Origin of the sequence: Bradyrhizobium sp. AUGA SZCCT0160, assembly GCF_018130105.1 — a bacterium.
Lineage (GTDB): Bacteria > Pseudomonadota > Alphaproteobacteria > Rhizobiales > Xanthobacteraceae > Bradyrhizobium.
Genome location: NZ_JAFCMD010000002.1, coordinates 112,451 through 169,180, shown reverse-complemented (window position 1 = coordinate 169,180; position 56,730 = coordinate 112,451). Strand labels below are relative to the sequence as shown.

Genomic DNA, 56,730 nt, shown 5'->3' with positions numbered 1-56,730 from the left:
CAAGGAGGCTCCGAAGCCGAAGGCGCCCGCTGTCGCCAAGAAGCCTGCGGCCACGCCCAAACCGGCCGCGACGCCCGCCCCGACAGCTTCACCCACACCCAGCTTTGACGATCCCAATGTCGATCTCGTCTACGGCGCCTATCAGCGCGGCCTCTACAAGACCGCGCTCGATCTGGCGCTGACGCGGGCGCAATATGCCGGCGACGCCAAGGCGATGACGATGATCGGCGAGCTCTACTCCGGCGCCCTCGGCGTCAAGCGCGACTACGCGAAAGCCATCGAATGGTACCAGCGCGCCGCCGACGCCGGCGACCGCGAGGGCATGTTTGCGCTGGCGATGATGAAGCTTTCCGGCCGCGGCGGCCCGGTCAACCGCGAGCAAGCGGTCAAGCTGCTGGCTTCCGCCGCCAAGCTCGGCAGTCCCAAGGCGGCGTATAATTTGGCGCTGCTGTATCTCGACGGGCAGACGCTGCCGCAGGATGTGAAACGTTCCGCCGAATTGCTGCGGGTCGCGGCCGACGCAGGAAACCCGGAAGCGCAATACGCGCTCGCGACCTTCTACAAGGAAGGCACCGGCGTGCCTAAGGACATCGACAAGGCGGTGCGCCTGCTGCAAGCCGCGTCGCTGGCCGACAATGTCGATGCCGAGGTCGAATACGCGATCGCGCTCTATAACGGCACCGGCACGCCGAAGAACGAGGCCGCCGGGGTCGCGATGCTCCGCAAGGCGGCCCGGCAAAACAGCCCGATTGCGCAGAACCGCCTCGCCCGCGTGCTGGTCAGTGGACAGGGCGCGCCGGTGGACAAGGTCGAGGCCCTGAAATGGCACATTGTCGCCAAGACCGCCGGCAAGGGCGATCCGATGCTCGACGATGCGCTGGCGGACCTCAGCCCCGAGGACCGCGCCAGGGCCCAGGAGGCCGCCCGCAAATGGATCGGCAACGACAAGAAATGACGCCTTGACGGCGACACATCGTCAGGGCACCCAGTCCCTCAACCCTTGCACTACCCTTGGCGGCATTGGCCGTTTCCCTCCTAACCCATAAGCCCCGCATCATGCTGCATTCAGCCCTTATCAACGTCATGGTGAAAGCCGCGCGCCACGCCGGCCGCAGCCTCAAGCGCGACCTCGGCGAGGTCGAGCATCTGCAGGTGTCGCTGAAGGGGCCTGCGAATTTCGTCACCATGGCCGACAAGCGCGCCGAGGAACTGCTCTATGCGGATCTGACCAAGTCGCGGCCGGGTTACGGTTTCATCGGCGAGGAAGGCGGCACGCGCGAAGGCGCGGACAAGAGCCATACCTGGATCGTCGATCCGCTGGACGGCACGACGAACTTCCTGCACGGCATTCCGCAATTCGCGATCTCGATCGGCCTGCAGCGCGAAGGCACCATCATCGCCGGCGTGATCTACAATCCGGCCAATGACGAGCTTTACATCGCCGAGCGCGGCAAGGGCGCGTTCCTCAACGACCAGCGGCTGCGCGTCGCCGGCCGGCGCCAGCTCGACGAATGCGTGGTCGGCTGCGGCCTGCCGCATATCGGACGCGGCGATCATGCCCAGTCGCGGCTGGAAATGACCGCGATCCAGCAGCGGGTTGCTGGCCTTCGAAGGTTCGGCGCCGCCTCGCTCGACATGGCCTTCGTCGCCGCCGGCCGCCTCGACGGCTATTGGGAGCGCAATCTGCAGCCATGGGACATGGCGGCCGGACAGATCATGATCCGCGAAGCCGGCGGCGTCGTGTCAGGCATGGCGGGCGACGACGATCCGCTCACGACCGGTCACCTGATCTGCGGCAACGAGTTCGTGCACAAAGAGCTGGTGAAGATTCTGAAGCCGCTGTAACGGCGCCGCCGCCGCCGCGGCCACCACGCTCCTCTCCGCTCTTGTACTGGCGATCTACCTCTGGCATCGGACCCTCCCTGCCCGAACGCGGCGGCACGACGTGCTTTGCCGCGAACTATGATCCGCCACGTCCCATCGATCTGTCCTCGCCCAGAAATGACAAGCGCAGATCAGACGAAGTGAGTTCGATGCGGATCGAGATTCATCTCGATCCCGACGAAAGCCCTACCGCAGCGATCCATCGGGTGGCGGCTACGACTGGCGCTACAGCCTGCGTCTTGCTGCCGACCTCGCCAACGGCGAACGCCTGGCGAGCGGCGCCATCTGCGAATGGCACGCCACGTTCATCGACCGGATCATGCCCACCCTGTCCTGCTACATCGATTGTGAAGGCGGCAGCGTCACCGTCTGGCGCACGTTCGGGCGCAGCGCGCTCTCCGCCGCTTCGAGGCGGGCGAGCGGCTCAGGACGGGCGGAAGTTGCGGTGCCGGCGGCAGCCTGTTTATGGGCGCGGAACGGGATGCCAGGAGCCTGCCGGTCGATGCGACGGGCCGGTGCGGTGAATGATCGCTACTCCGCCGGCCTCGGCGCCGCCTGCGCTTCCGCCACCACTTCCCGGTCTCCCGCAAAGAACCTTTGCACCACGACGAAGAACACCGGCACCATCAGCAGCGCCAGGATCACGACCGCGATCATGCCGCCCATCACGCTGGTGCCGAGCGCCTGCTGGCTGGCGCCGCCGGCGCCGGTCGCGATCACCATCGGCAGCACGCCGCAAACGAAGGCGAGACCGGTCATCAGGATCGGGCGGAAACGCAAGGTACAGGCTTCGATCGTCGCTTCGACCAGCGGCTTGCCTTGCGCGCGCAGCTCCTTGGCAAACTCGATGATCAGAATGGCATCTTTCGCAGCCAGTCCGATGATGGTGATCAGGGCGACGGTGAAGTAAACGTCGTTCGGCAAGCCGCGCAACGACGCGGCCAGCACCGAACCGCAGATGCCGAGCGGCACCGTCAGCAGCACGGCGAGCGGAATGGTCCAGCTTTCATAGAGCGCCGCCAGACACAGGAACACCACCAGCGCCGACAGGCCAAGCAGGAACGGCGCCTGCGAGCCCGAGAGCTTCTCCTGCAGCGATTGCCCGGTCCACTCAAAGCCGAAGCCGCGCGGCAGCTTGCCGGCGAGCCGCTCCATCTCGGCGATGGCATCGCCCGAGGTAAAGCCGGGCTTGGCTTCGCCGCTGATGCGTACCGCGGGATAGTAATTGAAGCCGGCGATCTGCGTCGGCCCCTTCGACCATTCGACGGAGGCGAACGAGGACAGCGGCACCAGCTGGCCACGGCTGTTCTTGACGTTGTAGTTCAGGATGTCGTCGGCATTCATGCGGCTGCCGCGGTCGGCCTGCACGATCACGCGCTGCATCCGGCCCCGGTTCGGGAAGTCGTTGATGTAGTTCGATCCGAGATTGGTCGAGATGGTGTTGTTGATGTCCTCGAAGGTGACGCCGAACGCGCCGGCCTTCTCGCGGTCGATCATCAGATTGACCTGCGGCCCCGGCGGCAAGCCTTCGACATAGACCTTTTGCAGCACGCGGCTGGCATTGGCTTCCGCGATCAGCTGCTCGGCGGCGCTCACCAGCGCCGGATACCCCTTCTGGCCGCGGTCCTGCAGGCGGAACGAGAAGCCCGAGGAGTTGCCGAGATTGTCGATCGGCGGCGGCTGCAGCGCAGAAATCCGGGCGTCACGGATCGACGACAAATCGCGGTTGATGTCGTTGACGATCGCCGCGGCCGAATCCTTCGGTCCGCGATCCGACCAGTCCTTCAGCGTGATGAAGGCCTGCGCGGTGTTGATGCCCTGGCCGAGGAAGCTGAAGCCGGTGAGGAAGGTGACGTTCTCGACGCCGGAACGCTTGGCCAGATATTGCTCGACCTTCTCGACCGCCGCCTCGGTGCGGGCGTAGGAGGAATCGGCCGGCGTCTGCACGTCGGTGGTGATGAAGCCCTGGTCGTCGACGGGGAGGAAGCCGCCGGGCAAGCGAATAAAGGCCCAGCTCAGCCCGACGATCAGCGCCGCATAGATCAGCATCAGTCGGCCGGTTCGCTTTAAGGAGTGCCCGACGACGCGCGTATAACCATCCTTGGTGCCGTCGAGCGCGCGGTTGAACCAACCGAACACGCCCTTCCTGGCATGGCCGTGGCCGGCCGTGACCGGCTTGAGCAAGGTCGCGCACAGCGCCGGCGTCAGCGACATCGCCAGCAGCGCGGAGAACGCGATCGCAGCGACCATCGTTACCGAGAACTGCCGGTAGATGACGCCGACCGATCCCGGAAAGAACGCCATCGGCACGAACACCGCGATCAGCACCAGCGTAATGCCGATGATGGCGCCTGTGATCTGCGACATCGCCTTGCGGGTGGCCTCCTTCGGCGGCAGGCCCTCTTCGGACATGATACGCTCGACGTTCTCGACCACCACGATGGCGTCGTCGACCAGAATGCCGACCGCCAGCACCATGCCGAACATCGTCAGCATGTTGATGGAGTAACCGGCCGCCAGCAGGATCGCGCAGGTGCCGAGCAGCGCCACCGGCACCACGATGGTCGGGATGATCGTGTAGCGGATGTTCTGCAGGAACAGGAACATCACGATGAAGACCAGCACGATGGCCTCGACCAGCGTCATCAGCACCTTTTCGATCGAGGCCTTCACAACGGGCGTGATGTTGTAGGGAATTTCATAGGCGATGTTGGCCGGGAAGAAGCGCGACAGCTCCTTCATCTTGGCTTCGACCGCGCTTGCGGTCGCCAGCGCATTGCCGGTCGGCGACATCAGCACCGACAGACCCGCCGTTGGTTTGCCGTTAAGCCGCGTGTTGAACTGATAGCTCAATCCGCCGATCTCGATCCGGGCCACGTCGCGCAGCCGCACCGTCGAGCCGTCCGCATTGGCACGCAGGATAATCGAGCCAAATTCGTCCGGCGACGAGAGCTGTCCCTTGACCAGCACCAGCGCCGAAATCTTCTGGTCATCCGTGCTCGGCTCGGCGCCGATGCTGCCGGAGGCTACCTGCGCGTTCTGCGCCGTGATCGCCTTGTTGACGTCATCGGCGGTCAGCCCGTAGCCGACCAGCCTGGCCGGATCGACCCAGATACGCAGACTGCGTTCAGTGGAGTAGAGCGTGGCGCGGCCGACGCCGGGAATGCGCCTGATTTCGCCGAGAACGCTGCGAATCATGAAGTCGCCGAGGCCGACCTCGTCGAGGCTTCCGTCGGTCGAGCGCAGCGTGATGATCTGCAGCACGGCGCTGGAAGCTTCCTCGATCAGGATGCCCTGCTGGATCACCGCGCGCGGCAGACGTGCCTCGACGCGCTTGATGCGATTCTGCACCTCCACCGACGCCGTCCCCGTGTCGGTGCCGGGAACGAAATTGGCGATGATCTCGACCTGGCCCAGCGAGTCGCTGGTGGATTCGAAGTTCAGGATGCCGTTGGCGCCGTTGAGCTCTTCCTCGATCAGCCGCGTGACGCTGTTGTAGAGGTTTTCCGGCGACGCGCCGGGATAGCTGGTCGAGATCGAGATCGAGGGCGGTGCGATGATCGGATATTGCGCGATCGCCAGCAACGGGATCGAGATCGCGCCGATCAGACAGATGAAAAGCGCGACGACCCAGGCGAAGATTGGCCTGTCGATGAAGAAACTCGGCATCTAATCTACCGTGTCGCTTGCGCGGACGGCCTGGCGCCAGCGAAATCGGCGGACGCGTCGGCCTCGGTCAGCAGCTGCGGCCGGACCTTATCGCCGGCGGCAAACTTCTGGAATCCCTCGACGATGACCCTGTCTCCGGCCTTCAAGCCCTCGGTGACGAACCACTGGCCGCTCTGCAGCGAGCCGGTGCGTACCGGCTGGACGGCGACGAGGTTGTCGCTCTTGACCACGAACACTTCGCTGCCGCCGCCGCCATTACGCTGGATCGCCTGCTGCGGCACCGCGATGGCGTCGGTATCGATGCCCTGCTCGATCAGCACGCGGACATACATGCCCGGCAGCAATTCGCGCCTCGGATTGGGAAACTCGCCGCGCAACGTCACCTGCCCGGTATGGGCATCGACCTTGGCGTCCGAGAACAGCAATCTGCCGGCAATCGGATAAACCGAGCCGTCGTCCAGCACCAGGCGAACCTTCATGGCGTCGGGCGCGATACGATCGAGATCGCCGCTCTCCACCGCCCGGCGCAGCTGATTGAGTTCGTTCACCGATTGGGTGAAATCGGCATAGATCGGATCGAGCTGCTGGATGGTCGCAAGGCTCGTGGTTTCGTTCTGCACGACAAGCGCGCCTTCGCTCACCAGCGCGGCGCCGACGACGCCGTCGATCGGGGCGCGAATGGTCGCATAATCTAGATTGAGCTTGGCGCGGGCAACGTCGGCCTTGCGGCCTTCGACATCGGCGGCCGCCTGACGCTCGGCCGAGATGGCCTTTTCGTTCTCGGCTTCGGGGGCTGCGCGCTGGCTGGTCAGCGTGGCGATGCGGCGTGCATGCGATGCGGCCTGATCGAGCGTGGCTTTGGCGCGCGCCAGCGCGGCTTCGGTCGATTGCACCTCGACCTCGAACGGCCGCGGATCGATTCTGTAGAGGGCGTCGCCGGCCTTGACCTCGCTGCCCTGATGGAACAGGCGCTCGACGACAATCCCGGACACCCGCGGCCGCACTTCGGAAACACGGGTCGGCGCGATACGGCCCGGCAATTCGCGGATAATCGCACGCGCCTGAGGCCTCACGGTAACGACACTGACGTCTGGCTCGGAAGAATGTGGCACGGCAGCCGTTGCAGCGGTTGGCTCTTTGCATCCAGCCAACAGCGGCGCCATCGCAAGGAGCATGAGCGCGAGGCCAGCCGATTGCGCACGAATTCCAGACATCAGAAATATCGCCCCTTAGTCGAGTTGAAGCGCAAACAAATGTTTGCGCGATATGTCGCGAAGACACCGCGTTCTTGTTGAGATCAAGGATAGGATGAGTTTGCTGCGATGCAATGCGGATTCGCGGCGGCCCAATGTCACACGACGCTATCACACTGAACAAACAGCGGTTTTGTTGACTCACCGGATTGTGACAACGTCACGCTTCAGCGCGTCGGAATGGAACGCAACAAGTGTAAGCGGGAACCGGCGCTCCAAACGCGGCATCCCGCGAATTTGCGCAAAACTGGCGCGAATCACTGCTCCCCGTTAACCAGCCGTCTTCATCCGGTAGTGGCTGATACCCCATTCGCTGCCGTCGGCGTAGCCGAACAGGCCTGACGTTGCGAGGAAGAACCAGCGCCAGCGCCGCATCCACAACGCGGTCTCGCGGCCATAGACAGGACGCAACACCGCTTCGATCTCCTCGCGGTGCAGATCGAAATTGGCCAGCCAATCCTGCGCGGTGCGGTGATAATGCAGCCCGCTCCAGCGCCATTCCTTTTCGATTTCGAGCAGATCGGAATATTGCCGGATCAGATGGTGGCTCGGCATCATGCCGCCGGTGAAGAAATGCTGCGCGATCCAGTCCTCGCCATCGGCGCGGTCGAACAGGTAGGCGCCCGAGCGATGGGTGAAGATGTGCATGAAGAAGCGGCCGTCGGGCTTCAGCCACGAACGGATCCGCGACATCAATTCGCGCCAGTTCAGCAGGTGCTCGAACATCTCGACGGAGACGATGCGATCGAACTGCGTCTGCGGATCGAACAAATTCATCTCCGCGGTAACCACACGCAGATTCTTCAATCCGCGCTTGCCGGCTTCGCCCTCGATGAATTCGCGTTGTGAAGCGGAGTTCGATACTGCCGTCACTTCCGAATGCGGGAATTGCCGCGCCATCCACAGCGACAGCGAACCCCAGCCGCAGCCGAATTCGAGAATCGATTGGCCGTCGGCGATATCGGCATGCCCGACAGTCTGACGCAGCGCCTCCTCTTCGGCCTCCTGCAATGTCGTGGCCGGCTCCCGGTAGAAGCACGAGGAATATTTGCGGTGTGGCCCGAGGACAAGCGCGAAGAACGCCGACGGCACCTCGTGATGCTGCGCGGTGGCCTCGTCGCTGTATTCGGCGATGGCACGCGCGGCCATCTCGTCGGCAAACCAGGCGTCGCTTTCGGCGTTGCCGACGGCGAGTCTTGTTGCGGTGCGCGAACACAGCCGGTGGATCGCGGCACGGATGATGACGTCAGGCAGCGGCACCCGCTCAGCAGTGCCGATGATCGTGGAAACAAAGCTCATGTGACCACTCCCTTTTCTGAGCACGATCCATTTTGGAAAACCGGCCTCCACTTTCGGGGATCATCTTGCGGCGACAGCGAGAAGAACTGACGGGCACGCAACGGATAGTCGCGATAGCGGTGATCGCGCGAGCGCAGCAGCTGCGGCTCCCGCGACGGAATGCCGGTTACACGGGCCAAACCGAGCGAAAGGGTCCAGATTGCATTCACCCAGCCGGCATTGCCGGTGAGTGGCTGCACCATCCGGGCGCCCGCCATCCGGACCGAGAGCAAAACGGCCATCGCCGCCGGCGCTTCGAGATGCAGGACCGTCATGAAAATCCCGGTTGGACAAAGAACGTTTCCAAAATACGCTCAAGTCAAAGCCCGGTTTCGGCGTGAAGTTCCCCCTCGTTTGCCTGAAACAGCGCTTTCCGATCTTTTTTCTCAGCCGTGCTGTGCCATATTGGCCTCCCAAACGCGGCTTTTCGCAACGGAAGACCCCCGCAATGCCCCAAGGCCCCTCCGCCCGCTCCGAAATGGAGATCGAGCTCACCAAATTGTCGTCGCCACAGATCTTTCTAGTGCGGATGCTGGTGTTCCTGGTGCTGTGCGGCCTGGTCATGACCGTGCTCTACAAGCAGATCGTCACCGCGTTCTTCGCCAATCCCGGCCTCAACGCCCTGATCGGCGCGGTGCTTCTGATCGGCATCATCCTGTCGTTCCGGCAGGTGATCCGGCTCTACCCGGAAGTCTCCTGGGTCAACAATTTCCGCATCGCCGATCCCGGTCTCGCCATCGACCGGCGTCCCACGCTGCTGGCGCCGATGGCGGCGATACTCGGCGGCGAGCGCACCGGGCGGATGTCGATCTCGCAGCAGACCATGCGGCATTTGCTGGATTCGATCGCAACAAGGCTCGACGAAGCCCGCGACATCTCCCGCTACATGACCGGCTTGCTGGTCTTTCTCGGCCTGCTCGGCACCTTCTGGGGCCTGATCGAAACCGTAGGCTCCGTCGGCCAGGTGATCGAGGGGCTGAAGGTCGGTGGTGATTCGGGCTCGCTGTTCGATACCCTGAAGGAGGGTCTGGCGGCGCCGCTCAAGGGCATGGGCATCTCGTTCTCCTCCTCGCTGTTCGGCCTCGCCGGATCGCTGATCCTGGGTTTCCTCGACCTGCAATCGAGCCAGGCGCAGAACCGCTTCTATACCGACCTGGAAGACTGGCTCGCCTCGACCGTGCGCGAATATTCAGGCGACGGCACCACCGGTGTTTCCGGCGAGCTGCAGCACGCGATGGAGCGGCTGCGTGCGGTGGTCGAGGAAGGCGGCAGCAGCCGCAGCACCACGGCGGCGATGGCCAATCTCGCCGAAGCCATTCAGGGCCTGGTCGCGCATATGCGCACCGAGCAGCAGATGATCCGCGAATGGGCCGACGGCCAGGGCGAACAGAACCGCGAGATCAAGAAACTGCTGGAGCGGATCGCGCGCCAACCCGAGAAAAGTTAACAGCATGATCCCGAAAAGTGGCGTTCCGGTTTTCGGATAAGATCATGCTCAGACATAAAGAGATTTAGCCGATGGCCCTCGCGCGCGCACGCCGCAACGAATCGGGAATGAACTACTGGCCGGGCTTCGTCGACGCGCTGTCGACGCTGGTGCTCTCGATCGTGTTCCTGCTCTCGGTGTTTCTCGTTGTGCAGTTCTTCCTGTCGCAGGAAGTTACCGGCAAGGATAAGGCGCTGGAGGCGCTCAACGCCAAGATCGCGCAGTTGAACGATCTGCTGTCGCTGGAAAAACTCACCGGATTGAACCTCAGCGACCAGCTCTCGCAGGCGCGCGCCGGATTGACATCGGTGGAAGCGGAGCGCGATCGCATCAAGGGGCTTTATGAGGGGCTCGCCGGCGCCGGCAACGACGCCCAGGGCCGCGCCAACGAACTCAACAAGGCGCTGGATTCCGAGAAGGCGGTGACGTCGCGCGCGCTGGCGCAGATCGAGGTGCTGAACCAACAGATCAGCGCGCTGCGCCGGCAGCTCGCCGCGCTTGAAGAAGCGCTCGACGCCTCCGAAAAGCGCGACAAGGAATCGCAGGGCCGCATTGCCGATCTCGGGCAACGGCTCAACGTGGCGCTGGCGCAGCGGGTGCAGGAACTGACGCGCTACCGTTCCGAGTTCTTCGGGCGGCTGCGTGCGATTCTCGGCAATCGGCCGGATGTGCGGATCGTCGGCGATCGCTTCGTGTTCCAATCCGAGGTGTTCTTCGACACCGGACAAGCCTTGCTGCTGCCCGAAGGCCGCGCCGAGCTCGACAAGCTTGCTTCCGCGCTGGTCGAACTCGATAGCAAGATCCCGACTGAAATCGCCTGGGTGCTGCGGGTCGACGGCCACACCGACGTGCGGCCGATCATGAACAGCCCGGTGTTCAAGTCGAACTGGGAACTGTCATCGGCGCGCGCGATCTCGGTGGTGCAGTATCTGATCTCGCTCGGCGTCCCCGCGCAGCGGCTGGTCGCCGCAGGCTTTGCCGAATTCCAGCCGCTCGACACGGCGCCGACCGAGGAAGCCTACAAGCGCAACCGCCGCATCGAGCTGAAGCTGACGGAACGGTAACATTGTCATTGCCGGGCTTGACCCGGCAATCCATCAAGAGAGATTCTTTCGAAGTGGGTGGATGCCCGGATCAAGTCCGGGCAGGACGAGCGGGGTTTAGATCCCCTCGAACTGCAGCCGCGCCAGCCTTGCATACAGCCCGTTCGCCGCAACCAGCTCGGCATGCGTGCCGTGCTCGACGATGCGGCCCTGATCCATCACCATGATGCGGTCGCAGGACAGGACGGTCGCGAGCCGGTGCGCGATCACCAGCGTGGTGCGGTGGCGCATCAATTCTTCCAGCGCGGTCTGCACCAGGGTCTCGCTTTCGGCATCGAGCGCGGAGGTTGCTTCGTCGAGCAGCAACAGCGGGGCATCGCGCAGTATGGCGCGGGCGATCGCGATGCGCTGGCGCTGGCCGCCCGACAGCGTCACGCCACGCTCGCCAAGCTGCGCCTCGAAACCGTCAGGCAGGCGGCGGATGAATTCGGTGGCATGCGCCTGATCAGCCGCGCGTTCGACCTCGGCATCGCTGGCACCAGGCCGGCCGAAGCGAATGTTTTCACGGGCGCTTGCCGCGAACACCACCGAGTCCTGCGGCACCAGCGCGATGCGCGCGCGTAACTCGCGCGGATCGGCCGACCTGATCGGCACGGCGTCGACCGAAATCGTTCCGCTGGCGGGATCGTAAAACCGCAGCAAGAGATGAAACAGCGTGCTCTTGCCGGCGCCTGACGGGCCGACGATCGCGACCTTCTCTCCGGCCCGCACCGACAGCGAGACGCTGTCGATCGCCCGCACATCCGGGCGCGTCGGGTAATTGAAGCTGACATTCTCAAACCCGACATCGCCGCGCGCCGGCGACGGCAGCGCGACCGGCGAGGCCGGCGCCGTAATCTGCGGCTTGACGCGCAGGATCTCGAACAGCCGTTCGGCAGCGCCTGAGGCGGCCGAGACTTCACCCCACACCTCGCTGAGCTGGCCGAGGCCCGTCGCGGCGAACGCCGCATACAGCACGAACTGGCCGAGCCGGCCGGGGCTGATCGAACCGGTCAGCACGTCGTGCGAGCCGACCCACAGGATGACGACGACGCTGGAAAACACGATGAAGATGATGATCAAGGTCAGCACCGCGCGCGCCCGCGTCGAACTGCGCGCGGCGTCATAGGCCTGTTCGACCTCGCGGCCGAAGCGCGTCGCGGCCAGCCGCTCGCTGGTATAGGCCTGCACCGTCCTGATAGCGCCGACCAGCTCGGAGGCATAGGCGCTGGCGTCGGCCAGCGTGTCCTGTGCGTTGCGCGACAGCCGCCGCACCCAGCGTCCGAACGCGACCAGCGGAATCACGATCACCGGGATCGCCAGCAGCACGAACAGCGAAAGCTTTGGGCTCGTGATCACCATCATGGTGGTGGCGCCGATGAACAGCATCAGGTTGCGCAGCGCGATCGACACCGACGCGCCCACCGCCGACTTGATCTGGGTGGTGTCAGCGGTGAGCCGCGACACCAGTTCGCCGCTGCGGGCGGAATCGAAGAACGAAGGCGACAGCGAGATCAGGTGCGCGAACACGTCGCGCCGCAGGTCCGCAACGATGCGCTCGCCGATGGTCATGACCAGGTAGAACCGCGACGCGCTGGCGCAGGCCAGCACCGCAACGACCGCGATCATCACGCTGAAATAGCTGTTGATCATCGCAATGCCTTCGGGGCTGAAGCCGAAGTCGATCATGCGCCGCACCGCGATCGGCACCACCAGGGTCGTCACCGCCGCGACGGTCAGCGAGATAAACGCCAATATCGCCCGGCCGCGGTAGCGCGCGACGTAGGGCGCCAGCGCCAGCAGGGGACGCAGTTTTGCGCCGGTTTTGGCCGGCGACTGCGTCAGCTGGGTTTCGATGAAGGCCTCTTCCTCGAGCAGCGCGTCGCGGCGCGGCGGCACGCCGCCGGGTGGGTCTTCAAGCTGTTCGGCTGCGCTCATGAAAAGGGACCAGTTTCGATGCCCCCAGATAGGCCCCGGAAGCGGCGCTGGCAAATCCGGCAGATCGACCCATCAGACGGCTCTGGCAGCTTGTTTTGGCGGCCTTGTTGCGTTATAGACCCGCCCAAATCCCGTACCCCTGACATTTCGAGACGGGCGCAGGCGCGCCGAAGGATATGCCATGAAAGCCGAAATTCATCCGAATTATCATACGATTACGGTCGTTATGACCGACGGTACGGAGTATCAGACCCGTTCCACCTGGGGCAAGGAAGGCGACAAGCTGAACCTCGACATCGACTCCAAGTCGCATCCGGCCTGGACCGGCGGCACCCAGCAGATGCTCGACCGCGGCGGCCGCGTGTCGCGCTTCCAGAAGAAGTTTTCGGGCTTCCTCAAGAAGGACTGAGGGTTTTTCGACCCCTCGCCATTCGGCCCAGGAATGCAAAACGCCCCGGTTTCCCGGGGCGTTTTTTTATTGGCCGTGATGATAGCCGGAATTACCGCTCGAAGGCCGCCTTCAGGCGATTGAGCTGCGGCACCAGCGGATTGCCGATCGGGGCGCGTTCGGCCGCCGGCGCATGGATCGACGTGTCGAGCCGGCGCACTCGCGACTGCAAGTTCATCGAACGCTCGATCAGGTGCTGCAATTGCAGCGGCAGTTTGGCGATCATGTCTTCGGGACCGGGATCGGCGGCGGAGAGCTTGACCTTGGTCTTTTCGCGGTTGGCCTGGGTCAGCGTCATCTCACCTTCCTTGACCGCGCGATGCAGCAGCAGCCAGGAGGCGAGCTGCATCAGGCGGGTGGTCAGCCGCATGCTTTCGGTCGCATAGGTGAGACTGACGGAGCGTTCGAGCGCCTTGGCCTCAGCGCGGCCGTCACCGTCCAGATAGGCCGCGGTCTCCTCGACCAGATCCATGCCCTCGCGGAACAGGGTTCCGAATGCCGCCGAATTAGTCAGCCGCTCGCTGAATTGAACGAGCGCGGAATCGCTGTGCAGCCGGTCCGCCATAGTTAACGCCCTCACGCCACTGATACGCTGCCGGCTTTTCAAACCGCCGACTTATGATGAACAAATCATTGCGCTTGCGAGGGCGAGAGTCCAGCCGCAACCGGAAATATGGTTTCCAGCCTTGCGGAGACAAAAAAGAGCCGCCGTTTCCGGCGGCTTTTGAAGTTGATAACAGGGAGGCGTCAAACAGAGTGGACAGGAGCCACTCGGTGTCCAAACGAGGACGATGCCAGTCATAAACGAGAAAGCTTAATTGATCGTAAACGAACGATTTTCTTCAGGCTTTGTTTGCCATGTCGGCCATTGGCCTAGTGTCGATGTTGACTCGGCTCTCTCCACACGTCGTCCCCGCGCAGGCGGGGATCCATACGCCGCGGCCGAAGTAACTAAGGGAAGGCGTCCAACGCTTTGTCCGAACGAGAGGCCACGGCGTATGGGTCCCCCCGATGCGCAATTGCGCATCTGAGATCGCGTTCGCTTGTGCTCGCTTGTCCGGTACGACGTGGGGTCAGAGCGAGTCGAATTCGCTACGACTTGAAAAAACTGTTCGCCGCATCCTTGGACGCGCGCTTCTTGGCCATCGCCGCCTGCAGCCGTTCGATCTCGGAATTCATCAGCGCGATGCGCTCGGTCAATTCCTCGACCGACAGCAGCGACAGGTCCTGCCCGATCTCGTGGGTGACTTTCTTCCTCGGCTTGTCGTCATCCTCGATGGCCATGCGTTTCCTCCGTGCTCGGCGCTCCCTTGAAACTGTTGCCAGCCGCATGACGGCTGGCTAATCAGGGGCGCCTTCAAAATTCCCGTATTTCGCAAGGACAAATCATGGAAAAGCTGCCCGCGCAAATGACCGTCGTCGGCATCAGCAAGCCCGGCGGCCCCGAGGTGCTGTTGCCGGAAACCCGCAGCGTTCCCGTTCCCGGCCCCGGCGAAATCCTGGTCAAGGTCGCCGCCGCCGGCGTCAACCGTCCCGACGTCGCGCAGCGCTCCGGCGCCTACCCGCCGCCGCCCGGCGCCAGCGACCTGCCCGGCCTCGAAATCGCCGGCGAAGTGGTTGCGCTCGGCGCCGGTGTTGCCAAGCACAAGCTCGGCGACAAGGTGATGTCGCTGGTGGCCGGTGGCGGCTACGCGCAATATTGCATCGCGCAAGACGCGCAGGCGATCGCGGTCCCCTCCACGCTCTCGATGCAGGAAGCCGGTGCTATTCCGGAAACGCTGATGACGGTCTGGCACAATGTGTTCGAGCGCGGCGCGCTGAAGCCCGGCGAAACGCTGCTGATCCACGGCGGCTCGTCCGGCATCGGCACCATGGCGATCCAGCTCGCCAAGGCCTTTGGTTCCAAGGTGATCGTCACCGTCGGCGGCCAGGACAAGGTTGATGCGTGCCTGAAGCTCGGCGCCGACCGCGCCATCAACTACAAGACCGAGGACTTCGTCGCCGAGGTCAAGGCCGCGACCGATGGCGCGGGCGCCAACGTCATCCTCGACATGGTGGCCGGCGACTACGTCGATCGCAACTATGATGCCGCCGCGGTCGACGGCCGTATCGTGCAGATCGCAACGCTCAACGGGCCCAAGGTTACCGTCAACATCGCCAAGGTCATGGTGAAGCGGCTGACGCACACCGGCTCCACCCTGCGCCCCCGTACTAATGCGGATAAGGCGGCGATGGTCGCGGCGATCGAGGCCAAAGTGATGCCCTTGATGCGCGAAGGACGGGTAAAGCCGCTGATGGACAGCGCATTCCCGCTGGAAAAGGCTGCGGACGCGCACCGGCGGATGGAGACCAGCGCACATATTGGCAAAATTGTGTTGGAGGTTTAACGCTCCGGACCGAAGCGAAGGCGGAAACCCTTTGATTTCCTTCGCTTTCATGTCATTTATCGCGGCAACGTTTGGGCTGTTCGCTGGCCCGGGAACATCGTTGATCGCGGAGTACTGAAATTGCGTCTGATCAGGTGCCTTGCGCGGCTCGCGCTGGGCCTCATGATTGTTGCGTATGCGCTGCCGGCGCACGCCATCGACGCTGTCAGCGTCCGCAGCGACGCGCCTGCGATCGACCTCACCGCGGTGCTCGATCATCAGCGCAGCGATGCCGACCGCATCCAGGTTTCGACCGCGCCCGGCACCGACGGCATCGTCCGCCGCATCGAGGTGCGCGCCCGTGAAGGCGGCCAGAACTGGGTGGTGTTCGCGCTCGCCAACAACACCGACGACCAGCTCGACCGCCTGATCGTTGCCCCGCATTACCGCATCGTGTCGTCGGGCCTGTTGTGGCCCGATCTCGGGCTGTCGCGCATCGCCACCATCACGCCCTCGACCGGCGACCGGCCCGAGCGCCAGGAAAGCGCCACCGCCGACATCTTCCGCATCACGCTCGATCCCGGCGCCGTCGTCACCTTCGTCGCGGAACTGCGCACCGACAAGCTTCCGCAGCTCTATCTGTGGGAACCGGACGCATACAAGGACAAGGTCAACTCGTTCACGCTCTACCAGGGCATCGTGATCGGGATCTCCGGCCTTCTGGCCCTCGTGCTCACCATTCTGTTCGTGGTCAAGGGCAGCATCATGTTCCCGGCCGCCGCCGCGCTGGCCTGGGCGGTGCTGGTCTATATCGGCGTCGATTTCGGCTTCTGGGGCAAGGTTCTGGACATGCAGAACAACGCCGAGCGCGTCTGGCGCGCGGCGGGCGAAGCCATTCTGGCGGCGACGCTGCTGGTGTTCCTGTTCGCCTATCTCAATCTCAGCCGCTGGCATGTGCGCTATTCCCACATCACCGTCGGCTGGCTGACCTTCCTCGGATCCTTGGTGGCGCTGGCGCTGTTCGATCCCGCGGTGGCTTCCGGCATCGCGCGCATGTCGCTGGTGATGATCGCCTTCGCCGGTTTTGCCCTCATCGTCTATCTCTCCACGCACGGTTTTGACCGCGCGGTGCTGTTGATCCCGACCTGGTTCCTGCTGGTGGTCTGGGTGGTCGCGGCCGGCATGGCGGTGGCCGGAAACGTCACCAACGACATCGTCGGCCCGGCGCTGCTCGGCGGCCTCGTGCTGATCGTGATGCTGATCGGATTTACGGTCATGCAGCACGCCTTCGCCGGCGGCGGCGCCACGACCGGCGTGGTCTCCGACGTCGAACGCCGCGCGCTGGCCCTGACCGGTTCCGGCGATCTGATCTGGGACTGGGACGTCTCCGCCGACAAGGTGTTCACCAGCCCCGAGACCGAAAGCCTGCTCGGCCTCAAGCGCGGCACGCTGGAAGGCCCGGCGGCCAAATGGCTCGAGGTGCTGCATCCGCTCGATCAGGACCGTTTCCGCGCCGCGCTCGACAGCGTGCTCGACCAGCGCCGCGGGCGGCTGGTGCAGGATTTCCGGCTTCGTACCCCGGACGGCCACTTCATGTGGTTCGCGCTGAAAGCACGCCCGGTGGTCGGCTCCGACGGCGAGGTTTCCCGAGTCGTCGGCACGCTGACCGACGTCACCGAGCAGAAGAACGCCGAGGAGCGCATGCTGCATGACAGCGTGCATGACAACCTCACCGGCCTGCCGAACCGCAAATTGTTCATCGACCGCCTCGGCGCGGTGGCGAATTTCGCCAAGACCATGCCGAACCTGCGGCCGACGCTGATGGTGATCGACCTCGACCGCTTCAAGCAGGTCAACGATTCCGTCGGCATCGCGGTCGGCGACTCCATCCTGCTGACGCTGGCGCGGCGGCTGACCCGGATTCTCAAGCCGCAGGATACGCTGGCGCGGCTCGCCGGCGACCAGTTCGGCCTGATCCTGATGTCGGAACAGGATTCGGCGCGCATCACCGCGTTTGCCGAGACCATCCGCAAGACCATCCGCGCCCCGATCGCCTTCAACGACCGCGAGATCTTCCTGACCGCGTCGATCGGCCTCGCCTTGAGCGATCCGCAGACGCAGCTGTCCGACGAGATCATCAAGGATGCTGAACTCGCGATGTATCATTCCAAGCGCATCGGCGGCGACCGCATCGACGTCTACAAGCCCGCGATGCGCGCCCGCAAGACCGACCGGCTGACGCTGGAGTCGGAATTGCGCCGCGCCATCGAGCGCCAGGAAATCACGATCCTCTACCAGCCGATCGTGCGGCTAGAGGATCGCTCGATCGCCGGCTTCGAGGCCCTCGCCCGCTGGGATCACCCCAAGCTCGGTCGGATGTCGCCGTCGGAATTCATCTCTATTGCAGAGGAGATCGGCCTGATCGTCGACCTCGGCATGTTCGTGATGGACCAGACCGCAAAGCAGCTCGCGGTGTGGCAGCGCGCGATGCGCTCGCGCGAGCCGATCTTCGCCAGCGTCAACGTCTCCTCGCGTCAGTTGCTGCGCCACGACCTGATCCACGATATCAGAACCGTGCTGTCGCGCTCCTCGGTGGCGCGCGGCACGCTGAAGCTCGAACTGACCGAGTCGCTGGTGATGGAGAACCCGGAACACGCCGCGCAGATGCTGACGCGGATCCGCGAGCTCGGTACCGGATTGTCGCTCGACGATTTCGGCACCGGCCATTCCTCGCTGGCCTATCTGCAGCGCTTCCCGTTCGACACCATCAAGATCGACCAGTCGTTCGTGCGCACCACCAGCCGCGGCACCCGCCCGGTGATCCTGAAATCGATCATCGCACTCGCCCACGACCTCGGCATGGACGTGGTCGCCGAGGGCGCCGAGACCGATTCGGACGCGGTCGAGCTCTACCAATTGGGCTGCGAATACGCGCAAGGCTTTGCCTTCGGCGAGCCGATGGACGCCGACGCCGCGATGCGGCTGCTGACGGAAGAGCGGCTCGAAGCGGCGAGTTGAGCCGTAACGCCGCTGTCGGTTGCGCGAAGGCGGCAATCAGTATGTCCAGACCCGTCCACGTCATTGCGAGCAAAGCGAAGCAATCCATTCTTCTTCGCGCGGCGGCATAGATTGCTTCGCTGCGCTCGCAATGACGGGGACAGTGCGGCCCCATACAACGCTGTCATCCCCGCGCAGGCGGGGATCCAGTACGCTGCGACTTCTCGATTCTATCACTACTGTCTCTGGGATACTGGGTCCCCGCCTTCGCGGGGACGAAAATTGTGGGTGTGACACACACTTCGACATTCTCGCGACGCATTGCGCCCGAGCTTTGCCAGAAACTTCCCGCCCTAAATACAGAGGGCGCAGGGAAGACCGGGTGCGCGCTGCACCCGCGGTCCCGTGTGCGGTTAGCACTAAAAAAGTTGCACACGAGCATACAGGGCAGCGGAGAACACCCGGCCTTCCCTGCGCAATGGCTTTACGGCTTATGCCGTGATCTCCCCGGAGACGAGTTCTTGGTTGACTCCGTCACCGCCGGTTCAGCTCTCGCCTACCCGACAGCTTGACACCTGCAACGGGCGTCAGGACCACACGGTTTTGCCGTACGCCTGTATACGCCGTCGTCAGGCGCAACAAACGTCCACCGCATCCAGCCGCGCGTTCGTGACGTGCGCACGCCCCTCTTGTCGGGCGGGACGCGACGATTCAAACCGCTGATTTGCCCGACGAGGGAAGTGTAATTTTGCCCGTCGGGTTACTTTGTCGCAGTCAATCGTCGTCGCGAGCGCAGCGACGTCGTCCCGGCCTTGAGCCGGGACCCATACGCCGCGGCCCTCATTGTTTGCAGAAGGTGTCCAAGACCTGCGCTCTCACCGATGGGCCGCGGCGTTTGGGTCCCGGATCGCGCTTCGCTTGTCCGGGACGACGTGGATGGGTCATTGCAAACACCGCTTCGCGATCTCGCCGCGTCGACGCACACTATTCCGTCACCGACTCCCGCGGCGCTTCGCGCGGCATGATGATCTGGATTTTCGTGCCCATGCCGGGTCTGGTTTCCAGATGGATCCGGCCGCCCAGACGATTGGTCACGATGTTGTGCACGATGTGCAACCCGAGGCCGGTGTTGCCCTGGTCGCGCCGGGTGGTGAAAAACGGGTCGAACACCTGGCGCTTGACCTCCGGGCTCATGCCGCAGCCGTCGTCTGAAAACAGCACCTCGACATTGCCCTTGCCCGATGCCTGCGCCGCAATATGGACCGATCCCCCGCCGCCGTCCGGAAAGGCATGCGCCGCGGAGTTGAGAACCAGATTGGTGAGCACCTGGCCGTAAGGTCCGGGATAGCTATTCATGACAAGATCGGGTTCGCATTCGACGGCGACCGTCAGGTTTTGACCTCGCAGCCCGAACCGCAATCCCCCGACGACCTGCTCGGTCACCTCGCCGAGATCGAAGCGCCTGCGGTCCGAAACGTTGCGATCGGCTGCAACCTGCTTGAACGACTGGATCAGTTCGACCGCATTGCCAAGATTGAACATGATCTGCGACGCCGCCTCGCGGCTGGCCGCAATGAACTCCGAGAGCGTCGAGCGGCGCACGTCACCCTTGGCGACATCGGCTTCAAACCGCTTGGTCTTGTTGATCAATGCCGAGGCCACGGTGAGGTTGGTGCCGACGGGGGTGTTGATCTCGTGCGCAACGCCCGCCACCAGCCGTCCCAGCGCGGCCAGTTTCTCGGTCTGTACCAGACTGCCCTGCGCGGCGCGCAAATCGTCAAGCGATTGCGACAGCTGCCTGGTGCGTTCCTGCACTTCCGTGAACAGCCGCGTGTTCTCGATGGCGATGACCGCCTGGCCGGCAAAGGTCTTCAGGAGCTCGACCTGCGCCTTGGGGAATAATTGCGGCTCCAGGCGCATCACCGCGATGGCGCCGATCGCGACCTCGTCGCGCAGCATCGGCACGATCAGGATGCTGCGATAGCCCGATGTCTTCTGCAGTTCGCTGTAGCCGCCGGAGACCAGCACATCCGGCTCATGCACGACGCGGCGCTCGCGGATCGCGACCGAGATCAGATTCTTGCTGGTGAGCGGAGCCGGGTAGGCTTTGCGCACCGCCGCCACCGATGCCGGAGAGAACTGATCGTGCGCGACCAGGTGGACGTGGTCCCCGTCCCGGCGGTAGACGGCGCTCAGCACGCTCTGGCAGAGCCGCGCTGCGTTCCTGACGATCCGGTCGAATACCGGCGCAAGCGGCGATGAGGCTCAGGACCTCGGATGTCGCGGCCTGGCGCTCTCTGGCTTGCTGAAGTTCGAGGGCGAGTCGTTCGACTTCGGTTTGCGCTGGATTTTCGGCGTCCGTTTTCGCTGACCTGGAAGTGCGCGCCACCTTTGGCGCAATGATCCGCTTTCGCGGCTTCGCCGTACGGCTTTGCGGCTTTTTCGATCCGCCGCCTGCTGCAGAACGTGGTGTCATTGCCTGCCCCGGGCTTCAGAATAAGCCATCGGATCGGCTTAGGCTAGTAACGGGAAACGGGGGGCGGTGGCTGCGCCGGATGAGACCTCACCGCGACATGGCCGGACTTGCCGCTGCATTGCCTTGCCGCGAATGAGCCGACGCAGCAACGAAATCAAGCGAACTTGTACAGGTTTGCTTTGGCCGCTAGCTTTGGATCATGACGTGCTCCGTTCTTCTGGACCTCGACGGCACCTTGATCGATTCGTATCCCGGCATTTCGGCAAGCTGTCTGGCGGCGCTGCGCGCCCTTGGACATGAACCGGATGAAACCCCCGACATAAAACGCATCATCGGGCCGCCACTCGAAGAGATCATGCAAACCCTGCTGCAGTCATACGGAGACGACCGGGTCGGTGAAGCAGTCACGGCCTATCGTCAGTACTACGGTGAAAGCGGGTTTCTCGGCAGCGTGCCCTATCCGGGAATTGGCAACTGCCTTGCAGAGATGAAGCGATGCGGATTGCGGGTCTATCTCGCGACCTCGAAGCGGGAGATCTTCGCGAGCCGAATTCTGGAGCATCTGGGGTTTGCCAGCTACTTCGATGGCATCCATGGCTCCGTGCCGAGCGGCGAGCTGGATCACAAGCCCGAGCTGCTCGCCCATATCCTGTCCAGGCACGGTCTTGCGCCGTCTCGCAGCCTGATGGTCGGGGATCGCCGGCATGATATTTCCGGCGCCCACGCGGCCGGGATGCGCGGTCTTGGCGTGCTCTGGGGTTATGGCACGAGGGACGAACTTGAGACGGCGGGCGCAGACCAACTGGTGAATTCTCCCGCCGATCTCGCCGGTACGGTTCTTTCGATGGTCAATGGGAAGCAATCCCCGGGCTAGGGCCGCTGTTGAAATGCGCTAGCCTTTGTTCGGTGACCAGCCATAGGCCTTGGCGCAGGCACCGCCCATCAGCATGGCCCGCTCGGTGTCACTGAGGCGGTCCGTCTTGAGGAACGGCGTGACGGCCTGCTCGTAATTGACGACGGCGAAGGCGCGGGTCCAGTCGGTGCCCCACAGGCAGCGATCGAAACCCCAGGCCTCAAACACGCGCGCCAGCGGGTCCCAGATGTCAGGGAATGGATACGGCTCTTTGGACAGCGTGCAGGCGCCGCTGACCTTGATCACCACGTTCTTGCGTTTGGCGAGCGCCAGCACCTTGGGCAGTTCGGCCCAAGGGGACCAGGGCTGCGCGGGCGCCGGCGGCGTGCGCGGCTGAAGGATGCCGAGATGGTCGAGGATGAAGCGCGTGTCGGGATGACGATCGACCAGCGCCGTGCCGGCGTCGAGATTATCCCAGCACAGCAGGTTGACCGGAAAATCATGTTGAACGGCCGCGCGTGCGATGCGGTCGATGCCGGGATGACCGGGCTCGCGCTTGTTCTCCTTGGTCAGCATGATCCGGATGCCGACCGCGCCCGGCGTCTTCTTCCAGTCGGCGACGACGTCGGCGACGTTGGGATCATCGGGGTCGACCGGCTTGACGATGGCGAGCCGGGTGGGATGGGCGCGCGCCACTTCCACGGCATAGCTGGCGTCGTAGCGGTACATCGAGAAGGCGGAGATGAAGATCGCGCCGTCGACGCCGACCTTGTCCATCGCCGCCACCATCTCGTCGCCGGTGACGTGGTCGGGCCAGTTCGGCACCGTGGCCCAGGGCCGCTTCGGCGTGTTGGCCTCATAGGCATGGACCTGGGAATCGATAATCGCCATCGGGACGCTCCTCCGTTTTGAGGCGATTTTGGACATCGCAACATCTGCGTGTCCAGAGGGCCAAAGCGCGGAGATGCGTTGCGCGGATTGCAGGCGGCGTCAGCGCTCCCGCGCCACCGCCTGCCAGCCGATGTCGCGGCGGCAGAAGCCTTCCGCCCAGTTAATGCGATCGACGGCCGCATAGGCGCGCTGCTGCGCCTCGGTCACCGTCTTGCCCATGGCGCAGACGTTCAGCACGCGGCCGCCGCTGGCGAGAATTTTTCCGTCTTTCTCGATCGTCCCGGCGTGGAAGATTTCGACGCCCTCGACTTTTGCGGCGTCGTCGAGACCTGAGATCACCGAGCCCTTGCCATAGCTGCCGGGATAACCTTTCGTTGCCATGATCACGGTCAGCGCCGCATCGTCGAACCAGCGCAGGCTGAAATTCTTCAATTGCCCGTCGGCGCTGGCGATCAGCGCCGGCAAGATATCGGACATCATCCGCAACATCAGCACCTGGGTTTCCGGATCGCCGAACCGGGCGTTGTATTCGACGAGTTTCGGGCCGTCCTTGGTCACCATCACGCCGGCAAACAGCACGCCCTTGTAGGGCGATCCCATCGCCTTCATCGCACGCAGCGTCGGATGGATCATCTCCTCCATGACGCGGGCGCACATCGCGTCCGTCATGACCGGCGCCGGCGAATAGGCGCCCATGCCGCCGGTGTTCGGGCCCTGGTCGCCGTCGAAGGCGCGCTTGTGGTCCTGCGCGGTCGCCAGCGGCAGCGCGTGTTCGCCGTCGCACAGCGCAAAGAACGAGGCCTCCTCGCCCACCATGAATTCCTCGACCACGACCTCGGCGCCCGCGTCGCCGAACCCGCCGCCGAACATCATGTCGACGGCGTCAAGCGCTTCGGCCTCGCTCATCGCCACGACGACGCCCTTGCCGGCGGCCAGACCATCGGCCTTGATCACGATCGGCGCGCCCTGCTTGCGGATATAGGCTTTTGCCTTCGCGGCCTCGGTGAAATGCTCATAGGCCGCCGTCGGAATGTTGTTGGCGCGGCAGAGATTCTTGGTGAAGGTTTTCGAACTCTCGAGCCGGCCCGCGGCCTGGGTGGGCCCGAACGCCTTGAAGCCGGCGGCGTTGAGATCGTCGACGATCCCGGCGGCGATCGGCGCGTCGGGGCCGACCACGACGAAATCCACCTTGTGCGCCTTGCAGAAATCGATCACGGCCGGATGGTCGGTGATGTCGAGCGCGACGCATTCGGCATCCTTGGCGATGCCGGCATTGCCCGGCGCGCACCAGAGCTTCGTCAGCAGCGGAGATGCGGCGATCTTCCATGCCAGGGCATGTTCGCGGCCGCCGGAACCGAGCAGGAGGATGTTCATGACTGGAGCCAGATGTGGGGAACGACAAGTCGAGCAGGTCGCACAAAACCTTCACGGACGGCAAGAGCAGCCTCCAGCAGGATGGCACTTGTCCGGAGCCAAGATGACTTTTCCGCCCGCAATCCGGTTTTCCCCCGACGGACAAAGTCATCACTACTATATTACCTGAAACACCACACAATCGGGCGGAGATTGGCGGGGATAAGCAAAAGTCCCTACCTTGCGTAGAAGCCCCAAAAGCCTGATTCGATTGACGAGATGCCTGCCACCGAACCACTGCTCAACGCGCCCGAATTCACCGTCTCGGAACTCTCCTCCGCCCTGAAGCGGACGGTGGAGGACGCCTATGGCCATGTCCGGGTGCGCGGCGAAATTTCGGGCTTCCGCGGGCCGCATTCCTCCGGCCACTGCTATTTCGCGCTGAAGGACGAGAGCGCCAAGATCGAGGCTGTGATCTGGAAGGGCGTGCATTCCCGAATGCGGTTCAAGCCGCAGGAAGGGCTCGAGGTGATCGCGACCGGCAAGCTCACCACCTATCCGGGCTCGTCGAAATACCAGATCGTCATCGAAGCCATCGAGCCCGCCGGCATCGGCGCGCTGATGGCGCTGGTGGAAGAGCGCAAGAAGAAACTCGGCGCCGAGGGCCTGTTCGACGAAGCGCGCAAGCAATTGCTGCCGTGGCTGCCGGAAGTGATCGGCATCGTGACCTCACCGACCGGCGCCGTGATCCGCGACATCCTGCACCGCCTGGAAGACCGGTTTCCGCGCCGCGTGCTGGTGTGGCCGGTGAAGGTGCAGGGCGAAGGCTCCGCCGAGCAGGTTGCCGCCGCGATCCGCGGTTTCAACGCGCTGCCCGAGGGTGGCAAGATTCCGCGGCCGGATCTGCTGATCGTCGCGCGCGGCGGCGGCTCGTTGGAGGATTTGTGGTCGTTCAACGAGGAGATCGTGGTTCGCGCCGCGGCCGAGAGCATGATCCCGCTGATCTCCGCGGTCGGGCACGAGACCGACATCACGCTGATCGATTTTGCCGCCGACAAGCGCGCGCCGACGCCGACGGCGGCCGCCGAAATGGCCGTGCCGGTGCGCAGCGAATTGCTGGTCGAGGTCGCCGGCCTGGCGCGCCGCACCATGGTGTGCTGGCTGCGCGGCCAGGAAAGCCGCCGCAACGAATTGCGCGCCGCGGCGCGTGCGCTGCCCGCCGCCAGCGAACTATTGGCGATCCCGCGGCAGCGGCTCGACAGCACGGGTAGCGCCCTGCCCCGCGGCTTGAAAGCCAACACCAACGCGCATCACCGCCGCTTCTCGCAGCTCAGCGCCGGCCTGACGCTGAAGGTGCTGCGCGGACAGGTCGCGCAGGCGGGGCACCGTCTCACCGTGTCCGGCGAGCGCATCAGGCTTTCCGCGCGCGCGCTGCTGCGAAGCCGGCGCGATCGCTTTGCCGGGCTTGAAGTCAGGCTGAAAGCCTCGAAACTCTCCAACGCGCAAGCGCAGCGCAACGCGATCGCGCGCGACCGCGAACGCACGCAACGCCTCGCCGAGCGCGCGCGCCGCGCGCTGCTGACCGCGATGACGCGGCTCAACGCCCGCGTCGCCCATAGCGGCCAGTTGCTGTCGGCGCTGTCCTATCGTGGCGTGCTGGCGCGCGGGTTTGCCCTGGTGCGCGACGAACACGGCCACGCCGTGCATGCCGCAGCGACCATCGGCCCGGGCGCACCTCTGTCGATCGAATTCGCCGATGGCCGCGTCGCGGCGACGGCGGATGCGGACCGGCCGGCGGCGACGTCAGCGCCGACCAGCCAGCCCACCCTTGCCCGGCGGGAAACCAAGACGCTTGCGCCCAAGCGGGTGGTCAAGCCGGTCGATCAGGGCAGTTTGTTTTAGGCGAGCGATGCGCCTTCCTTACCTCTCCCCCGCAAGAGCGGGGCGAGGGAGCAGAGACACCGCGCTACGTCGCTCTCGCTCACCTTGCCAGCCATTCCGCCACGCGCTTTTGCGAATCCGAGCGCGCCGCCGCGTCGGTGCCGATGTGGCCGCGTTCCGGCTGGCCCGCGTCGCCGCCGCCGAGCGCACGGAGCGGCAGATTGGCGCGGTCGAAATCGTGCGGCGCGCCGGGATAGATTTCGATCCGCGCCAGCGCGCTGCGGCCGCGGGCGCCGTCCACCATCTGGCGGCACGCCGATGGCGAACTGACATCGTCCTTGGCGCCGATCAACAGCAGCGTCGGCATCCGCGCGCTCCAGCCGAGGCCGGCGGAGATCCGGCAGTCCGGATAGAAAGCGACCGCCGAGCGGAAATCCGGCCCGTCGTGGCGCCAGGCTTGCGGACGCACCGCCCACAACAGCGCGCTGGCCCCGTTCGCCCATCCCATCAGGCTGACGCGATCCTGCGCCACCCAGGCCTGCTGCGCCAGCCATCGCCGCGTCGCCACGATATCGGCCACCCGCTCGCGGCGCGCCAGCACCCGGCGCTCCTTGTCGCGGCATTGCGGGCCGAGTTCGCGCGAACCGTAGCTGTCCGGCAGCACGACCGCATGTCCCGCCTTCAATAGTTGTTCGACCCAGTCGCGATAGCGCGGCAGCACCGGTTCGGAATGCCCACTCAGACCGCCGCAGCCATGCAGCGCGATCACGGTGGGAAACGGCCCGTCACCGTCAGGCCTGTAGAGCTGGGCGTGCAAGTTGAGTTTTGGCGCGGGGATATCGACCTGTTTGGGGGCCGGCAGTGGCGCGCCCGAAGCGGCGCGCGGCACGGCTGCGCAGGCCGCGGCGAACAGCGTCAGGAATAGCAGTGTCGCTGGGCGCATCTGATTTCGCCGGGTCAAACTGGCGCTCGGGGCAAAGCGAACATAATCAGGAGGTTATCACGCGCGATCGGCGAAAATTCATCACAATCAGGTGGTTTTCTTGCAGGTGGTTTTCTTGCAGGTGGTTTCTTGCAGGTGGTTTCTTGCGGGTGGGTTTCGGGAGCGGACAGCCCAGCCTATCTGTGATAGATCGGATTTGGAAAATACACTTTAGTCGGCCTGTGAAATGGCCGACCTGTCGGAGAGTTTGCGGTGCTGAATAAATTCGGTCCCTCGGGACATGGCGAAGCGCAGGTGCAATATCTGGATGGCGATTTCCGCGTGGTCTCGCCGGGAACCTATGTGCGCTGCGCCATATCGGATGTGCGGATCCCGCTCGACGAGTTGAAATACTGGAGCGTCGATCTGCAGGAAGCCTATTCGGTGCCATCAGCCGTGCTGCAGCGGCATTTTCCCGGCGCGCTGAAGACGCAGGGGTGAATTATTTGTCGTCCCGGGCTTGACCCGGGACCCATAACCACAGCTCTTCGTGGTTATGTCAGGCTGGAACTCCAGCCCGCTTCAACAACTGACGACGGTGGTTATGGGTCCCGGGTCAAGCCCGGGACGACGACGCAAATTTCTTCTCGCGCGCCTTGAAGAGTTGATCGGTCACGAACCTCTTTAGCTTCGCGCCGTCCTCAAACTCGAGCGTCACCGCGAACGGCACGATCGCTTTCGCCCAATCCGGCAATCCGCCGCCGACTCTCAGGCGCGCCAGATCCTTTTCCGTCGTCACCAGCGTCAGCGCGTCGCGGCCGGCCTCGGCGATCAGGCTGTCTATCTCGGCCCTGGAGAAAGCGTGGTGATCGGCAAAGGCGTGCTGCCGGACCACGTCAACGCCGCTTGCCGTCAGCGTGCCGAAGAACCGTGCGGGATCGCCGATGCCGGCGAAGGCCAGCACGCGCTTGCCGCGCAGCGAAGCCACCGAATCCTGGTTCGGCACAAGGCGCGCGCGCAGCACCGGCTTGTCCTGCACGGCGATATCGGCCGCAACGCGGTCGGCCGCCGTGCCGTTGCCGACGATGATCAGCGCATCGGTGCGCGCGATTTGTGGCGGCAGGGGTGCACGCAACGGACCAGCGGGAAACACCTGCCCGTTGCCGAGGCCGCGGGCGCCGTCGATCACGATCAGCGAGGCATCCTTGGCGACGGCCGGACTCTGGAAACCGTCGTCCATCAGGATCACGGTCGCCGCCAGCGAACGCGCCAGCGGAACGCCGTCGGCGCGTTGGCGCGCGACCACCACCGGCAGCGTCGCCGCCAGCATCAGCGGCTCATCGCCGACATCGGCGGCGGCATGCCGCTCCGGATCGACCCGCACCGGCCCGCGTAATTTTCCGCCATAGCCGCGGCTCAGCACGACGGGCGTTTCGCCGAGCTCGCGGAGCAGCTTCGCCAGTGCCAGCACCGTCGGCGTCTTGCCGGCGCCGCCGACGTGATAATTGCCAATACAAATGACGGGGACGCCGGCATCCAGCCCCCCGCGCTGCATCCGTCTCGCGGCGATGGCGCCGTAGAGGGCAGCGAGCGGGCTCAACAGGTTGGATTGAAGAGAAGGCGGGCCGTGCCAGAAGCGCGGCTCACGCATTCGCGGCTCCCATTTCGAGCCGCAGCTGCAACAGATACGGCTCCAGCGCGATCATCGTGCGATCCAGCGCGCCGCCGAGCCGTTCGACCACACGCTCGGCAGCTTTGAGCGATACTTCGCGCGCCCTGGGATCGGCGAGCAGCTGACCGAGTTGCTTGACCAGGGCCTCCTGGGTGTCAGCCTTTCGCGCGCCGCCGGCCTGATCGAGCGCCTCATAGACGTCGCCGAAATTGAAGACGTGCGGGCCATGGACGATCGAGGCGCCGAGCTTGACCGCCTCGATCGGATTTTGTCCGCCATGTTCGACCAGCGATCCGCCCATGAACACGATCGGCGACAACCGGTAGAACAACCCGAGCTCGCCCATGGTGTCGGCGACATAGATGTCGGTCGCAGCGGTCGGCAATTCCTCGCGCGAACGCAGCGACGCGTGCAGGCCGGACGCCTCGACCATGCGCGCGATCGCCTCGCCGCGATCGGGATGCCGCGGCACGATCACGGTGAGCAGGTTCGGAAAGTATCCGGCGAGGGTCTTGTGCGCCTCCGCCAGCATCTCGTCCTCGCCGGGATGGGTGGAGGCGGCGATGACGACCGGACGGCCGCGCGTCATCGCCATCAGCCGCTCCAGCTTGGCTTGGTCCGCCGGTGGTGCGGGAACATCGAGCTTCAGATTGCCTGTGGTCACGACGTTGGGACAACCAAGTGTCGAAAACCTGTCGGCATCAGTTTCCGACTGCGCGAGGCACAGTTCGAACCGGCCGAGCAGCGCCGAGATGGTGCCGGAGACACGCCGCCAGCGCGGAAACGAGCGAGGCGACATGCGGCCGTTGATCAGCACCATCGGCACGCGCCGCGCCGCGCTCGACAGGATCAAATTCGGCCACAGATCGGACTCGATGAACAGCGCCAGCGACGGACGCCAATGGTCGAGAAACCGCGCGACATAGCGCGGCGAGTCGTAAGGGACATATTGATGGATAACGTCGGGCGGAAACCGCTTGGCGACGACCGCTGCCGAGGTCACCGTGCCCGAGGTGAGGAGGATGCGCAGGTTCAGCGCCCGCAGCTGCTCGACCAGCGCTGCCGAGGCCAGCACCTCGCCGACGCTGGCGCCGTGAATCCACACCAGCGGCCCGACCGGGCGAACATCGGCGCTCACGCCGCGGCGCTCGCTGACGCGCGCCGGATCTTCCTTGCCGAGCTTCAGCCGCCGGTTGATGAACGCAGGCGCCAGCGGCACCATCGCGGACGACAGACTCCGGTAGACGCGCAACGTCATCGGCAGCGGCAGCGAATTAACCAAGGGCGGCCTCCGGACGACCGACAGCCGCATAGGCGCGGCGGGTCGCTTCGTTCAGATAAGTCTCTACCTGTTGGCGCAGCTTTTCCATGGTCTCTGCGTCGGCGTCCGGCGGCACGAAAACCGCATCAATGCCTACCACGGCACCCCTGCCGAATGGCAAATTGATGGTGGAGGAGTCCCAATTTTTCAACCGGATGAACCGGCTGGTCACCATTGCAAACGGGAGTATCGGCCGCCCGGACTCCCGCGCCAGCATGATGAGGCCGAGCCCGACCACCCGCGCCCGCTTCGGCACGTCGGCGGTGGTCGCGACATTCCACCCCTGCTCCAGCGCCTGCACCATCTCCCGGAACGCGCCGACGCCACCCTTGCGGTGGAAGGCGCCGCCATGGTCGCCGGAACCTCTGATGGTTCCGATGCCCAGCCGTTCGGCCGCAATGGCGTTGAACTCGCCGTCGCGATGCCGCGAGATCAGGACCTTGGCGCGATGGCTCTCCTTGGTCTTGATGAACGGCGTGATGAAATGCTGGCCGTGCCAGAACGCGAGGATCGCCGGCATCACCGGCTCGACTTGGTCATAGACGTCAGCCGGTTCGTAGCTGAACTTGTTGGTCAGCCAGACCAGCCGCAGATATTCGGCCGCAAGCACACCGAGCGCGCGCTGAAGCCAGCTGCTGCGCAGCAAATCGCGAAGGAATCGTTTCAACGGGCAGGCTTCGCGTCTTGCTTGGTATCTTGCTTGGTGTCCTGCCCCGGATCGAGCAGCCGGTGGAGGTGGACCACGAAATAGCGCATGTGGGCGTTGTCCACGGTCTGCTGCGCCTTCGCCTTCCAGGCCGCATGGGCGGTGGCGTAATTCGGGTACACGCCGACGATATCGACCTGGTCGAGATCCTTGAAGGTGATGTGTTCGAGATCGGTCAACTCGCCGCCGATGACGAGATGAAGCAGTTGCGGCGGGGCACTATCTGGCATGATGATTTTTCCTAACGAGGTGCCCGGCAAGCAAGGTTGTTGAGGCGTATCGCATGATGAGTGGCGTGACGAACCGTGACGCAGGTCCGGCGTGTTCAGGGCAGCGGTCGGATTCGAAAATGCTCGACAATGCGTGCATGCCGATCACGTCCCGCAGCCACCAGCACCCCGTGCGTCACCTCCCGGCGATTATACTCAATCGTGTCCCCCGAGAGCGCCGTCATCCTACCATCGGCTTCGTGCACGATCAAATTCGCCGCCGCAAGGTCCCAATCGCGGCTCTGCCCGCCCGCAAAAGCGGCGTCCAGGCCGCCGTCCGCCACCCGACACAGCCGAAGCGCCAACGAGCCGATTCGCGGAAACAGCGTGATCTCATCGGACGACGGGCTCAGCCGCTGCACCAGCGGCTTGGGGCCGGCCATGCGGGAAAAATCCAGATCCGTGCCTGCGGTCGCCAGCACGCGCTTGCCGTTGCGCGTGGCGCCCTGCCCGCGCATCGCGAAGAAGAATTCGTCGGTCGCCGGTGCGAACACCGCCGCCAGCACCGGCGTGGCATCGGCCACCAGCGCAATGCTCACGCACCAGTCTTCGCGGCCGGCCAGATAGGCGCGGGTGCCATCGATGGGATCGACGATCCAGACCAGCTTCTTGCCGAGGCGCGTGTCGTCGTCGACGCTTTCCTCCGACAGCCAGCCATAATCAGGCGTTGCCGCGCGAAGGCGGCTTTCGACGAGATCGTTGACGGCGATGTCGGCTTCCGACACCGGCGACGAGGCGCCCTTGGTCCAGTTCTTCAGCTCGGTGCGAAACAACGACAGCGCCAGCGCCCCCGCCTCGCGCACCGTCTCCGTCAGCAGCGCGGCGTCGCGCGCCTTTGTCGTTTCAAGCGTATCAGCGTCCGCCAAGCGTCAAACCCTCGATGCGCACTGTCGGCGCATTGACGCCATAGCGGAATTCCAGATCGTTGGCCGCAGTCAGCGACTGGAAGATCGCCAGCAGATGGCCCGCGATCGTGACTTCGCTGACGGGATAGGTGATCTCGCCGTTCTCGATCCAGAAGCCGGACGCGCCGCGGCTGTAATCGCCGGTGACGCCGTTGACGCCGGAGCCGATCAGATCGGTGACGTAAAAGCCCTGCTTGATGTCAGAGATCAACTCGGCCGGCGTCGGCTCGCCCGCCTCCATGTGCAGATTGTACGATCCCGGCGACGGCGACGACGACACGCCGCGATGCGCATGGCCGGTCGTCACCAGTCCAAGTTCGCGCGCGGTCGCGGTGTCCAGCAGCCACGAGGTCAGCACGCCCTCGTCGATGATCGCGAGCTTCTTCACCGTGACGCCTTCGGCATCGAAGGTCTGCGAACGCAATCCGCGCACCCGCAGCGGATCGTCGATGATGCGGATGTTTTTGGCGAACAGTTGCTCGCCCATGCGGTCTTTCAGAAAACTGGTCTTGCGCGCGATCGAGGCGCCGTTGACGGCGCCGACGAGATGGCCGACCAGCGATCCCGACACCCGCGGATCGAACACGACCGGCACCTTGCAGGTCTCGACCTTGCGCGGATTGGCGCGCGCCACCGTGCGCTCGCCCGCCTTGCGGCCAACGCTTTCGGGCGCGGCGAGATCGGAGGCATGCGGCGCCGACGTGTAGTCGTAGTCGCGCTCCATGCCGGTGCCCTCGCCTGAAATCGCGGTCATCGAGATGCCCTGGCTCGATCGCAAATACGAGCCGTGGAACCCGGTCGAAGTCACCAGCACCATGCCGCCGATGCCGCTCGATGCCGACGCGCCGCCTGATCGCGTCACGCCCTTGACCGCAAGCGCCGCGGCCTCCGCTTCTACGGCGCGGCGTTCGAGTTCGGAAGTCGAGGGAACCGTGCGATCGAGCAGGTCGAGATCGGCGAACTCGCGTGCCAGGAGTGAAGGATCGGCGAGGCCGACATATTTGTCGTCGGGTGCGACCTTCGCCATCGCGACCGCGCGCTCGGCCAGTTTCGAAATGCCATCGCCGCTGATGTCGTTGGTCGAGACCACGGCCTGGCGCTGTCCGACCAGCACGCGCAATCCGACATCGTCGCCTTCCGAGCGCTCGGATTCCTCGACGCGGCCATCGCGCACTTCGACGCCTTGGCTGACGCCGCGCACCGCGACCGCATCAGCCGCGTCGGCGCCGGCGCGCCTGGCGGCCTCGACCAGTTGCTGCGCCAGCGTCGAGAGCGCCGACTGGTCGAACAGGTCCGAGGTCGCGGAAGATGAAGGCTTGGATGGTGAAGAGTTCACAAACAAAATCCCTGACATTGAAGCGAGTTGGGACGCAAATCTTTGGACCCATCAGATGTGCCTGATTCACAGGGATTTCAAGCATTTTGCGGTGCCAAAAGCCAATCATTTTCGGCTTCAAAGCAAGGACTCGTCAATCATGCGCGCCAAGCTCTTGTCAATCATGCGGGCAGAAGCAGTGCCGGTGACCTCGGGTTAACCAGCCTTTTTAAGCCAAAACGGAAACCGCTCGGCTAAGGTCTCACACATCGACCGGGAACATAATTCCGGCGGGGAGACGAAAGCCGTGAGGCGTCAAACAGCAACAAGCGGGATCAATCCCGCCGGGTCGGGCCGCGCATTGCGGCTCGACCCTCTTTCCCTTCCGCTCCGCTTCGATGCGCAGGACACCCGCGCCGACGGCGGCGTGCGGCAGATAGAACTTCACCGCGAACGCGTCGTGCTGCGCCGTGCCGTCAAGGGCATGCAGATGGCCGTCAACGTTCGCGTCAGCGATTTCCTTGGCGTGGCTTTGCGCGGTCTCGACGACGCGCAGATGCTGGTGCTGGTGCATCGCGACCCCTCGCTGAACATTCCGCTTGGCGTCAGCTCCGATGCCGAGGAGCTTTCTTCCGCCTGGCAGATGTGGAGCGATATCTTCGCGCTTCCGCTATTGCCGGAGGACAAGCGCCGCGATCCGGCCCAGCGCCGCCGCCGCCACAACGCGATCCGCGCCCGCCGCCCGAAATTTCTGGTGCGCCGCCGCCCCGGCGATTTGCTCAATCCGGCGAGTATCCACCAGGGCGAGCGCGAGATCATCGCGAGGGATTGAAATTGTTTTCGTAGGGTGGGTTAGCCGAAGGCGTAACCCACCGCTGTGCGGAAGATCAAGATGGTGGGTTACGCTTCGCTAACCCACCCTACACTTCAGCGCATCACCGCATCCAGCAGCAATCCCGCAAACAGCAGCAGCCCCGCATCGCGGTTGGATTTGAAGATGCGCAGGCACAGCGCGGGATCGCTGATGTCCAAGCGCCGGATTTGCCAGACCAGGTGAACAGCGAACGCGACCAGCCCGATCCATGCCGGCCATCGCGCCCCGCCGAGCACCAACGCGACGCCGATCAGCACCACTGCCAGTGAATAGAACACGACCAGCGCGCGATGCGTCGCCGCGCCGAACAGACGCGCGGTCGATTTGACGCCGATCAGCGCGTCGTCCTCGGCGTCCTGATGCGCGTAGATGGTGTCGTAGCCGATCACCCAGGCGATCGAGCCGGCATAGAGCACGAGCGCGGTCAGATCGACGCGTCCGAGCGTGACCGCAAATCCCATCAAGGCGCCCCATGAGAAGGCAAGGCCGAGCACGACCTGCGGCCACCAGGTGATGCGCTTCATGAAGGGATAGACCGCGACGATGATCAGCGACGCGATGCCGGTCATGATCGCGAAGCGGTTGAACTGCAGCAACACGGCGAGCCCAATCAGCGCCTGCAGCACCAGCCACGCCAGTGCCTGCGGCACGCTCACCTGTCCGGCCGGAATCGGGCGCGACCGCGTGCGCTCGACCTTGCCGTCGAGATCGCGATCGGTGATGTCGTTCCAGGTGCACCCCGCCCCGCGCATCACGAAGGCGCCGATGAAGAACAGCACGATGACGAGCCACAATTGACTGGCGTCGCGCGCGATGCCGGCGGCCAGCGCCGCCGACCACCAGCACGGCATCAGCAACAGCCAGGAGCCGATCGGCCGGTCGAAACGGGAAAGCCGCAGATAGGGCCGCGACCAGGACGGCGCGCGCGTATCGACCCAGTTGCCGGTGGCGTCGGCAACGCGGGCCGTAGCGTCGCTCATCGGAAGGCGGTCATCGGGTGAGAACGTTGCCGTTCAGCGTATCGAACGTGCTGCCGCCCTTCCGCACGGTTTGCGCCTCGGGCAGCGCCGCCGAAGAACCGAGCGCTTCGCTCAGGCTCGGCGCGGCCGCGCGCTGCGCCTGCGCGCCCTGCTGCGCCACCGTGCAGACCTGCTTTTGCATTTTTTCGGTGTTCTTGTGGCCGTTCTTGAGCTGCTCGGCGATCTGCGGCGGAATTCCGCATTTCGCGGAATTGGCCTCGACATATTTGATCATCTTGACTTCGGCCGCGCTGTAATTGCCGATCAGCTTGCAGGCCTCGTCCGGCGACGCCTTGCGATCGCTGGCGGCCTTGATCAGCTTGCCGCGCTTCTCGGCTTCCTCGCGCAACGGGACGAAGTTCTTCATGCAGGCATCCTGCGCGCCGCCGGCTTGTGGCGGCGGCGCCGCTCCGCGGTCGAATACCGAACCGCCCCCGACAGGGGCGGCTCCCGCCGACGGGAACGGTGAAGGACCCCCCACCGATGCCGCTGGCGCCCCGCCGTTCACCGGCGGAAACGGCGATGCGTTGCTGGCCGCGGCGGGGGCAGCCTGTCCGGGCAGCGGCGCCGGAAATGGGGTCTGCGCAAAGGCCTGCCCCGCGAGAACGGTCACGGCAATCGTCAGCGGCACAATGAGACGGCGGATTTTCAAAGGTGTTTCTCCGGCAAAGGTCCAGCAGGGCCCGGGCGACTTCCGATCGAAGCACAATTCCGACGGGGCTTTTTACGATTCCTGCCGGCCCTTAACAACCCGTGGATTTAGGCGGCAGCGCGGCGCTGGGCCGCACCGAATCATTAAATTGTCCCCGGATTCTAGCCCTTTAGGCTAAAACCGGCGCGAAACGGAACAATCACAGATGCCTGAACTCGATTTTCGTGCCCCTCGCCTGTTCGTCGATGCCCCCTTGAGCCCGGGCGAAAGGGTCGCGCTGGAGCGCAACCAGAGCAATTATCTCGGCAATGTGCTGCGGCTTGCCGCCGGCGAATCGATCCTGGTGTTCAACGGCCGTGACGGCGAATGGCAGGCGCAGATTATCGGGCGGAAGCGGCCCGACAGCCTTGAGATCCTCATTCAGAACCGGCCGCAGGATCGCCTGCCCGACATCGCCTACGTCTTTGCCCCGTTAAAGCATGCCCGGCTCGACTACATGGTGCAGAAGGCGGTCGAGATGGGCGCCTCACGGCTGCAGCCGGTGTTGACGCGTTTCACCCAGGTCTCGCGGGTCAATGGCGAGCGGATGCGCGCCAATGTCATCGAGGCCGCCGAGCAATGCGGCATCCTGAGTCTCGCCGATGTTGCCGAGCCGATGCCGCTCGATCGCTTTCTGAGCCAGCGCCAGCCGGAGCGCCTCCTGGTTTTCTGCGACGAGGCCGCGGAAACCACCTCGCCGCTGCAGGCGCTGCAAAACGCGTTAACGGCGGCTGGCGGCATCGACATCCTGATCGGTCCCGAAGGCGGATTTGCCGAGGAAGAGCGCACGCTGCTGCTGCGCCAGCCGCGAACCCTGCGGCTTTCCCTTGGCCCCCGAATTTTGCGCGCCGATACGGCCGGCGTCGCGGCGCTGGCGCTGGTGCAGGCCGCGCTCGGCGACTGGGCCGGGCCGGGTTAGCCAGCCGAGGCCGTTAAGCCTCATTGAACCCCGCGTTAAGCGACGACACCAATCTCTGTCGAAACCCTGCCCCGGCCATGCTAAGGCCTCCGCCACCAAACGCTCGATACCTCTAGGAACCCGTTTTTCGGGATATTTGGACGCGAAATGACCGTAACCGCCGCCATCGATGGTGCCGCCGGGTCCGCCACCTGGGTGGACGCGCTGCTTTTGTCGTTTGCGCAGGCCGGCTACGCCCAGGCTGAACCGGCGATTTTGCAGCCGGCCGAGCCGTTCCTCGACCTCTCCGGCGAGGACATCCGCAAGAGCCTCTATCTGACCACCGACGCCAGCGGCGAGGAACTTTGCCTTCGTCCCGATCTCACCATTCCGGTGGCGCGGGACTATCTGGCCTCGGGCCGCGCCGGCCAGCCCGCGGGCTTCAGCTATCTCGGGCCGGTGTTCCGTTATCGCGACGGTCAGCCGAGCCAGTTCCTGCAGGCCGGCATCGAATCCTTCGGCCGGCAGGATCGCGCCGCGGCGGATGCGGAAATGCTGGCGCTGGCGCTGGAGGCGACTTCGGCGTTCGGCCTGAGCGATGTCGAAATCCGCACCGGCGACGTCGCGCTGTTCACCGCGCTGATCGATGCGCTCGAACTTTATCCGGTCTGGAAGCGGCGGCTGATCAAGGATTTCAACCGCAAGGTCAGCCTCGCCCAGGACATCGAGCAGCTGACACTGGCGACCGCCCCCGGCCGCAATGAATATGAAGGCGTGCTGGCAGCCCTTGCCGGCTCCGACCGCAAGGCCGCGCTGGCGCTGGTCACCGACCTGATGTCGATCGCCGGCACCACCAATGTCGGCGGCCGCACGGTTTCCGAAATCGCCGACCGCTTTCTCGAACAATCGACGCTCAAGAGCGGCTCGCTGCCGCGCGACGCGCTCGCGACCATCAAGCGCTTTCTTGCCATCGCGGGCGACCCCGATGACGCGGTGGCGCAATTGCGCGCGCTGGCCGAGGACACCAGGCTCAATTTGACGGCGGCGATCGATCAGCTCGAAAGCCGCGTCGGCTTCATGGCCGCGCGCGGCATCGACACCAGCCTGACGCGTTTTTCGACGTCGTTCGGACGCGGCCTCGACTATTACACCGGCTTCGAGTTCGAACTGCACGCCAAAGGTCGCGTCAAGGACAACGGCGTCGAGCCGCTGGTGGCGGGCGGGCGCTATGACGGGCTGATGACCCAGTTGGGCTCGGCCGCGCCGATCCCGGCGGTGGGCTTCTCGGTCTGGATCGAAGCCCTGACGCAACTCCGCAAACCGGTCGGGAACGCATCATGACCGCGCCCTTCGTTCTCGCCGTTCCCTCCAAGGGCCGCCTGCAGGAAGAAGCCCAGGCGTTCTTTTCGCGCGCCGGCCTCAGCCTCGCCAAGCCGCGCGGCGCGCGCGATTATCGCGGCACGATCTCCGGGCTCGACAATGTCGAGATCGCCTATCTCTCGGCGAGCGAGATTGCCTCGCAGCTCGCCCGCGGCATGGTGCATCTTGGCGTGACCGGCGAAGATCTCCTGCGCGAAAGCATCGTGGACGCCGACAAGCGCGTGCTGTTGATCGACAATCTCGGCTTCGGCAGCGCCAATGTCGTGGTCGCGGTACCGCAGGCCTGGATCGACGTTCGCACCATGGCCGATCTCGACGACGTCACGACGGGTTTCCGCGCGCAGCATAACCGGCGCATGCGGGTCGCGACCAAATACATCAACCTGACCCGGAACTTCTTTGCCACCCACGGCGTGGTCGACTACCGCATCGTCGAGAGCGCCGGCGCCACCGAAGGCGCGCCCGCGGTCGGCACCGCCGAGATGATCGTCGATATCACGACAACAGGGGCTACCCTCGTCGCCAACGGCCTCAAGGTGCTTGACGACGGCGTGATCCTGCGCAGCCAGGCCAATCTCGTCGCCTCAAAGGATGCCGACTGGTCGAGCGGGGCGCGCGAGACCGCGCGCGTCATCCTCGATCACATTGCCGCACGCGCGCGCGCCGCCAAATATCGCGAAGTCCGTACCCGCTTTGCCGGTTGCAACGACAGGCTGCTGACCGAGGCGCATAACCGCTTCGGTGTCGTCGCCCCGTTCGGCGGACCGACCTCGTCGGGCATGCTGACGCTGCACTGCCCGCCGTCGAAGCTCTACGCGCTCGGCAGCTTCCTGCGCGAGCACGGCGCCGATACGGTTTCGGTGGCTTCCCTCGAATATGTGCTCGACCGGGAAAACCCGCTGTTCGCCCGGCTCGAGGCGTTTCTGCGACAATAAGGCGGCTGTGTTTTCAAAGCGGCTCTTGTTTTCGTTCATCGTAGCGACAGCCAGTGGCAAGTAACATATGCTGTTGGGAGCATGATCCGGAAAAAGCCTGCCCCGCACTTGATGCGGGGTGGGCACCGGTTTTCCGAAGAGATCATGCTAAAAACATATGGATGATTTGGAACCTGATCGATGACGCTTGGCTCTGACGTTTCCGGCCTGTCCACCACCGCGGCGAGCGCCGCGGCGCGGGGGCTGTCGATTGTCGTGCCTGTCTATAACGAGGCCGCCGGGCTCGCGTTGCTGCACGAGCGGCTGATCGGCCTCGCCAGGACATTGCGGCAGCGCTACGGCCTCGCCAGCGAAGTGGTCTATGTCGACGACGGCAGCGCCGATACCACGCTCACGATCGCGCGCACCCTGAAGGCCGACGCGCTCGACGTTCAGGTGGTGTCGCTGTCGCGCAATTTCGGCAAGGAAGCCGCCTTGATGGCGGGGCTCGACCATGCGCGGCGCGGCGCGGTGCTGTTCATGGACGGCGACGGCCAGCATCCGCCGACTTTGGTCGAGAAGCTGGTCAGCCACTGGATCGATGACGGCTACGACGTTGTCTATACGGCGAAGGCGCATCGCGACAATGAATCGTTTCTGCGTCGTCTTGCCGTGCACGGCTTCTACGCGCTGATCAATTACGGCGCACGGCAGAAAATCCCCGAGGATGCCGGCGACTTCCGCCTGCTGTCGCCGCGCGCCGCGGCAGCGCTCAAGCAGCTGCCCGAGCGCAATCGCTTCTTCAAGGGTCTGGCGAGCTGGATCGGCTTTCGCCAGATCCGCGTCGATTATGAGCCGGCGCCGCGCGCACACGGCGTCACCACCTTCAGCGCCGGCCGGCTGGTGGGCCTGTCGATCGAGGGGCTGACCTCGTTCTCGGTAGCGCCGCTGCGCTTTGCCAGCCTGCTCGGCGTGCTGCTCGCCGTGGGCGCCTTTCTGTTCGGCCTGACTATTCTCTGGGAAGTCTTGACCACGGGCAAGCAGGTCCCCGGCTATCCCTCGCTCGTGATCGGCCTGATGACGATCGGCGGCGTGCAGCTGATCATGATCGGTATCGTCGGCGAATATATCGGCAAGATCCTGTCGGAGCTGAAAGCGCGTCCGATCTATTTCGTCGCCGAACACTCCGAGAAGCACGCGGACGAAACGACCACCACAACTGTCAGCGAACGGACCGCCGCGGAATGAACGATGCCGCGCCGCCGCGCCGTATCTGGCTGTGCGCCGATGATTACGGGATCAGCGAGGGCGTCAATCGCGCCATTCGCGAGCTGATCGGCCAGCGCCGCCTCAATGCGACATCGGTGATGGTGGTCGGCCCGGCGATCGGCCGCGGCGAGGTCACGGCGCTGCAGGACGCCGCCGCCGGCAGCCCGCGCTGCGCCATCGGCCTGCATGCGACGCTGACCGCGCCATTCCGGCCGCTGACGATGCACTTCAGACCGACCGATGGCGGCATGTTTCTGCCGCTGCCGGCGATGCTGCGTTCGGGCCTGCTGCGGCGGCTCGATCCCGAGATGATCCATGCCGAATTGATCGATCAGCTGGCCGCGTTCCAGGATCTGTTCGGCCGCCCGCCGGATTTCGTTGACGGCCATCAGCATGCGCAGCTCTTCCCGCAGGTGCGCGATGCGTTTCTGCGCGCGGTGAAGCAGGCCGCGCCCGGCGCCTGGGTTCGCCAGGGCGGGCGCCTGCAGCCGCTGGCCAAACGGCTCGGCGCGCCGAAGGCGCTGCTGCTCGATGCGCTCAGCTCGCGGTTTCGCAAGCTCGCCACCCGTGCCGGTATCCCGTTCAATCCGGCCTTTGCCGGCGCCTATGATTTTTCGAAGACGCCCGATTTCGGCGTCCTGATGGGACAATTCCTGCAGGGCATGCCGGAGGGCGGGCTGGTGATGTGTCATCCGGGCTTCGTCGACGAAACCCTCATCAGCCTCGATCCCCTGACCACACAGCGCGAAAGCGAGCACGCGTTTCTCGCCGGCGCGCAATTGCCGCCGCTGCTGGCAAGGAACAATGTTACACTGGCTTGAGTTTGCTCAATAAACCGGCCGGTCGTTTTGTCGCATACCGAAATTTAATCTGCCCTCCCACTACTTGCGACACAAACCCCGCCCTACATCTGCCCCGCGCTTCGAGGCACCGGGCGCGATGGAGAACGCCATGACACCGCAAGAACGCCAACTGATTGACGATCTTTTCGACCGCCTTGCCAAGCTGGAAAACGCCCCGCGCGATCCCGAAGCCATGTCCGCGATCATGCAGGGCCTGCGTGGTGCGCCCAATGCCGTCTATGCGCTGGTGCAGACGGCGCTGGTGCAGGACGAAGCGCTGAAGCGCGCCAACGACCGCATCCAGCAACTGGAAGGCGGACATGCGGGCGAACAGAATCAACCCGGCGGTTTCCTCGATTCGATGCGTGACACCATCTTCGGGCAGAGCCAGCCGCGCGGCTCGGTGCCTAACGTCCGCTCGCCCGGCATGGGCGGCCGCCCGGTATGGAACAGCGGCGAGGTGATCCAGCAGGCCCAAGGTCCAGGACAGGGACAACCCGGACAATACGGCCAGCCCGGCTACGGTCAGCCGGCCTATGGTCAACCGCAGCAGCAGCAACCGCCGTTCGGCGGCGGCGGCGGCTCGTTCCTCGGAACGGCGGCGGCGGCAGCCGCCGGCGTGGTCGGCGGATCGATGCTGCTCGGCAGCATCCGCTCGATGATGGGCGGCGGCGGCAACCAGCAGGCGGCCTTCGGCGGCGATAGCGGTGGTCATCGCGGCAGCGTCGAAGACCGGCGGCCTGGCGGCAGCGATCAATCCGGCGGCGATTTGGCGCGGGAGGCCGGTGCCAATGACATCGGCTCGTCCGGAAGTTCGCGCACCGGGCTGTTCGACGACAACAACAGCGGTGACAGCTCACGCAGCGGATACTTCGACAACGCATCGAACGAGGACAATTATGACGACATGGATGACGGCTTCGATGGTGACGGCGGCGGCGACGACGATTAAGCCTGAACGACGTCACGTCTGAAAAAGAAAACGGCCGCTCGATCGGGCGGCCGTTTTGATTCCTCTTCCTCGTCGTCCCGGCCTTGAGCCGGGACCCATAACCACCACTGCTCGTGGTAAGCGAAGCTGTGGCAACGGACATACAAAACCAACAGACATCTGTGGTTATGGGTCCCGGCCTTCGCCGGGACGACAGCGATGATTGCAAAACGGCCGCTCGATCGAGCGGCCGTTTTTTTCGAGACCTGGTTTTGCTCAGATCACAACGACCTTGGCGCCGACGCCGACGCGGCCGTAGAGATCGATCACGTCTTCATTGCGCATCCGGATGCAGCCGGACGAGACGTTGGTGCCGATGGTCCAGGGCTCGTTGGAGCCGTGGATGCGGTAAAGCGTCGATCCCAGATACATCGCGCGGGCGCCGAGCGGATTCTGCGGACCGCCTTCCATGTGCCGCGGCAGATCGGGACGCCGCGCCAGCATTTCCGGCGGCGGGGTCCAGGCCGGCCATTCCTTCTTCGCCGAAATCGTCTTGACGCCGGACCAGGTGAAGCCGGGGCGGCCGACGCCGATCCCGTAGCGCAGCGCCTTGCCGTCGCCCTGCACCAGGAACAGGAACTTGTTGGGCGTATCGACGACGATGGTGCCGACACCTTCCTTGCCGTGATAGTCGACAACCTGCTTGTTGTACTTCGGATCGACCGGGCGCTGTGCCGGCTCGAGCGCCTCTTCCTGCTGCTGACGCATCGATTGTTGCGGATCCATCGGCGGCAGGGTGCCGCGCCGTCCGCCATATCCGTACCCCGGCTGCTGCTGGTAATCCGGCTGCTGCTGATAGACGGGCTGCTGCTGATAGCGGCCGCCCTGCACCGGCCCATCGCCGAACAGGAATTCAATGAAGCCGCCGCCCATTTGCGAACGTTCGGCATAGGCGGTGCGTACCGGCGCAGGTTGCGCGGGCCGATTGGCGTAGATCACGGTGGGTTCGGCGAGCGGAGAGGCGTCGATCGCCAACGCAGAATCGGAGAAGCCAAGGCACGACACGCCCGCAAGGAGCGCGAGAGACATTTTTCTGAACATCGACGTACTCTGTACTGTTTCGTCACTGTTAGATCTTGGCGACGCCTGAGCGGCGCCGTTGCACGTGGTCAATAAAGGGTCAAAACCACATCGGTTTGGTAAACAGAAACGGCGTTTGGATTCACCACGTCACAGGTTGCGCGCTGATTTGCCCGGTAGCGTTTATTTTGAGTGAACGCCGCACACGCATGGTTAATCCCTGGTATGCGCTTCGCGCAACACTGCGCCGCGATGTGTTCCCGCGTGAACCTCACGTTAAATCGCATCTGTCTAAAACAGGTCACGGAGTTAAGGGGTGGGAATACATCATGTCGGTTAGTCGCAAACGTTTTCGTATCGAACAGGCCATTTTGGGCGATGTGCCAATACCGGTGTCCGCGGCTGCCGAAGGCGGCGACATCGGCCCGATGCATCGCGAGATCATGAGCGAGCTGCGCTCGATCCGCGCCCAGATGGCCGCGGGCGGTCAAGGCCGCTCAGTTGTGACTGAATCGGCGGAAGCGTCGGTGGCGCGCGAGGTTGCCGAAGCCCAGGCGCTGCTGGAAACCTATCGTGCCCAGATCGAGCAGTGTGAAAAGCTCAAGGTCGAACTCGACCTCATTCACGACGCCATCAACCGCACCAAGCGCGAAATCGCAACGCTGCACGGCAAGAGCTTTGACGGCGGCGAAATGGCCAAGGTCAATGGCGAGCTCGGCGCCGTCGTCGGCGGAACCGAGCAGGCCACGCAGCAAATTCTCGAAGCCACCGAGGCGATCGACCAGGCGGCGACCGCGCTGTCCAAGAACACTTCGCCGGACCAGCAGAAGCTGCTCAGCGAGGAAATCCAGGAACGCGTCATCGCGATCTTCGAAGCCTGCAATTTCCAGGATCTCACCGGTCAGCGCATCAGCAAGGTGATGACCACGATGAAGTTCATCGAGAACCACATCAACGTCATGATGGACATCTGGGGTGGCGTCGACGCGCTGAAGGCGCACGCGACCCCGATCGTCGACACCCGTGAAGGCGACGCCAAGCTGCTCAACGGTCCGAAGCTCGACGGCGACGTCGGCCATGCCTCGCAGGACGACATCGACGCGCTGTTTGATTAGGAATTCCGGCGCGCCGGGCGACAACGCCTGGCGACGTCACGTCGAGAAAAAAAACGCCGGCGCGGAGCCGGCGTTTTTTATTGCGGATGAGGTTAAGGCTTTTGTGGTCTCACGCGCGCGGCGCGCAGCGGACATAGACCATGTTGCCGTAACGAACCCCGGCATCCTTTTCGACGAAGCGGGTCACCAGCACACGGCCGTCGAACGAGACGATCTCGCGATCCTGCTCGCCCGGGGTCGCTCCCGCCGGGCCGATATAATTCTTGCCGCTCGGAGAGCCCTTGAGGCGCAGTTCCTGCGGGGTCGCCTGGTCGGCCAGATGCATGACCACGCCCCCGGAGGTGCCGGCGGTGATCACATAAGGCTGCCTGCACTGATCGCGGGCCATCTTTTCGGTGCGGGCCCGGTCGTTCGGATTCTGATACGAGGCGAGACCCCAGCGGCCGACGATTTCGTCGGAGCGGATCGTCGCCGGCATCTCGGGCGCCACGCCCGGCTCGGGCGGAGGCGCGGAACTTGATGACAGCGACGGCAGGCTCATGCTGCTGCACGCCCCCAGGATTATCGTGAGCGCCGAGGCGATCGCCAGATTGGCAACCACGCGCGCAGTACCGGACCCGATCATCGCATTCCCCCAAACAAGTTTTTTGGCCGCACCCGTCCTGCAGCCAACCGTAAAACACGTGCCGGAGCAATGACGTCCATCAAATTACGCCGCCGCTCCGATTTGGTTTCTCAGGGAGCATCCTATATTGGCCTCACCAAGGCCTTAACCTTTTTTGGGCCTTAACCCCCTTGCTTGACAGGATCGGCGCCAAGCCATATTCCCCGGACCACACATTAGCACTCAAATGCGACGATTGCTAAGGCAAGAATTGCCCGGGGAGTTTGGCCGTCCCGCCCGGGACGGTGTCGAATACCCGGCATTAACAGCCATTTTGATGGCAATCAGACCTGAAACCAAGCCTTCCACAGAGGAAACCTCATGGCCAAATCCAAATTCCGCCCGCTGCATGACCGCGTCGTGGTCAAGCGTATCGACGCCGAAGAGAAGACCAAGGGCGGCATCATCATTCCCGACAGCGCCAAGGAAAAGCCCTCGCAGGGCGAAATCACGGCCGTCGGCCCGGGCGGCCGGGACGAAGCCGGCAAGCTGATCCCGATTGACCTCAAGGTCGGCGACCGCGTGCTGTTCGGCAAATGGTCGGGCACCGAGGTCAAGCTCGACGGTGAGGAACTCCTCATCATGAAGGAATCCGACATCATGGGCGTGCTGGTTTAAGCACCGCCTGACTACCGCCGCACCCTCATTCGTCGGCGCATCCCTTCTTTCCTTCTCCCCTTGTGGGAGAAGGTGGCGCGCAAAGCGCGCCGGATGAGGGGTCTCCATCCGCGGAGACAGACCCCTCACCCGTCACGAACGCGCCTTCAGCGCGTCCGTGCCACCCTCTCCCACAAGGGGAGAGGGGAAGAAGACCCGGCCACGACAGGCGGCAAAACCGTACCCAATCCAATCAGGAGTAAATCCACATGGCTGCCAAAGACGTTAAATTCGCCGGAGACGCCCGCGATCGCATGCTGCGCGGCGTCGATATCCTCGCCAACGCCGTGAAGGTGACGCTCGGCCCGAAGGGCCGCAATGTCGTGATCGACAAGAGCTTCGGCGCCCCGCGCATCACCAAGGACGGCGTCACCGTCGCCAAGGAGATCGAACTCGAGGACAAGTTCGAGAACATGGGCGCGCAGATGCTGCGCGAAGTTGCCTCCAAGACCAACGACACCGCCGGTGACGGCACCACCACCGCGACCGTGCTCGCCCAGGCGATCGTGCGCGAAGGCGCCAAGTCGGTTGCCGCCGGCATGAACCCGATGGATCTGAAGCGCGGCATCGACATCGCGGTGCTGGCCGTGGTCAAGGACATCGAAAAGCGCGCCAAGCCGGTCGCCTCCTCCGCCGAAGTCGCCCAGGTCGGCACCATCTCGGCCAATGGCGATGCCGCCATCGGCAAGATGATCGCGCAAGCGATGCAGAAGGTCGGCAATGAAGGCGTCATTACCGTCGAGGAAAACAAGTCGCTCGAGACCGAAGTCGACATCGTCGAGGGCATGAAGTTCGACCGCGGCTATCTGTCGCCCTACTTCATCACCAACGCCGAAAAGATGACCGCCGAGCTCGAGGACGTCTACGTGCTGCTGCACGAGAAGAAGCTCTCCGGCCTGCAGGCGATGCTGCCGGTGCTGGAAGCCGTGGTGCAGTCCGGCCGCCCGCTCCTGATCATCGCCGAGGACGTCGAGGGCGAGGCGCTGGCGACGCTGGTGGTGAACCGTCTCCGTGGTGGACTGAAGGTCGCCGCCGTCAAGGCGCCGGGCTTCGGCGATCGCCGCAAGGCGATGCTGGAAGACATCGCGATCCTGACCGGCGGTCAGCTGATCTCCGATGAGCTCGGCATGAAGTTGGAAAGCGTCACCGTCAACATGCTCGGCCGCGCCAAGAAGGTTGTGATCGACAAGGAGAACACCACCATCGTCAACGGCGCCGGCAAGAAGCCCGCGATCGAAGCCCGCGTCAGCCAGATCAAGGCGCAGATCGAGGAGACCACCTCGGACTACGACCGCGAGAAGCTGCAGGAGCGCCTTGCCAAGCTCGCCGGCGGCGTCGCGGTGATCCGCGTGGGCGGTGCGACCGAGATCGAGGTCAAGGAGAAGAAGGACCGCGTCGAGGACGCGCTCAACGCAACCCGCGCGGCCGTGCAGGAAGGCATCGTGCCGGGCGGCGGCGTGGCGCTGCTGCGCGCCAAGAAGGCGGTCGGCCGCATCCAGAACGACAATTCCGACGTTCAGGCGGGCATCAACATCGTGCTGAAGGCGCTGGAAGCTCCGGTTCGCCAGATCTCGGAGAACGCCGGTGTCGAGGGCTCGATCGTGGTCGGCAAGATCCTCGAGAACAAGTCCGAAACCTTCGGCTTCGACGCCCAGACCGAGCAGTATGTCGACATGGTCGACAAGGGCATCATCGACCCCGCCAAGGTGGTGCGCACCGCCCTGCAGGACGCTTCCTCCGTCGCCGGCCTGCTGGTGACCACCGAAGCCATGGTCGCCGAGCTGCCGAAGGAAGCGGCCCCGCCGATGCCCGGCGGTGGCGGCGGCATGGGTGGAATGGGCGGCATGGGCTTCTAAGTCTCGCCGACCAATGCAATCATCGAAGGCCGCCTCCGGGCGGCCTTCTTTTTTGGCGACATGATCTGGAGGTTTGCTACTTACGACGACGCTGATTCTCTCCCTTGAGGAATTCCCATGCGCGCACTCCTGCTCTGCCTGCTCGGTCTGGTGACGGCCTCGGACCTGGCTTTTGCCCAGATGAAGCTCCCCTCCAAGGCAGCACCGGCACCCGGCGGCAGCGAAGTCAGGTACTTCACCTCGATCGACGGATTGATGGGCGGCAATGCCGACGTGGTCCTCAAGGAGATCCGCCAGGGCAAAACCGTCACCGCGGCCGTGCTCGACGTCTGCTACCCCGTCGAAAAAGGCTCCGACCGCAAGGACCGCTTCGTCGCCAACCTCACTGTTAATGGCCAGAGCCTGACCGGCTCGACGCAAAGCATCGGTGACAAGCTGCCGGTCACCGTGAACCTCGCGCGCAAGGCCAGCGCCGACGGCTTCGAATTCCGCGGCCGGATCACCATCGGCCAGGCGGTGACGGAAGTGGCCTCGACCGACAATTCCGATCTCAGCGAGAAGGAGTTTTTGGACAACCAGACCACCGATGACGGCATCACGCCAACGCCGAAGGACTTCACCGAGGTGTCGCCGGAATCCATCGGCGTGCGGATAAAGCTGGATGCGGCGCTGGATTTCCTCAAGAGCCTGAAGGGCCAGGAGGTGGAACTCGGCCTGAGCAGTCTCTCGATTTCCTGTGACGCGCTCCGCGCCGGCGAACAGACCATCAATCTCACCGCCGATCCGGAGCGGTCGGCGGCGCTGATCGCCAAGGCGAAGTCGACACCAGGCGTGGTCACCGCGGGATGGACCACCGGCATCGTCGAGATGGACCGCACCATCCGTTTTGCCGCCGCCGACTGGCGCGATGGCGACAAGATCAACAAGGACAAGATCGCCGCCGCAGTATCCGCGGTGCTGTCGAAGACGCTCGCAGCCAAGGCGGCGGGTGCGGCGTGGAACGCCAACACCGGCAAGCTGACGCTGACCTTCAAGCGGCCGAGCGAGATCTACCCGGCGCTTGGCCTCACCGACAGCATCGAGGTCACCGCGCTGGTCTCGCCCGACAAGCCCGGCGCGTCGGACCGGCTGATGCTGTGGATCTCGAGCCCGGTGACATCGACCATCGACGAAGGCGCAGGTCCCAAGCTGAACCTGTCCGAAGGCGCCGGCGGCGAGGAGGAAGGCGGCGAGCCGGAAGACGATAATGGTTCGGTCGAGGCGCTCGCCAGGGAGTTCAAGGGCCAGCGCTGGGACATCGACAAATCGGCCTGGAAATAGCGGTTTTCAGCCGTTCCCTTTCTCGATCCTTTCTAAATCGCTGAAGGCGGCTTTCCGCGCACCGCTCCATGCGGTCAGCGCATTTGACATGCCGCACCCGAGCGGCAATGAAACACCCTGATCTTGCAATGGCTTCCAGGGTGCCACGCTGAATGACACGTTATGATGTCGTGATTGTCGGCGCCGGCCTTGGCGGCCTCACAGCTGGAGCGATCCTGGCGCGCGCCGGCCGCAAGGTGCTGGTGGTCGAGCGCAGCAATTCGGTCGGCGGTGCGGCGTCGAGCTACAAATCCGGCGAGCTGTTTGTCGAGGGATCACTGCACGAGACCAGCGACCCGAACGACCCGCGCGACCCCAAACATGACGTGCTGACGCGTGCCGGCGTGATCGACGCCGTCAAATGGATTCCGTCCGGCGCGTTTTACCAGGCGCGCGGCGGCCCGCTCGATCAGCCGTTCCTGATGCCCGACGATTTCGACGCCGCGCGCCGTGCGTTGACCGAACGCTTCCCGGAGGCGCGCCGCGGCATCGATCAACTGCTCGGCGAGATGCAGCACATCGTCGCCGTCATGAGCCGGTTCTCGCGAGGCGACGACGCAACGGAAACCTCGCGCGACCGTCTCGGCGCCCTGATCAAGCTTTTGCCTGACGCCGCGGATTGGCCGTTGTCGCTGTCGCAAAAGCTCGACCGCGTATTCGGCGACAATGAAGCCGTCAAATGCGCGCTTGCCGCCAACCTGTCCTATTTCCACGACGACCCCGCCACGCTGTGGTGGATCTATTTCGCGATGGCGCAGGGCAGCTACCTCCAGAGCGGCGGCCGCTACGTGCAGGGCGGCTCGCAGCGGCTCTCCAGCGCGCTCGCCCGCGCCATCAAGGTGGCCGGCGGCGAAGTGCTGCTGCGCCGTGTCGTCAGCGCCATAGCGCTCGGCGACGGCGCCAAGTCCATCACCCACACCGCCAAGGACGGCAGCGATCCCCGGACCGTGCAATGCGCGCGGATCATCGGCAACGCCGCGCCCGCAGCCCTCGAACCCCTGATGCAGGCGGACGCCGCCAAGCAACTGAGGCAAACTTACGCCCGGCAGGCGCCCTCGACCTCGCTGTTCGCGCTGACGCTCGGGCTGTCAAAACCGCCGTGCGAATTCGGTATCGCCGCCTACTCCACGCAATTGCTGCCGCCCTGGATGAAGCGATTGACCGACTATGCGCAAGGCGCCGCGCTGATGGCGGAAGAGCCCGGCGAGCGCATGCCGCCGATGTCGGTGGTGGACTATGCCGCGATCGATTCCGGCGTGCCGGCGCCGCCCTATGTGCTTTCGATCCTCGGCCCCGATCTGTTGTCGAACTGGGACGCCTCCGACATGGACGCCTATCGCGAGAAGCGCGGGCGCTGGCAGGAGGCGATCGTGCGCTATCTCGCCGCGATCTATCCGGGGCTTGGCGAGGCCGTCGTTGCGTCCTCGTTCAACAGCGCGCTGTCGGTGCGGCAATATCTCAACGCCCCCGACGGCGCGGTTTACGGCTTTGCGCCGACCCCGCCACAGGCGATCTGGAGCAACCCGTTCCGCTCGCCGCGCACGACGGTATCAGGGCTTTATCTGGCCTCCGCCTATGCCGGCTTCGGCGGCTACACCGGCGTCGTGCAATCGGCCGGTCTCTGCGCGGATATGATCTTGCGGGAAGGGTGACACGCGCCGCGTCGTCATTGCGATTCTGCTCTCTCCACGCGTCGTCCCGGCCTTGAGCCGGGACCCATACTCCGCGGCGGTTGTTGTTTCAGAAGGTCGCTAACGCCTGCGCTCTCACCGATGGGCCGCGGCGTATGGGTCCCCCGATGCGCAATTGCGCATCTGAGATCGGCGCTCGCGCTGCTCGCTTGTCCGGGACGACGAAAATTATTCTCGCGACGCGCTGCGCCCGAGTGGTTGCTGCCGTTTCTCCCCAAAACAAGAGAGCAGGGAATGCCGGATGCGCGCTGCACCCGCGTCCGCACCTGGTTCGGAGAGCGGATTTACGTCGTTGCTGATCCGTCCTACGCGCTGGGCCGTAGCTCTCCCACGGTCTGGCTCTTTCCGTCGACGATCGGGCAGCGCACCCGCTGCAGCTCGGCTTCACCTCCACCTAGGCAGCGCGCCGCTGCTCTGCGGGGGCATATAGACTCAACGCCGAAAGTTCCCGGTCTATGCGTGTCTGCAAGGCTCGGCGTTCTTCGTCAGAAGAGGATGAATCGCGCAGCCTGCGATAATGTTCGATGACCTTTTCATGCCCGCGAACGAGGAAAGCATCGAGCTCAGACATGCTCGGCCCTCCCGGCTGCGTTCGGCGGGACAGGCAGAGTGAATGGAAAGGTATTTTCCGAAAGGGAGTTCAGGGCGGACTGTTCTTCGTCCATCCGGCGCATAATGTAGGCGCGTTCCAGGTCCGATAGCTGCGTCGCGAGCAGCCTGCGGTAGCGATGGATATTGTCGCGGTGGGCACGCAAGCGGGCAAGTTTTTCATCCAACATCATCGTCTCCTGACGGTCGTCGTGTTTTCCTTTGAGACTGGAAGGGGAAAGGCCCCGCGGAAAAATTAGGCGGCCGGCCTTTACTGTCAAGCCGGCTGATGCCTGAAAAAATCGGTAACCAATCAGCCGCCTCACCCTAAAAAAAATTTCGCGCTCCCCTTGAACTTTTTTCCACTCTGACAATTCTTATGGTCGCCGCAGACAAAGCGGCCGGGGTGCCCATCGGGGCCCCGGACATGAGGCGGGCGCCGGAAGGTGTCCGGTGCCAGCTCGTACCCAACTTGCTCTTTGGAGGATTTGGCTATGAGGTATGATTGGACTCCCCTGTGGAGGTCGACGATTGGCTTCGACCGCCTGTTTGACGTTCTCGACGAGGTCCAGCGGGCCAGCGAAGAGAGCTATCCCCCCTACAACATCGAACGTCTCGACGAAAACCGCTTCCAGATCTCGGTGGCGCTCGCCGGCTTCACGCCGGACGAGGTGGCGCTGACCATGGAGCAGAATGTCCTGACCCTGGAAGGCCGCAAGGCCGACAAGGACGAAAAGACCTTTTTGCATCGCGGAATCTCCACGCGGTCATTCAAGCGTCAGTTCACCCTGGCCGACCACGTCGACATCAAGGGTGCACGCTTCGAGAACGGCCTTCTGGTCATCGAGCTTCAGCGGGAAATCCCCGAAACCATGAAGCCGCGCCGCATCGCAATCAGCGACGGCACCGGCAAGGTGAACCAGATCGAGGCCAAGGCGGCCTGACCGACTGAACCATCAGGATCGATCGCCGCGCGGGGCTTCCCGCGCGGCAGCTCATCAACGCGTCTATTGATTTGGAGGCAGCCATGCGGCCGACGCCCGCACAGCACGATAACGTGTTCGACTTCGACTTTCTGCTCCGTCCCGGCACGGCATTCGAACATCCCCGGGATGTGGTTTGTCACCCGGGTCTAACGCTTGCCGAGAAGCGCGCCATCCTCGCATCCTGGGCTTCCGATGCCTCTGCGATGGCATCATGTCCCACATTGCGCGCGCCTGAAGGGCTGAGAGCGCCCGTCCACATCGACGACATCCTGGCAGCGCTTTGCGCACTCGACGGAAACGGCCCGCGCCATCCGCCCGGCGGAAAGCCAATGCGCCTGCGCTCAACCGTGCGCCAAGCTGCAGCCTGATTCAGCGGGAGGAACAATGGAAAAGTCCAGCGAACTGCCGCGCGAATTCGAACGGGTCGAGAGAGCGCTGGCACAAAATCTGGAAAACGAGGTGCGGGCCTGGAGACACGGTCGGTCGCTTCGACACAGCGTGACCGCAACCGGCGTTCCGGTCTTGCGACGGTCTGCGCGAAAGCCTCGTCTCCTGCGGGCCGACGTGTGGAGATGAGCATGCCGTATCACGTCTATACGAGGAGCGGCCCCAGTGCCTTCGGGGTGATCGTTGAAACGGCGCGCGATGCCGTCACAAAGGCCGCGCAATTTGCTGAAGAAGGACATCCAGAGGTCCTGATCAAGGACCTTCTTGGGCACATTCTCTCTCATGCCGAAGTCGCCGCCCTGGCTGAAGGCGAAGATGGCCAGGGCACGTAGAGCCGTGACAGGACGCCAACATCACGTTCGCCAATTGAGGCCGGTGTAGCACAAGTCATGTCGACACCGGCCATCGACATGATCTTGCGCGGGGTTGACTTCAGCTTCGATCTTGAGCATCGCGCTTTTGAGCGTCGTGTGCGGGCGACGCCTCATGCTGCAATAGCGAAGCGGTGACGACGGCAGGCGTGACCCGGACGCGGAGCTGCGCTACCTTCCCCGGCAACAAGACCAACAACACGGGGAAATACCAAAGTGTATGACACGATTATCGTAGGCGGCGGTTCGGCTGGTTCGGTCATGGCGCATCGGCTGTCAGCCAAAAGCGGCCACAAGGTCCTGCTGTGCGAGGCCGGCCAGGACACCCCGCCCGGCAACGAGCCGGCCGAGATCAGGGACAGCTATCCCGGCACCGCCTATTTCGATCCGCGTTTCCACTGGACCGAACTCAAGGTCACGACGCAGATCGTCAGCCATAACAATCCCAACGAGGGGCGGCCGCCCTTACGCAAATACGAACAGGCGCGGGTTCTGGGCGGTGGCTCCTCGATCAACGGCCAGATGGCCAACCGCGGCGCGCCGACCGACTACGATGAATGGGAAGCGCGAGGCGCCACCGGCTGGAACTGGAAGGACGTGCTGCCCTATTTCAAAAAGGTCGAGCGCGACCTTGATTTCGACGGGCCGTACCATGGCAAGGATGGCCGCATCCCGGTGCGACGCATCCCCAGGGAGCACTGGACCAAGCATTCGCAGGCTTTCGCCGACGCCTTCCAGCAGGCCGGCCATCAATTCCTGCCGGACCAGAACGGCGAGTTCGTCGACGGCTATTTCCCCGTGACGCATTCCAACCAGGCCGAGCAACGCGTCTCGGCCGCGATGGGCTATCTCGATCGCGAAACGCGCAAGCGCGCCAATCTCGCGATCTCCACCAACACTCAGGTCAGGGAATTGCTGTTCGAAGGCACGCAGTGCGTCGGCGTGAAGGCCGTCGTCGACGGCAAGGAGCAGGAATTCCGCGGCCGCGAGATCATTCTGTGCAGCGGCGCCATCCATTCGCCGGCTCATCTGCTGCGCGCCGGCATCGGCCCGGTCGGTCACCTCAAGGACATGGGCGTTCCCGTGCTGGTGGGGCTTGAAGGTGTCGGCCAGCGCCTGATGGATCATCCCTCGATTTCGCTATCCTCCTTTGTCCGCCGCGGCGCGCGCATGAACGGGCATACCAGGCGTCACATGCAGGTCGGCTTGCGTTATTCGTCCGGACTGCCCGGCGTGCCGAAGGGCGACATGTTCGTCGTGGTGCTGAGCAAATCGGCCTGGCATGCGGTCGGCGAGCAAATCGGCTCGGCGCTGACGTTCGTCAACAAGACCTATTCCGAAACCGGACAGGTCAAGCTCGCCTCGCGCGACCCGGCCGCCGAGCCGATCGTCGAGTTCAACCTGTTGTCCGACCGGCGCGACCTCGATCGGCTGATGAGCGGTTTCCGCAAGATGGCCGCGGTGCAAATGAGCGACGCCGTCAGGGCGGTCACCGACAAGCCGTTCCCGGCCTCCTATACCGACCGCGTGCGCAAGATCGGCGTGGTCAACAACAAGAACAGGATCCTCACCAAAATCGCCGCCACCCTGATGGACGGCCCGGCGGCGCTGCGCCATTACATGATCGACAATTTCGTGGTCGAAGGTTTTTCGTTCGACGACGTGATCAACGACGACGAGGCGCTGGAGAGCTTCGTGCGCAAGGGGACCATCGGCGTGTGGCACGCCTCCTGCTCGTGCCGGATGGGCCGGCCGGAGGACCCGATGTCGGTCGTCGACACCGAGGGCCGCGTCAAGGGCGTGCAGGGCCTGCGCGTGGTCGACGCCTCGATCTTCCCCGTCGTGCCCTGCGCCAACACCAATTTTCCGGTGCTGATGTCGGCGGAGAAGATTGCGGCCTCGATGCAGTGAATGCACCGGGGCAGCAATTCCCGTTGCAAGCCCATTGATTGACTTGGCACGCTGCGAACCTAAAGTTGGTTCGCACCGAAGGAATTGCACCGCATGACTTTGCCGATGAACTGGAACGAATGGGCGCAGCACGACGGCGTGGCGCTGGCGGAGCGTGTCAGGAAAGGCGAACTGACGGCACAGGAATTGGCAAGTCAGGCGGCCGCAGCCATCGCCAAGGTCGATCCGGCGCTGTCGGCCGTGGTCGAAGTGTTTGAGGACGCGATCGACGATCCCGCCAAGGCCGGCGCCAATCTTGCGGGGCCGTTTGCCGGCCTGCCGTTCCTGATGAAGGATCTGGGCCCGACCATGCAGGGGCGCCTGCAGGAAATGGGCTCGCTGCTGATGCGCGGCAACCGCGCCACATCAGATACGTTCCTGACATCGAAGATGCGCCAGGCCGGACTGAATCTGATCGGACGGACGACGACGCCGGAGTTCGGCGTTTGCAGTTCGGCGGACAATCCGGCCGTCTACGTCACGCGCAACCCGTGGAATACCGACTACACCACCTGCGGATCGTCGGCCGGCAGCGCCGCGATGGTCGCGGCGGGCGCGGTGCCGATCGCGCATGCCACCGACGGCGGCGGTTCGATCCGCATTCCGGCCGGCGTCAACGGCAACATTGGCCTGAAGGTATCACGCGGCGTGTTCTCGCTGGCGCCGCATCTTTCCGATCTGTCGGGGCTGGTGTCGATCCAGGGCTGCCAGTCACGCACCGTGCGCGATACCGCCGCCTTCGTCGATGCCTGCCGCGGTCCCGCGCCCGGCGAATTGATGCCGTTCTGGACCGCGCCGGAGCCTTATCAGGAGATGATCAAGCGCGATCCGGGACGGCTCAAAATCGCGCTCTCGCACCAATGGGGCGACTACCAAGCGACACCGCAGATCGCGTCCGAGCTGAAAAAAGCCGGACAATTCCTTGAAGGCCTCGGCCATCACGTTGATTACGCGTTGCCGGCGATCGACTATCGCGCCGCCTTTGACGCCCAGACCACCTGCTACATCAGCAATTTTGCGGTGGTGATCAGCAACATGCTCGCCGCGCGTGGGCTCGAAAAGCCGCCGGCGGACCTCATTGAACCGGTTAACATCCGGATCTGGGAAGCCGGCCGGCACACGACGTATGCCGAGCGCGCGCGCATGCAGGCCGTCTTCAACACGACGTCGCGCGGCTTCGGCGCATTCTTCGAGGAGTGGGACATCATCCTGACGCCGATCACCGCGCTGCCGACGCCGAAGGTCGGCACCAAAGAATATCTGACCATCTCGGACAATCCGTCGGTGCTGGACTGGTTCGGCAATCTGTGGCGCAATTTTGCGTTCACGCCGCTCGCCAATCTGTGCGGGATTCCCGCAATCTCGCTGCCGATGGCGCAGCATGAGCACGGCTTGCCACTCGGCATTCAGGCCCAGGCCAGGCAGGCCAATGACGGGCTGCTGCTGCAGCTGGCGGCGCAGATCGAGCGCACGCTCGGCGGCCAATGGAACTCGGGACGGAAGCCCGGCGTGCACGCGACGAACGGTTGAGCCGTCTTTGGCTCATCCATCAATATGGTCTAGAACGTCCGTATGTCCGAAGCATCAAAAGTCGACATGCCGCTGCCGTTTGACGAACTGGCTGACGCCATCAAGAGCCACCGCTCCGTCTATGGGCACATCAGTGGACTTCAGCTCGACCGCGCCGCCCCTGGCGAAGCCTGGTCAAGCCTGCCCTACCGCCCGGTCTTCGTCGGCGACACCGGGACCGGCGTACTTCACGGCGGCGTTGTCACCGCGATGCTCGACGAGAGCTGCGGCATGGCGGTCCAGCTCGCGCTCGACGGGACGCGCGCGATCGCAACCCTCGACCTGCGCATTGATTACCTGAAGCCGGCAACGCCCGGCCTCGACATAAGGGCGCACGCGATCTGCTACCGTGTCACCCGCTCGATCGCCTTCGTGCGCGCGACCGCCTACCAGGAGACCGAGGACGATCCGGTCGCCACCGCAACGGCCTGCTTCATGGTCGGCGCCAACCGCACCAACATGCTCAAGGGCCGCTCGAGGGAGGATCTCGCGCTGCCGGCGCTTGAAGCGCCGGAAGATCCGGCAGGCCCGTTCGCCCAAAGCCCGTTCGCGCG

The 56,730-nt window shown here is 64.3% G+C and carries 50 protein-coding genes and 2 pseudogenes (2 of these 52 only partly in view); 28 read left to right on the top strand and 24 right to left on the bottom strand.

Features of this window, described 5'->3' with window-relative positions; all coding sequences use genetic code 11:
* Together JQ558_RS04370 and JQ558_RS04365 are read left to right on the top strand one after the other, a co-directional pair.
* Positions 1-955: the 3' portion of a tetratricopeptide repeat protein gene (locus JQ558_RS04370; RefSeq protein WP_212292994.1), read on the top strand. 176 nt of this gene lie to the left of the window's left edge; 955 of the gene's 1,131 nt are visible here — the last part of the coding sequence; its start codon lies off the left edge, out of view; it ends in the stop codon at positions 953-955.
* A gap of 101 nt (positions 956-1,056) precedes the next feature.
* Entirely contained in the window at positions 1,057-1,845 is a 789-nt protein-coding gene (locus JQ558_RS04365) for an inositol monophosphatase family protein (protein ID WP_212276383.1), read from the top strand.
* Positions 1,846-2,415: 570 nt separating this feature from the next.
* Here JQ558_RS04365 and JQ558_RS04360 read toward each other — a convergent pair.
* From JQ558_RS04360 to JQ558_RS04345, 4 genes are all read right to left on the bottom strand, one after another.
* Entirely contained in the window at positions 2,416-5,553 is a 3,138-nt protein-coding gene (locus JQ558_RS04360; RefSeq protein ID WP_212276385.1) for a multidrug efflux RND transporter permease subunit, read from the bottom strand.
* Between the two features lie 5 nt (positions 5,554-5,558).
* Positions 5,559-6,767, bottom strand: coding sequence for an efflux RND transporter periplasmic adaptor subunit (locus JQ558_RS04355; protein ID WP_212292993.1), 1,209 nt, complete (start codon positions 6,765-6,767; stop codon positions 5,559-5,561).
* A gap of 309 nt (positions 6,768-7,076) precedes the next feature.
* Entirely contained in the window at positions 7,077-8,105 is a 1,029-nt protein-coding gene (locus JQ558_RS04350; RefSeq protein WP_212292992.1) for a cyclopropane-fatty-acyl-phospholipid synthase family protein, read from the bottom strand.
* Entirely contained in the window at positions 8,102-8,419 is a 318-nt protein-coding gene (locus JQ558_RS04345; protein ID WP_212292991.1) for a hypothetical protein, read from the bottom strand. The genes JQ558_RS04350 and JQ558_RS04345 overlap by 4 nt, the downstream gene beginning before the upstream one ends.
* A gap of 173 nt (positions 8,420-8,592) precedes the next feature.
* Here JQ558_RS04345 and JQ558_RS04340 point away from each other — a divergent pair, with 173 nt between their 5' ends.
* Positions 8,593-9,591 (top strand): flagellar motor protein MotA, encoded by a 999-nt coding sequence (locus JQ558_RS04340; protein ID WP_212213250.1) that lies wholly within the window; start codon positions 8,593-8,595, stop codon positions 9,589-9,591.
* 71 nt (positions 9,592-9,662) lie between these two features.
* Positions 9,663-10,694, top strand: a complete 1,032-nt coding sequence (locus JQ558_RS04335; RefSeq protein WP_212213253.1) for a peptidoglycan -binding protein — start codon at positions 9,663-9,665, stop codon at positions 10,692-10,694.
* 96 nt (positions 10,695-10,790) lie between these two features.
* On the opposite strand, the gene JQ558_RS04330 is transcribed toward JQ558_RS04335, so the two are convergent.
* Positions 10,791-12,650 carry an ABC transporter ATP-binding protein/permease gene (locus JQ558_RS04330; RefSeq protein WP_212213255.1) on the bottom strand — a complete coding sequence of 620 codons (1,860 nt, stop codon included), beginning with the start codon at positions 12,648-12,650 and terminating at the stop codon, positions 10,791-10,793.
* 181 nt (positions 12,651-12,831) lie between these two features.
* Between JQ558_RS04330 and rpmE the strand changes: the two genes are divergently transcribed.
* Positions 12,832-13,059 (top strand): 50S ribosomal protein L31, encoded by a 228-nt coding sequence (gene rpmE, locus JQ558_RS04325; protein WP_192736886.1) that lies wholly within the window; start codon positions 12,832-12,834, stop codon positions 13,057-13,059.
* A 91-nt stretch (positions 13,060-13,150) separates the two neighbouring features.
* Here rpmE and JQ558_RS04320 read toward each other — a convergent pair whose 3' ends face one another.
* Both JQ558_RS04320 and JQ558_RS04315 read right to left on the bottom strand, forming a co-directional pair.
* A complete protein-coding gene (locus tag JQ558_RS04320; RefSeq protein ID WP_192736887.1) occupies positions 13,151-13,663 on the bottom strand; it encodes a DUF1465 family protein in 513 nt (170 codons plus the stop codon).
* Positions 13,664-14,190: 527 nt separating this feature from the next.
* Positions 14,191-14,382 (bottom strand): DUF1192 domain-containing protein, encoded by a 192-nt coding sequence (locus tag JQ558_RS04315; protein WP_212292990.1) that lies wholly within the window; start codon positions 14,380-14,382, stop codon positions 14,191-14,193.
* Positions 14,383-14,486: 104 nt separating this feature from the next.
* Between JQ558_RS04315 and JQ558_RS04310 the strand changes: the two genes are divergently transcribed.
* The gene (locus JQ558_RS04310; protein WP_212292989.1) at positions 14,487-15,485 is read left to right on the top strand and encodes an NAD(P)H-quinone oxidoreductase; all 999 of its coding nucleotides are present in this window, start codon (positions 14,487-14,489) and stop codon (positions 15,483-15,485) included.
* A 120-nt stretch (positions 15,486-15,605) separates the two neighbouring features.
* Positions 15,606-18,482, top strand: coding sequence for an EAL domain-containing protein (locus JQ558_RS04305; RefSeq protein ID WP_192736891.1), 2,877 nt, complete (start codon positions 15,606-15,608; stop codon positions 18,480-18,482).
* A gap of 963 nt (positions 18,483-19,445) precedes the next feature.
* Here the strand turns inward: JQ558_RS04305 and JQ558_RS38300 are convergent.
* Both JQ558_RS38300 and JQ558_RS38295 read right to left on the bottom strand, forming a co-directional pair.
* Positions 19,446-20,243 (bottom strand): annotated as a pseudogene (locus JQ558_RS38300) (sensor histidine kinase); the annotation flags it as partial.
* A gap of 63 nt (positions 20,244-20,306) precedes the next feature.
* Positions 20,307-20,699 (bottom strand): annotated as a pseudogene (locus JQ558_RS38295) (GAF domain-containing protein); the annotation flags it as partial.
* Between the two features lie 437 nt (positions 20,700-21,136).
* Here JQ558_RS38295 and JQ558_RS04295 point away from each other — a divergent pair.
* Complete coding sequence (locus tag JQ558_RS04295; protein WP_212292988.1) at positions 21,137-21,811, top strand: HAD hydrolase-like protein; 675 nt, start codon at positions 21,137-21,139, stop codon at positions 21,809-21,811.
* 18 nt (positions 21,812-21,829) lie between these two features.
* Here JQ558_RS04295 and JQ558_RS04290 read toward each other — a convergent pair whose 3' ends face one another.
* Both JQ558_RS04290 and purD read right to left on the bottom strand, forming a co-directional pair.
* Positions 21,830-22,681 (bottom strand): amidohydrolase, encoded by an 852-nt coding sequence (locus JQ558_RS04290; RefSeq protein WP_212292987.1) that lies wholly within the window; start codon positions 22,679-22,681, stop codon positions 21,830-21,832.
* Between the two features lie 99 nt (positions 22,682-22,780).
* Positions 22,781-24,055, bottom strand: a complete 1,275-nt coding sequence (purD, locus tag JQ558_RS04285) for a phosphoribosylamine--glycine ligase (protein ID WP_212292986.1) — start codon at positions 24,053-24,055, stop codon at positions 22,781-22,783.
* A gap of 258 nt (positions 24,056-24,313) precedes the next feature.
* Here purD and xseA point away from each other — a divergent pair, with 258 nt between their 5' ends.
* The gene (gene xseA, locus JQ558_RS04280) at positions 24,314-25,936 is read left to right on the top strand and encodes an exodeoxyribonuclease VII large subunit (protein ID WP_212292985.1); all 1,623 of its coding nucleotides are present in this window, start codon (positions 24,314-24,316) and stop codon (positions 25,934-25,936) included.
* Positions 25,937-26,015: 79 nt separating this feature from the next.
* Here the strand turns inward: xseA and JQ558_RS04275 are convergent, their stop codons facing one another.
* Positions 26,016-26,858, bottom strand: a complete 843-nt coding sequence (locus JQ558_RS04275) for a dienelactone hydrolase family protein (RefSeq protein ID WP_212292984.1) — start codon at positions 26,856-26,858, stop codon at positions 26,016-26,018.
* Between the two features lie 252 nt (positions 26,859-27,110).
* Between JQ558_RS04275 and JQ558_RS04270 the strand changes: the two genes are divergently transcribed.
* A complete protein-coding gene (locus tag JQ558_RS04270) occupies positions 27,111-27,338 on the top strand; it encodes a DUF2093 domain-containing protein (RefSeq protein ID WP_212209655.1) in 228 nt (75 codons plus the stop codon).
* A 115-nt stretch (positions 27,339-27,453) separates the two neighbouring features.
* On the opposite strand, the gene lpxK is transcribed toward JQ558_RS04270, so the two are convergent.
* The 6 genes from lpxK to JQ558_RS04240 all read right to left on the bottom strand — a co-directional run bounded on the left by lpxK (position 27,454) and on the right by JQ558_RS04240 (position 33,064).
* Positions 27,454-28,488, bottom strand: coding sequence for a tetraacyldisaccharide 4'-kinase (gene lpxK, locus JQ558_RS04265; RefSeq protein ID WP_212292983.1), 1,035 nt, complete (start codon positions 28,486-28,488; stop codon positions 27,454-27,456).
* Positions 28,481-29,821 carry a 3-deoxy-D-manno-octulosonic acid transferase gene (locus tag JQ558_RS04260; protein WP_212292982.1) on the bottom strand — a complete coding sequence of 447 codons (1,341 nt, stop codon included), beginning with the start codon at positions 29,819-29,821 and terminating at the stop codon, positions 28,481-28,483. The genes lpxK and JQ558_RS04260 overlap by 8 nt, the downstream gene beginning before the upstream one ends.
* Complete coding sequence (locus JQ558_RS04255) at positions 29,784-30,497, bottom strand: lysophospholipid acyltransferase family protein (protein WP_212292981.1); 714 nt, start codon at positions 30,495-30,497, stop codon at positions 29,784-29,786. The genes JQ558_RS04260 and JQ558_RS04255 overlap by 38 nt, the downstream gene beginning before the upstream one ends.
* The gene (locus JQ558_RS04250; RefSeq protein ID WP_211993617.1) at positions 30,494-30,766 is read right to left on the bottom strand and encodes a DUF4170 domain-containing protein; all 273 of its coding nucleotides are present in this window, start codon (positions 30,764-30,766) and stop codon (positions 30,494-30,496) included. Before JQ558_RS04250 ends, JQ558_RS04255 begins: the two co-directional genes overlap by 4 nt.
* A 95-nt stretch (positions 30,767-30,861) precedes the next feature.
* The gene (locus JQ558_RS04245; protein WP_212292980.1) at positions 30,862-31,671 is read right to left on the bottom strand and encodes a 3'(2'),5'-bisphosphate nucleotidase CysQ; all 810 of its coding nucleotides are present in this window, start codon (positions 31,669-31,671) and stop codon (positions 30,862-30,864) included.
* The gene (locus JQ558_RS04240; protein WP_212209650.1) at positions 31,658-33,064 is read right to left on the bottom strand and encodes a TldD/PmbA family protein; all 1,407 of its coding nucleotides are present in this window, start codon (positions 33,062-33,064) and stop codon (positions 31,658-31,660) included. Before JQ558_RS04240 ends, JQ558_RS04245 begins: the two co-directional genes overlap by 14 nt.
* Positions 33,065-33,332: 268 nt before the next feature.
* On the opposite strand from JQ558_RS04240, the gene JQ558_RS04235 reads away from it, so the two are divergent.
* The gene (locus JQ558_RS04235) at positions 33,333-33,857 is read left to right on the top strand and encodes a DUF6101 family protein (RefSeq protein WP_212292979.1); all 525 of its coding nucleotides are present in this window, start codon (positions 33,333-33,335) and stop codon (positions 33,855-33,857) included.
* Positions 33,858-33,952: 95 nt separating this feature from the next.
* Here the strand turns inward: JQ558_RS04235 and ubiA are convergent, their stop codons facing one another.
* Complete coding sequence (gene ubiA / locus JQ558_RS04230; protein WP_212292978.1) at positions 33,953-34,879, bottom strand: 4-hydroxybenzoate octaprenyltransferase; 927 nt, start codon at positions 34,877-34,879, stop codon at positions 33,953-33,955.
* Positions 34,880-34,889: 10 nt separating this feature from the next.
* Complete coding sequence (locus tag JQ558_RS04225) at positions 34,890-35,570, bottom strand: hypothetical protein (RefSeq protein ID WP_212292977.1); 681 nt, start codon at positions 35,568-35,570, stop codon at positions 34,890-34,892.
* 205 nt (positions 35,571-35,775) lie between these two features.
* Here JQ558_RS04225 and JQ558_RS04220 point away from each other — a divergent pair, with 205 nt between their 5' ends.
* The 6 genes from JQ558_RS04220 to JQ558_RS04195 all read left to right on the top strand — a co-directional run bounded on the left by JQ558_RS04220 (position 35,776) and on the right by JQ558_RS04195 (position 41,864).
* Complete coding sequence (locus tag JQ558_RS04220) at positions 35,776-36,528, top strand: 16S rRNA (uracil(1498)-N(3))-methyltransferase (RefSeq protein ID WP_212292976.1); 753 nt, start codon at positions 35,776-35,778, stop codon at positions 36,526-36,528.
* A gap of 147 nt (positions 36,529-36,675) precedes the next feature.
* On the top strand, positions 36,676-37,848 hold the full coding sequence (locus tag JQ558_RS04215; protein WP_212292975.1) for an ATP phosphoribosyltransferase regulatory subunit: 1,173 nt from the start codon (positions 36,676-36,678) through the stop codon (positions 37,846-37,848).
* Positions 37,845-38,822 (top strand): ATP phosphoribosyltransferase, encoded by a 978-nt coding sequence (hisG, locus tag JQ558_RS04210; RefSeq protein ID WP_212209644.1) that lies wholly within the window; start codon positions 37,845-37,847, stop codon positions 38,820-38,822. The genes JQ558_RS04215 and hisG overlap by 4 nt, the downstream gene beginning before the upstream one ends.
* Before the next feature lie 180 nt (positions 38,823-39,002).
* Complete coding sequence (locus JQ558_RS04205; RefSeq protein ID WP_212209643.1) at positions 39,003-40,049, top strand: glycosyltransferase family 2 protein; 1,047 nt, start codon at positions 39,003-39,005, stop codon at positions 40,047-40,049.
* Positions 40,046-40,891 carry a ChbG/HpnK family deacetylase gene (locus JQ558_RS04200; protein WP_212209642.1) on the top strand — a complete coding sequence of 282 codons (846 nt, stop codon included), beginning with the start codon at positions 40,046-40,048 and terminating at the stop codon, positions 40,889-40,891. Before JQ558_RS04205 ends, JQ558_RS04200 begins: the two co-directional genes overlap by 4 nt.
* 130 nt (positions 40,892-41,021) lie before the next feature.
* Complete coding sequence (locus tag JQ558_RS04195; protein WP_212292974.1) at positions 41,022-41,864, top strand: DUF2076 domain-containing protein; 843 nt, start codon at positions 41,022-41,024, stop codon at positions 41,862-41,864.
* A gap of 255 nt (positions 41,865-42,119) precedes the next feature.
* Here the strand turns inward: JQ558_RS04195 and JQ558_RS04190 are convergent, their stop codons facing one another.
* Positions 42,120-42,944, bottom strand: coding sequence for a L,D-transpeptidase (locus JQ558_RS04190; RefSeq protein ID WP_212209640.1), 825 nt, complete (start codon positions 42,942-42,944; stop codon positions 42,120-42,122).
* Between the two features lie 308 nt (positions 42,945-43,252).
* Here JQ558_RS04190 and JQ558_RS04185 point away from each other — a divergent pair, with 308 nt between their 5' ends.
* On the top strand, positions 43,253-44,038 hold the full coding sequence (locus tag JQ558_RS04185) for a protein phosphatase CheZ (protein ID WP_212209639.1): 786 nt from the start codon (positions 43,253-43,255) through the stop codon (positions 44,036-44,038).
* A gap of 109 nt (positions 44,039-44,147) precedes the next feature.
* Here the strand turns inward: JQ558_RS04185 and JQ558_RS04180 are convergent, their stop codons facing one another.
* Positions 44,148-44,663, bottom strand: coding sequence for a hypothetical protein (locus JQ558_RS04180; protein ID WP_212209638.1), 516 nt, complete (start codon positions 44,661-44,663; stop codon positions 44,148-44,150).
* A 360-nt stretch (positions 44,664-45,023) separates the two neighbouring features.
* On the opposite strand from JQ558_RS04180, the gene groES reads away from it, so the two are divergent.
* The 4 genes from groES (at position 45,024) to JQ558_RS04160 (ending at position 50,226) form a co-directional block, all read left to right on the top strand.
* A complete protein-coding gene (gene groES / locus JQ558_RS04175) occupies positions 45,024-45,320 on the top strand; it encodes a co-chaperone GroES (protein WP_192738881.1) in 297 nt (98 codons plus the stop codon).
* A 248-nt stretch (positions 45,321-45,568) separates the two neighbouring features.
* On the top strand, positions 45,569-47,215 hold the full coding sequence (groL, locus tag JQ558_RS04170) for a chaperonin GroEL (RefSeq protein ID WP_212209637.1): 1,647 nt from the start codon (positions 45,569-45,571) through the stop codon (positions 47,213-47,215).
* A 117-nt stretch (positions 47,216-47,332) separates the two neighbouring features.
* Entirely contained in the window at positions 47,333-48,535 is a 1,203-nt protein-coding gene (locus JQ558_RS04165) for a hypothetical protein (RefSeq protein ID WP_212275005.1), read from the top strand.
* Positions 48,536-48,687: 152 nt separating this feature from the next.
* Entirely contained in the window at positions 48,688-50,226 is a 1,539-nt protein-coding gene (locus tag JQ558_RS04160) for an NAD(P)/FAD-dependent oxidoreductase (RefSeq protein ID WP_212292973.1), read from the top strand.
* A 433-nt stretch (positions 50,227-50,659) separates the two neighbouring features.
* Here JQ558_RS04160 and JQ558_RS04155 read toward each other — a convergent pair whose 3' ends face one another.
* Together JQ558_RS04155 and JQ558_RS37095 are read right to left on the bottom strand one after the other, a co-directional pair.
* Complete coding sequence (locus tag JQ558_RS04155; protein WP_212292972.1) at positions 50,660-50,836, bottom strand: hypothetical protein; 177 nt, start codon at positions 50,834-50,836, stop codon at positions 50,660-50,662.
* Positions 50,829-51,227: a hypothetical protein gene (locus JQ558_RS37095; RefSeq protein ID WP_249142339.1), complete on the bottom strand. Its 399-nt coding sequence runs from the start codon at positions 51,225-51,227 to the stop codon at positions 50,829-50,831. Before JQ558_RS37095 ends, JQ558_RS04155 begins: the two co-directional genes overlap by 8 nt.
* A gap of 120 nt (positions 51,228-51,347) precedes the next feature.
* Here JQ558_RS37095 and JQ558_RS04145 point away from each other — a divergent pair, with 120 nt between their 5' ends.
* The 6 genes from JQ558_RS04145 to JQ558_RS04120 all read left to right on the top strand — a co-directional run.
* A complete protein-coding gene (locus JQ558_RS04145; RefSeq protein ID WP_212209633.1) occupies positions 51,348-51,797 on the top strand; it encodes an Hsp20 family protein in 450 nt (149 codons plus the stop codon).
* An 83-nt stretch (positions 51,798-51,880) separates the two neighbouring features.
* Complete coding sequence (locus JQ558_RS04140) at positions 51,881-52,207, top strand: hypothetical protein (protein ID WP_212209632.1); 327 nt, start codon at positions 51,881-51,883, stop codon at positions 52,205-52,207.
* A 210-nt stretch (positions 52,208-52,417) separates the two neighbouring features.
* Positions 52,418-52,618 carry a hypothetical protein gene (locus tag JQ558_RS04135; protein WP_212209631.1) on the top strand — a complete coding sequence of 67 codons (201 nt, stop codon included), beginning with the start codon at positions 52,418-52,420 and terminating at the stop codon, positions 52,616-52,618.
* Between the two features lie 255 nt (positions 52,619-52,873).
* Complete coding sequence (locus tag JQ558_RS04130; RefSeq protein ID WP_212292971.1) at positions 52,874-54,568, top strand: GMC oxidoreductase; 1,695 nt, start codon at positions 52,874-52,876, stop codon at positions 54,566-54,568.
* 93 nt (positions 54,569-54,661) lie between these two features.
* Positions 54,662-56,137: an amidase gene (locus tag JQ558_RS04125; protein ID WP_212292970.1), complete on the top strand. Its 1,476-nt coding sequence runs from the start codon at positions 54,662-54,664 to the stop codon at positions 56,135-56,137.
* A gap of 42 nt (positions 56,138-56,179) precedes the next feature.
* Positions 56,180-56,730: the 5' portion of a PaaI family thioesterase gene (locus JQ558_RS04120; RefSeq protein WP_212292969.1), read on the top strand. Its footprint extends 364 nt past the window's final position; only the first 551 of its 915 coding nucleotides appear in the window; it begins with the start codon at positions 56,180-56,182; the stop codon falls past the right edge of the window.

Excerpts from the sequence above, each read along its gene's own strand:
- JQ558_RS04365 (WP_212276383.1), top strand. The coding sequence starts at position 1,057 with ATGCTGCATTCAGCCCTTATCAACGTCATGGTGAAAGCCGCGCGCCAC.
- JQ558_RS04360 (WP_212276385.1), bottom strand. The coding sequence starts at position 5,553 with ATGCCGAGTTTCTTCATCGACAGGCCAATCTTCGCCTGGGTCGTCGCG.
- JQ558_RS04355 (WP_212292993.1), bottom strand. The coding sequence starts at position 6,767 with ATGTCTGGAATTCGTGCGCAATCGGCTGGCCTCGCGCTCATGCTCCTT.
- JQ558_RS04350 (WP_212292992.1), bottom strand. The coding sequence starts at position 8,105 with ATGAGCTTTGTTTCCACGATCATCGGCACTGCTGAGCGGGTGCCGCTG.
- JQ558_RS04345 (WP_212292991.1), bottom strand. The coding sequence starts at position 8,419 with ATGACGGTCCTGCATCTCGAAGCGCCGGCGGCGATGGCCGTTTTGCTC.
- JQ558_RS04340 (WP_212213250.1), top strand. The coding sequence starts at position 8,593 with ATGCCCCAAGGCCCCTCCGCCCGCTCCGAAATGGAGATCGAGCTCACC.
- JQ558_RS04335 (WP_212213253.1), top strand. The coding sequence starts at position 9,663 with ATGGCCCTCGCGCGCGCACGCCGCAACGAATCGGGAATGAACTACTGG.
- JQ558_RS04330 (WP_212213255.1), bottom strand. The coding sequence starts at position 12,650 with ATGAGCGCAGCCGAACAGCTTGAAGACCCACCCGGCGGCGTGCCGCCG.
- rpmE (WP_192736886.1), top strand. The coding sequence starts at position 12,832 with ATGAAAGCCGAAATTCATCCGAATTATCATACGATTACGGTCGTTATG.
- JQ558_RS04320 (WP_192736887.1), bottom strand. The coding sequence starts at position 13,663 with ATGGCGGACCGGCTGCACAGCGATTCCGCGCTCGTTCAATTCAGCGAG.
- JQ558_RS04315 (WP_212292990.1), bottom strand. The coding sequence starts at position 14,382 with ATGGCCATCGAGGATGACGACAAGCCGAGGAAGAAAGTCACCCACGAG.
- JQ558_RS04310 (WP_212292989.1), top strand. The coding sequence starts at position 14,487 with ATGGAAAAGCTGCCCGCGCAAATGACCGTCGTCGGCATCAGCAAGCCC.
- JQ558_RS04295 (WP_212292988.1), top strand. The coding sequence starts at position 21,137 with ATGACGTGCTCCGTTCTTCTGGACCTCGACGGCACCTTGATCGATTCG.
- JQ558_RS04290 (WP_212292987.1), bottom strand. The coding sequence starts at position 22,681 with ATGGCGATTATCGATTCCCAGGTCCATGCCTATGAGGCCAACACGCCG.
- purD (WP_212292986.1), bottom strand. The coding sequence starts at position 24,055 with ATGAACATCCTCCTGCTCGGTTCCGGCGGCCGCGAACATGCCCTGGCA.
- xseA (WP_212292985.1), top strand. The coding sequence starts at position 24,314 with ATGCCTGCCACCGAACCACTGCTCAACGCGCCCGAATTCACCGTCTCG.
- JQ558_RS04275 (WP_212292984.1), bottom strand. The coding sequence starts at position 26,858 with ATGCGCCCAGCGACACTGCTATTCCTGACGCTGTTCGCCGCGGCCTGC.
- lpxK (WP_212292983.1), bottom strand. The coding sequence starts at position 28,488 with ATGCGTGAGCCGCGCTTCTGGCACGGCCCGCCTTCTCTTCAATCCAAC.
- JQ558_RS04260 (WP_212292982.1), bottom strand. The coding sequence starts at position 29,821 with ATGCGGCTGTCGGTCGTCCGGAGGCCGCCCTTGGTTAATTCGCTGCCG.
- JQ558_RS04250 (WP_211993617.1), bottom strand. The coding sequence starts at position 30,766 with ATGCCAGATAGTGCCCCGCCGCAACTGCTTCATCTCGTCATCGGCGGC.
- JQ558_RS04240 (WP_212209650.1), bottom strand. The coding sequence starts at position 33,064 with ATGTCAGGGATTTTGTTTGTGAACTCTTCACCATCCAAGCCTTCATCT.
- ubiA (WP_212292978.1), bottom strand. The coding sequence starts at position 34,879 with ATGAGCGACGCTACGGCCCGCGTTGCCGACGCCACCGGCAACTGGGTC.
- JQ558_RS04220 (WP_212292976.1), top strand. The coding sequence starts at position 35,776 with ATGCCTGAACTCGATTTTCGTGCCCCTCGCCTGTTCGTCGATGCCCCC.
- JQ558_RS04215 (WP_212292975.1), top strand. The coding sequence starts at position 36,676 with ATGACCGTAACCGCCGCCATCGATGGTGCCGCCGGGTCCGCCACCTGG.
- hisG (WP_212209644.1), top strand. The coding sequence starts at position 37,845 with ATGACCGCGCCCTTCGTTCTCGCCGTTCCCTCCAAGGGCCGCCTGCAG.
- JQ558_RS04205 (WP_212209643.1), top strand. The coding sequence starts at position 39,003 with ATGACGCTTGGCTCTGACGTTTCCGGCCTGTCCACCACCGCGGCGAGC.
- JQ558_RS04200 (WP_212209642.1), top strand. The coding sequence starts at position 40,046 with ATGAACGATGCCGCGCCGCCGCGCCGTATCTGGCTGTGCGCCGATGAT.
- JQ558_RS04195 (WP_212292974.1), top strand. The coding sequence starts at position 41,022 with ATGACACCGCAAGAACGCCAACTGATTGACGATCTTTTCGACCGCCTT.
- JQ558_RS04190 (WP_212209640.1), bottom strand. The coding sequence starts at position 42,944 with ATGTTCAGAAAAATGTCTCTCGCGCTCCTTGCGGGCGTGTCGTGCCTT.
- JQ558_RS04185 (WP_212209639.1), top strand. The coding sequence starts at position 43,253 with ATGTCGGTTAGTCGCAAACGTTTTCGTATCGAACAGGCCATTTTGGGC.
- JQ558_RS04180 (WP_212209638.1), bottom strand. The coding sequence starts at position 44,663 with ATGATCGGGTCCGGTACTGCGCGCGTGGTTGCCAATCTGGCGATCGCC.
- groES (WP_192738881.1), top strand. The coding sequence starts at position 45,024 with ATGGCCAAATCCAAATTCCGCCCGCTGCATGACCGCGTCGTGGTCAAG.
- groL (WP_212209637.1), top strand. The coding sequence starts at position 45,569 with ATGGCTGCCAAAGACGTTAAATTCGCCGGAGACGCCCGCGATCGCATG.
- JQ558_RS04165 (WP_212275005.1), top strand. The coding sequence starts at position 47,333 with ATGCGCGCACTCCTGCTCTGCCTGCTCGGTCTGGTGACGGCCTCGGAC.
- JQ558_RS04160 (WP_212292973.1), top strand. The coding sequence starts at position 48,688 with ATGACACGTTATGATGTCGTGATTGTCGGCGCCGGCCTTGGCGGCCTC.
- JQ558_RS04155 (WP_212292972.1), bottom strand. The coding sequence starts at position 50,836 with ATGTCTGAGCTCGATGCTTTCCTCGTTCGCGGGCATGAAAAGGTCATC.
- JQ558_RS04145 (WP_212209633.1), top strand. The coding sequence starts at position 51,348 with ATGAGGTATGATTGGACTCCCCTGTGGAGGTCGACGATTGGCTTCGAC.
- JQ558_RS04140 (WP_212209632.1), top strand. The coding sequence starts at position 51,881 with ATGCGGCCGACGCCCGCACAGCACGATAACGTGTTCGACTTCGACTTT.
- JQ558_RS04135 (WP_212209631.1), top strand. The coding sequence starts at position 52,418 with ATGCCGTATCACGTCTATACGAGGAGCGGCCCCAGTGCCTTCGGGGTG.
- JQ558_RS04125 (WP_212292970.1), top strand. The coding sequence starts at position 54,662 with ATGACTTTGCCGATGAACTGGAACGAATGGGCGCAGCACGACGGCGTG.